Origin of the sequence: Rathayibacter sp. AY1C4 (genome assembly GCF_002932195.1) — a bacterium.
Taxonomy (GTDB): domain Bacteria; phylum Actinomycetota; class Actinomycetes; order Actinomycetales; family Microbacteriaceae; genus Rathayibacter.
The window spans coordinates 1-54,827 of record NZ_PSWE01000015.1 but is presented as its reverse complement, the minus strand read 5'-3'; the positions used below and the strand labels follow the sequence as shown (position 1 = coordinate 54,827).

Genomic DNA, 54,827 nt, shown 5'->3' with positions numbered 1-54,827 from the left:
CCGGTCTCGGGGTCGAACACGGCGCCCTCGGCGGTCTGCACGAAGTAGCGGGCCGAGAACTCGAGGTAGTCGCGCACCTCGGCTCCGGTCAGCTCCACTCCGCGGAGGGTGTTCTCGTAGATGTACAGGCCCGCGATGTCGCGGATGCTGACCTGCCCCTTCGGGAAGACGGCGGTGCGCGAGAACGGCGACGCCTGCGAGATCACCGGCAGGTCGGCCCACTCGGTGCCCTCGAGAGCCGTCTCGACGGTCTCGGCCTGGACGGTGTTGATGAAGTCGATGATCGGGGTGTCCTCGTAGCGCGAGGTCGCGGCCGAGAGCTCCTCGACCGAGTCGGCGACGGGGGTGTTCACGTACTCGATCGTGGCGGCGTGCTGCTCGGCGAGGGCGTCGACCAGTGCGGGCGACTCCTCGGCGATGTCCTTCGCGTAGACGGGCTGCGTGACGGGCGCGTTCCCGGCCGACCAGTCGACCTCGAGGCCGCCCGCGGCGTCCGGCACCAGGTTCAGGGTGACCTCGGTGAGGCCCTGCGCCCAGAACTCGGGCTGGGTGACCAGCACCTGCTCGCCGGCGACGTTGGTGAACAGCGTCTGCGGCAGGTCCTTGTGGCTGTGGCCGGCGACGACCACGTCGATGCCGGGGACCTGCGTCGCGATGTTGTTGACGACGTCCTCGTTGAGGTCGGCCGGGTCGTACTCGGCGTCCGGCACCGTGCCCTGGCCGGTGTGCGCGAGGACGACGACCACGTCCGCCTGCTCCTGCACGATCGGGACCCACTGCTTCGCGGCGGCGACCATGTCCTGGAACTCGAGGACGCCGTCGACGTACTGCTTGTCCCAGACGCGGACGCCGGGGGTGACGAGGCCGAGGACGCCGACGGTGACCGTCTTCCCGTCGATCTCGCGCTCGATCAGCGTGTAGGGGTCGTGGTACGGCTTGCCGGTGGCGACGTCGACGACATTCGCGCCCAGCAGCGGGGCGTTCAGGTCGCCCTCGTACGCGCTGAGCATGTCGAGCCCGTAGTTGTACTCGTGGTTGCCGACGACCTGCGCGTCGTAGCCGATGGTGTTGAACGCGGTGGCCATCGGGTGCGTCGTCTCGCCGGAGAGGACGCCCGCGGCGCCGTCGCCGAGGCCGTAGTAGTAGGTGAGCGGCGTGCCCTGGATCGCGTCGCCGTTGTCCATGACGAGCACGGACTCCTCGCCCTTCTCGGCGCGGAGGCGGTCGACCTCGGTCGCGACACGGGTGAGGCCGAGCGCACCGTCGGCCGGGTACGGCGCGTTCGCGAAGTAGTCCCAGTCGTAGACGTGCCCGTGCGTGTCGGTCGTCGACACCAGGGTGAGCTCGACGCCGTCGTCGAGCGGGGCGGCCGAGGCGATCGGAGCGGCGGTGGCGGCTCCGAGTGCGACGACGGCGAGGAGGCTTGCGGCGCGGAGTCTGCGCATCGTGGTCCTGTTCGCGTGATGAGTGGAGTGTGAACGTCCTCGAATCTATGCGCCGCGTGTGAACTGCGCATGACGGGATCGAGAGCATTGCTCGGCGATGCGTCGGCGGGACCGACGCGGAGCCGGGGGGAGTCCGCGGGGCCGGCCCGCGGCGAAAGAGTCCGCCGGGTCGACCCCGAGCGCAGGAGCCGTCCTCCGGCCCCTCCGCTAGAATCGAGCGGCTGGTCGCGCGGAGGCGGCACGACTGCCGCGCCGCACCCGCCCACCCCCGCCCCTCCCGTCGAGAAGGACACGCCATGCCAGCAATCGTCATCACCGGCGCCCAGTGGGGCGACGAGGGCAAGGGACGCGCCACCGACCTCCTCGGCAGCCGCGTCGACTACGTCGTGAAGTTCAACGGGGGCAACAACGCCGGGCACACCGTCGTCGTGGGCGACGAGAAGTACGCCCTGCACCTGCTCCCCTCCGGCATCCTCACCCCGGGCGTCGTCCCGGTCATCGCGAACGGCGTCGTCGTCGACATCGAGGTGCTGTTCCACGAGCTCGAGGCGCTGAGCGCCCGCGGCGTCGACGTGTCGAAGCTGCTCGTCAGCGCCAACGCGCACGTCATCACCAGCTACCACCGCACCCTCGACAAGGTGACGGAGCGCTTCCTCGGCAAGCGCCAGATCGGCACCACCGGCCGCGGCATCGGCCCGGCGTACGCCGACAAGATCAACCGCGTCGGCATCCGCATCCAGGACCTCTTCGACGAGAACATCCTCCGCCAGAAGGTCGAGGGCGCCCTCGACCAGAAGAACCACCTGCTGGTGAAGGTCTACAACCGCCGCGCGATCCTGGTCGAGCAGGTGCTGGAGGACCTGCTGCAGTACACCGAGCGGCTTCGCCCGATGGTCGCCGACACGTCGCTGGTCCTCTCGCAGGCGCTCGACGCCGGCAGGACGGTGCTGTTCGAGGCCGGCCAGGCCACGATGCTCGACGTCGACCACGGCACCTACCCGTTCGTCACCTCCTCCAACGCGACCTCGGGAGGAGCGGCCACCGGCTCCGGAGTCGCGCCGAACCGCATCGACCGCGTCATCGCGGTCATCAAGGCGTACACGACCCGCGTCGGCGCCGGCCCGTTCCCGACCGAGCTCTTCGACGAGTGGGGCGAGTACCTCCGCCGGCAGGGCTTCGAGTTCGGCACCACGACCGGCCGCCCGCGCCGCTGCGGCTGGTACGACGCCCCGATCGCCCGCTACTCGGCGCGGATCAACGGGGTCACCGACTTCGTCCTCACCAAGCTCGACGTGCTCTCGGGCCTCGAGACCATCCCCGTCTGCGTCGCCTACGACGTCGACGGCGTGCGCCACGACGAGGTCCCGGTCTCGCAGAGCGACTTCCACCACGCGAAGCCGATCTACGAGGAGTTCCCCGGCTGGCAGGAGGACATCTCCGGCTGCCGCGAGTTCTCGGACCTGCCGCAGACCGCGCAGGACTACGTGCGCGCGCTCGAGGCGATGAGCGGTGCCCGGTTCTCGGCGATCGGCGTCGGGCCGGAGCGCGAGCAGGTCGTCGTGCTGCACGACCTGCTCGACTAGAAGCGGCGAGGAGCCGGGTCGGGCAGCCCTCTCGGAGGCGGCCGACGTGGTCACAACGGAGCAAGAACATCGGGGACCTCGCGGAGTGACGCGGATCCCGGGCCCTCTCGACGAATCCTGCCTCCGGTGTGGACACGAACGCCGCCGAGCGCGCCGGATAATCGGCGCATGCAGATCTACGCCGACCTCCCGGCCGTCCGCGCGCGGCAGATCCTGGCCGACGCCCTCGCTCTCGGCGTGGCCGTCGTGGCGATCGCCGCGGGGATCGCGGTCGGCTCGCTGATCGCCGGCCTGGCCGAGATCGGCCGTCGGCTCGAGAGCGCCGGCAGCGGCTTCGGCTCGACCATGAGCGACGCCGGGACCACCCTCGGCGGCATCCCCCTGCTCGGCGACGCCGTGCGCGCTCCGTTCGACGAGGCGAGCGGGGCCGGCTCCGTGCTCGCCGCCGCCGGACGCGACCAGCAGCAGCTCGCGAGCGCCCTGGCCGTGGTCGCCGGGCTCGCCGTCGGGGGCCTCCCGCTCCTGCTCCTGGCCGTGCTCTGGCTCCGGCCCCGGCTCCGCTTCGCCCGCCGGACCGCCGAGCTGCGCGCCCTCGGCTCGACCGGCGGCGGAACCGAGCTGCTGGCCCTGCGCGCGCTCACCCAGGCGTCCCCCCGCGACATCCTCGCCGCGCACCCGGACGCCGCCGCGGGCTGGCGGACCGGTGACCCCGCCGTCACCGCCGCGCTGGCGGCCCTCGCCCTCCGCCGGGCGGGGCTCCGGCCCCGCTGACCCCGCAGGACCACCGCGGGTCCGCCGGAGGGATGACGCCGCGAGCCACTGCGGACGACGCCGGCGACACGGGTGCCTCCGTAGCGTCGAGGACATGCAGAACCAGACCTCCTCCGTCGTGGCGCGCGTCGAGGGCGTGCGCAAGCTCTACGGCAGCACGCCGCCCGTCGTCGCCCTCGACGACGTCACGCTCTCGATCGAGCGGGGCGAGTTCACCGCGGTGATGGGCCCCAGCGGATCCGGCAAGTCGACGCTCATGCACGTCCTCGCCGGCCTCGACACCGCCTCCTCCGGCCGCGTGTTCCTCGGGGACGCCGAGATCACCTCGATGAGCGACGCCGAGCTGACCGTGCTCCGCCGCCGCAGCGTCGGCTTCGTCTTCCAGGCCTTCAACCTCGTCCCCACGCTCGACGTGCGCGGCAACATCCGCCTCCCGTTCGAGCTCGACGGCCGCTCCGTGACCGGCGACGAGGAGCAGTGGATCGCCCGGCTGATCGAGTCCCTCGGGCTCCGCGAGCGCCTCACGCACCGGCCCCACGAGCTCTCGGGCGGGCAGCAGCAGCGCGTGGCGATCGCCCGCGCCCTCGCCACCCGGCCGCAGCTGATCTTCGCCGACGAGCCCACCGGCAACCTGGACTCGCGCACCGGCCGCGAGGTCCTCAGCCTGCTCCGGGCCTCCACCCGCGAGTACGGCCAGTCGATCGCCATGGTCACCCACGACCCGATCGCGGCGGCCTACGCCGACCGCATCGTCTTCCTCCGCGACGGGGCCGTCGTCGACGACCGCCGCGGGATGAGCGCCGAGGAGATCTCGCGCGCGATGCTCACGATGGAGGGCGCGGCGTGAGCGGCGTGCGCACGGGCTCGAGCCAGGGCGGGGGCGCCATCGTCACCGTCGCCGCACTCGCCGCGGCGTTCGGCGCCGTGCTGGTGCAGGTCATCGCCGACATGGTCGCGGCCTTCGCGGCGGCGGGGATCGACGGCATCGGCCAGGTCGCCCTCATGCTCGGGATGGTCGGCGCCGTCTTCTTCGGCATCGCGGTGTTCGTGGGCGGGATCGTCACGGCCAACGCGGTCTCGACCGTCATCGCCGGGCGCACCCGCGAGATCGCCCTGCTGCGCCTGCTCGGCGCCTCCGGCCGGTCGCTGCGCAGCGGGATCGTCCGCACGGGCCTCCTGCAGGGGCTCCTCGGAGCGGCGATCGGCCTGGTCGCCGGCGTCGCTCTCGTGGCGCTCGCCGCGGAGCTCGCCATCCGGAGCGGCACCCTGCCCCGCTTCGACTACCCGCTCGTCTCGCCCGGCCTCGTGCTGCCGCTGATCGCCGTGGTCGCCTCGACAGTCATCGCCTCGTGGTCCGGATCGCGCCGCGTGCTCGCGGTCGCGCCGTCGCAGGCCGCCGGATCCTCCGCCGAGCCCCGCTACGAGGAGCTGCGCGGCCGCACCGCCCGCAACGTCACGGCGATCGTCTTCGTCGTGGTCGGCGCGCTGCTGCTCGCCGCCGGTGTCGTCCTCGGGCTCGCCAACCCCGGCGGCGTCCTCCTCGGGCTGGTCGGAGGCATGGCGTCCTTCACCGGCGTGATCCTCGGGGCGCCCGTCCTGCTCCCTCCGCTCACGGCCCTCGTGGGCCGCGCCTTCGGCCGGGGCCCCGTCGCCCGACTGGCGTCCGCCAACGCCGTCCGCAATCCGGCGCGCAGCGCCCGCGCCGTCATCGGACTGGTCATCGGAGTGTCGCTGGTCACGATGTTCGCGGTCGCCGCCGCCACGTTCGGCACGATCATGGAGCGCTCGGGCGAGACGAACCCCGAGGTGATCGCGGCGTTCGAGCAGTTCATCCAGGTGAGCACCGCGGTGATGAGCGTCCTGCTCGGCTTCTCGGTCGTCCTGGCCGCCGTCGGCATGGTCAACACGCTGTCGCTCAGCGTGCTGCAGCGCCGGCGCGAGCTGGGCCTGCTCCGCGCGCTCGGCTTCACCGGCTCGCAGGTGCGGTCGATGGTGGTGCTGGAGGCGGCGCAGATGATCATCGCTGCCGCGGTGCTCGGCATCGTGCTCGGCGTGGTCTACGGCTGGTGCGGCGCGATCTCGGTGTTCGGCTCGCTGCCGGGCATCGGACTGATCCCGCCGACCGTCCCGGTGCCGATCCTGGTGGCGGTGCTCGTGGTCGGTGTCGTGATCACGGTCGTCGCGGCCGTGCTGCCCGCCCGCCGCGCCACGAAGGTGTCGCCGGTCGCCGCTCTCGCCGTGGCCTGAGAGCCGGCACCACGTAGAACCCGCGGCCCGAGGATCGGCGCCCTCACCACGGAGGACCCGGTGCCCCGAGGGCCGGCGCCGCGCAGAACCCGCAGCCGGAGGGCCGGCGCCCTCACACCACCGAGAACCCCGCGGCGAGGGGCTCCCGCCCGCTCAGCGCGAGCAGGAGCTCCTCGCCGCGTCCGGATCGAGCGGCCAGCCCGCCGGTCAGCGCGCAGCACGCCTCGACGGCCTCGCCGGGCAGCGCGTGCGGGATCCCGGTGGCCCGCGAGAGGTCGAGCGTGTGCACGACCAGCTCGAGCAGCCGGGTCCGGAGGTACTCGTCCAGCTCGATCGCGTGGCCGCCCACGGCGACGAGGCGGCCGGGACGCTGGGCGGCGACCAGCTCGACCGCGCGGCCCGCCGCCTCCGCCAGCGCCTGAGCCGGCCTGTCGCCGAGCAGCAGCCCAGCCTCGACCCCGCGCCGCGCCACCGCCGCGGGGTCGGCGACGTTCCCGGCCAGCGCGGCGTAGTAGTCGAGCGCGTCCTCGATGGTCGGCTCGGGCGGCTCCGGAGCGAGGAGGTACGCCTCGACCGTCAGCACCGCCCGCGACGCGTGTCCCGCGAGGCCGCGGACGTCCCAGGCACCGAGCCCCGGCTGCTCCCACTGGTCCTCCCGCACCTGCGCGAGCAGGCCGACGAGGGCGGCGGCGGCGGACTCGAACAGCGCGGCGGTGCTCATGGAGCCATGCTGGCACGGTGCCCCACACTGATCGCATGAGCAGTCCCCGCCGCCCCGGTCCCGTCACGCTCGTCGGCCGCTCGATCGTCCTCGAGCCGCTCGCCGCCGACCACGTCGAGCCGCTCGGGCGGGCGATCGGGCATCCGGCGGTGTTCGCCGGCGGCTACGGAGGAGGACCCGCCGGCCTCCCCGGCACCCCGGAGGAGTTCCGCGCCTTCGTCGACCGCTACTACCCCTGGGGCACGGGCCTGCCGTTCGCCGTGCTGCAGGAGGGGCGCGTCGTCGGCACGACCTCGCTGGCCGACTTCGACGAGACGCGCGAGGCGGCCCACCTCGGCTGGACGGCCTACGCGCCCGAGACGTGGGGCACCGTCGTGAACCCGGAGGCGAAGCGGCTGGTGCTCGGACTCGCCTTCGACAGCGGCTACGAGCGGGTGAAGCTCCAGGCGGATGCGGTGAACGCGCGCTCGCGGGCCGCGATCCTCCGCCTCGGCGCCGTGTTCGAGGGGGTGCTCCGCCACGACCAGCGGCGGGCCGACGGCTCGTGGCGCGACACGGCCGTCCACTCGATCCTCGCGGCCGAGTGGCCGGCCGTCCGCGACGCGCTCGACCGCCGGATCGACGCGGCGCTAGCGCTCCCTCCCTCGACCGCGCAACCGCTGACCGGGCGGCCGCCCGAGGAGTAGGAAGGAGGCATGGAACGCATCCACTACGCCGGCAGCTCCGTGCTGACGGGTACCGCCATCGCGCGGTCGCTGCTGGCCTACGCGGAGGCGCTGGCGCTCACCAAGGGGTCGATCACGGTCGACATCCCGATCCGCCAGGAGTCCGGCCGGCCCGGACGGGCGGCGCTGCTGATCGGACCGGCGAGCCAGCTGTTCTCGGAGTCCGAGGACGACGGAGCCGAGGAACTGCTCGACGAGGAGCTCGTCGAGCGCTTCACCCGCGAGACGGCCCGTCTGGGCGTCTCGCACCCCGTGGCCGAGGAGGACGGCGGCGCCGGGCCGCTCTCCGCTGTCGACACCGAGATCCCGCAGTTCCACGGCGAGGACGACTCCTGGTGAGCATCCGGGGCGCCGGTAGGATCGACACTCACGACTCCGCCCGACCCTTCGCGGACGGGCGACTTCCCGAACGGAGAACCGCCTGATGGGGCGACTGATCTACGACTCGACCCTCGAGGCCGACTTCGACGACCGTCTGCTGGCGCACCTGCAGATCGTGATCGGCTCGAAGCTCGCGCGCAACGAGTCCTTCTACTTCTCGTGGAAGGACTCGCAGGCGGTCGGCGACGGACGCACCTCGATCTGGCTGCACCCCGCCATTCCGCTGCGCTTCAAGTACCACGGCGGCCGTGCCCCGAACATCAACCCGGACTGGATCCGCCAGCTGCTCGCCGATTCGCACACGGCGCACGGGCTGCGGATCAGCGAGGAGCCCCACGGGACCGCCCGTCAGAGCGAGGAGAGCATGCTGTGAAGCGCGTCGAGATCATCTACGGCGGAGCGCCGTTCAGCCTGAGCGAGACGTCGGCCGCGGAGGTGCGCGAGAGCATCGACCGCGCCCTGGACGGCTCCGCGTCGCGCTGGATCACGGTGAACCAGGGCGAGGGCGAGCCCCGCGAGACCTCGATCCTGATCACGCCGGGAGTGGCGTTCTCGGTCGCCGACGTCGCGCACTGAGGTCGACGCCGCGGTCACGGTGATCGCCGCCGCTCACGCCGCCGGCTCGGTCCGGGGCGCTCGCACCGCCGGCCCGCCTCGGAACGACTGCCGTCCTCAGTGCACCCGCGCCGCTCAGCCCGCCAGCACGCGCGGGAACTCCCCCGGGATCTCGCTCGCGAGGTACCCGGCCGGGCCGATCCGCGCGGAGAGGCGCGTGTCCGCCTCCGTGTGCAGGAACGCGCCCCACGCGGCCGCGCCCATCGGGTCGACGCCGCGCCCGCGCAGGCCCGCCGTCGCTCCGGCGAGCACGTCGCCGCTGCCCGCGGTGGCCAGCCCGGGGTGCTCGCCCTCGATCCGCACCGCGTCGCCGTCGGGCGAGGCGATCGTGTTGAACAGGCTCACCACCGCGCCGTAGCGCTCGGCGACCGCGAGGGCGGCCCGCTCGACGTCGTCGACCTCCTCGCCGAGGAGCCGGGACGCCTCCTCCGAGTTCGGGGTCAGCAGGAGCCGGCCCGCGAGCCTCCGTGCGAGACGGCGCTGCCCGGGCAGGACTCCGAGCGGGAAGGCGTCGAGGTGCACAGCCGGCACGTCGTCGAGGAGCGGAGCGAGGGCCCGCAGGGTCGCGGCGGTCGCGCGCGGGTCGTCCAGGCCGGGTCCGATCAGGGCGACGTCGGCGGAGGAGAGCTCGCCGGCCAGGACGTCGAGCCCGCGGCCCGAGACGGAGCCGGTCCGGGTCTCCGCGAGCGGGACCACTCCGCACTCCGGCAGCGCGACCGCGGTGGCCGACGCGACCGACTCGGCGACGCAGAGCGTGATGCGCCCCGCGCCGGTCCGCAGCGCGGCGGTCCCCGCGAGGATCGCGGCGCCGGGCGTCTTGCGGGCGCCGCCGACGACGACCACGTCGCCGCGGGAGTGCTTCGAGCCTCCGGGCTCCGGGAGGGGCCAGCGCTGCTCGAGCAGGGCGCGGGAGACGAGGTCACTCATGAGGGTCTCCTTCTCCGTCCGCGCGGTCGTCGTGCCGGGTGACGGGGGTGCCGGAGCGCTCGAGGTGGGACGTGCGGTTGAAGAGGTCGAGGCGCCACGCGCCGCCGTCGCGGACGAGACGGGTGACGGAGCCGTTGGCGACGGGCGTCGAGGCGCCGATGTCGAGCAGCTCGTGCTCGGAGAGGCCCTCGAGGACGTAGCGGAGGACGAGGACGACCGCGTCGTGGCAGAAGAGGATCGCCGGCCCGGGAGGCGCGGCGACGGCGAGGTGGTCGACGAAGGCGCGGACGCGGAGCGCGAGGTCCGTCCAGGCCTCGCCTCCCGGCGGCCGGTAGTAGAACTTGCCGAGCCACTCGCGCCGCGCCGCCTCCTCGGGCATCCGGGCCCGCACGCCGGCGGAGGTGAGGCGGTCGGTGACGCCGAGGTCGCGGTCGCGCAGGCGCTCGTCGGGGCGCAGCCGCAGGTCGATGCCGGCCTCGCCGAGGGCGAGACGCGCGGTCGCGGAGGCGCGGCGGTAGGGCGACGTCCAGGCGGAGGCGGGCCGCGCCTCCTCGGCCAGCCAGCGGCCGAGCGCGCGCGCCTGCTCCTCGCCGGCGGGGGAGAGCTCGACGTCGGGGTCGCGGCGGTCGACGGCGATCTCGTGAGCCCCCGAGGCCTCGGCGGCGCTCGCCGCGATGTTGGCGAGGCTCTCGCCGTGACGGACGAGGAGGAGCTCGGTCGGGCCGGTGGAGGAGGCGGGCATGGCTCCACGCTCCGCCTCGCGGGCCGGAGGCGCCAGGGGGTTCCGCCGCGGCGACGCGGGTTGCTACGGAGTCGTCAGGGGTTCCGCCGTCGTCAGGGCGCCTCTCCGTCGGCGCGCTCCTCCGCCGAGACCGCCGTGACGACCGCGGTGAGCGTCTCGGGGTCGCTCAGGATGCGGAAGTGCCCGCCGGTCTCGATCCGGACGTTGACCGCGCCCTCGAGCATGCTGCCCTCGGGGATGTGCGGATCGAAGAGGCCGAACACGGAGGTGATCCGCGCGTTCGCTCCGGAGCGGCTCGACAGCAGCAGGGTCGTGGCGTCGCGCGGCGAGAAGGCGCGCAGGCTCCGGAGGACCAGGTAGGGCGCGTAGCGGGAGCCGCCGAACGGGGTCGCCACGGCGACCATCCGGTCGACCCGGCCGTCCGGGTCGAGCTCGGTCATCACGTACTTGCCGATCAGCCCGCCCTTGCTGTGGGCGACGATCACCACGTTGCGGAGCCCGTGCTCGGCGAGGTAGGCGGCCACGTCCTCGGCCGTCCGGGCGACCGGGCGGCCGTTGCGGCCGAGGCTCGTCAGCACGTGGAGAGGGTGCCCGCGCTCGTGCAGCGGATCGATGATCGGGCGGAGGAAGGACCAGGTCTCCCAGATCCCCGGCAGGACCACGACGGGCCGCCGGTCGCCGTCGAGGTAGTCGTCCGGGGCACGGCGCGAGAGGACGCCGCGCACCTGCCAGGCGACGGCGTAGGCGTAGTCGCGGATCCACCAGACGGCGTCGCGGACCAGGCGCCGGAGCCGGCTCATGCGGCCGGCTCCGACCGGAGGGGGAGCGGGGCGGCGGGCCTCTCGCCGAGCGCGGCGGCGAAGCGGAGGATCTCGCGGGCGAGCGCTCCGGGCTCGGTGCGGGGGACGACGTGGCGCGAGCCGGCGAACTCGACGAGCCGCCCCTCGCGCGCGTGGGCCGTGAGCCGCTCGCACCAGTCACGGGTGGCGATCGGATCGTCGCGGCCGCGGGCGACGAGGACCGGCACCTCCAGCCGGGCGACGCGCTCCTGCACCGGATGCCTCAGCATCTCGGGCAGCTGGCGCAGGTACCAGCGCAGGCCGCCGCGCAGGTAGTCGGCCAGCAGGATCGCGTCGACGCCCACCGGCTCGCCGAGGCAGTCCCGCAGCAGCGCGAGCCCCTGGCGGACCGCTCCGGGCCGCTGCGGATCCACCACCGGCCCGATGAGCACCGCGCCGTCGACCAGGCCGGGCGCGCGCAGCCCCAGCTCGACCGCCACCTGCGAACCCATCGAGTGCCCGACGACGACCGCGCGCGAGACGCCCAGTCCGCGGAGGACCTGCTCGACCTGCCGCGCGTGGTCCTCGAGGCCGATCCTCCGCCGCGGTCGCGCGTTCGCGCCGAAGCCGGCGAGGTCGACGCCGATCACCCGGCCGTGCCGCTTCAGGCGGGCGGCGAGCGGCGAGAAGGTGTGGTGCGACATCCCGATCCCGTGGATCAGGACGAACACCGCGCCCGCTCCGGCCGGACCGGTGTCGACCGTCCGCAGCGTGACGCCCTCGACCTCGTGTCGCACGGGGAGGACGCGGCGGGGCGGTGTCGGCAGCATCGTCCCAGGCTAGGGATCGGCGGCCGGCCGCGCGGGGGGATGCGCCCGCTCCCGCCGTGGTCTAGGCCGCATCCACCCTGGGGAGGAGCGTTCACCCCGCCGGCCGCCGGCGGTCCCCGCCGAGCGTCCCGTCGTGCCCGCTGTCAAGCGGCTCCTCCGCGGCGGCGCCCCTGCCTAGCCTCGGAGGAGGGGGTCGGCGTGCGCCGCTCCCGGAGGGATGACGCCATGCGGATCGCGATCGTCGGGGCGACCGGCAACCTGGGGACGGCGCTGCTGCGGCGCCTGCACGGCGAAGCCGGGGTGGAGGAGATCGTGGGCATCGCCCGCCGGGCCCCTCGGCTCCGCTCGGAGGAGTACCGCGACGTGCGCTGGGTCGAGATCGACCTCGCGTCGAGCGTCGCCCCGCGGCGGCTCCGCGAGGCCTTCGCCGGCGTCGACGCCGTCGTGCACCTCGCCTGGGCGCTGCAGCCCAGCCACGACGAGCCGTTCCAGCGGCTGGTCGACGTCGGAGGCACCGCGGCCGTGCTCGAGGCGGTCGCCGCCGCGGGAGTCGGCCAGGTCGCCGTCGCCTCGTCCGTGGGTGCCTACAGCGCGGCGCCGAAGTCGATCCGGGTGACCGAGGACTGGCCCACGGGCGGCCTGCACACCTCGACCTACAGCCGCCACAAGGCCGCGAACGAGCGGCAGCTCGACGCCTTCGAGGAGCGGCACCCCGAGATCGTCGTCACACGCCTGCGCCCAGGGCTCGTCTTCCAGCGCGGAGCCGCGACCGAGATCGCCGGGCTCTTCGCCGGTCCCCACTACCCGACGCGGTGGCTGAAGGCGGTCCGGATCCCGGTCCTGCCGCTGCCGCGGAGCATCGTCTTCCAGGGCGTGCACGCCGACGACGTGGCCGACGCCTTCTGGCGCGCGCTCGACCGGCGCGCCGGCGGGGCCTTCAACATCGCGGCCGAGCCGGTCCTCACTCCGGAGCGGCTGGCGCACGCCTTCGGCGCCCGCCTGGTCACGGTGCCGTTCGGGCTGCTCCGCTCCGTCGTCACCGCGACCTGGTACCTGCGCCTGCAGCGCACCGACGCGGGCTGGCTCGACATCGCGGGCAACGTCCCGGTGATGTCGACCGAGCGCGCCCGCGCCGAGCTCGGCTGGGCGCCGACCCGCACGGCGGAGGAGGCGCTCGCCGAGCTCGTGGCCGGCCTGGCCGACCGCTCGACCGTCCCGGGCTCGCCCCCGCTCCGGGGATGATCCGGCCGGTCGTCGATCGGAGGCGAGCCCTCCCGGTCAGTCGGCGACGCGGATGAGCACCTTGCCCGTCGCGCCCTGCTCGACCGCGTCGTGGGCGGCCGCGGTCTCCTCGAGCGGGAACCAGGTCAGCGGGAGGCCCGCCTCCTCGCCCACCGGGAGCGCGCCGTCGACGAGCGCCGCGGTGATGTCCTCGGCCGCGGCCTGCAGCGCCTCCTCGCCCTCGGTGTAGAGCAGCAGGCCCTGCCAGCGGGCGTTCTTCGCGAAGCTCGCGACGATCGGCACGGTGAACTCGTCGCCGTTGTTGTTCGCGTAGTACCCGATGCTGCCGTGGTTGGCGAGCACCTCGACGTCGAGCGCGGCGTTCTGAGCCGGTGCGACCTCGACCACGTGCTGGACGCCCTCGGGGGCGAGCTCGCGGATCCGGTCGGCGAGGGCGTCGTCCGGGTACTGCAGCACGTGCTGCGCACCGGCCGCACGGGCGAGCCGCTCCTTGGAGTCGCTGCTCACCGTCGCGATGACGGTCGCCCCGGCCCAGACCGCGAGCTGGATCGCGGCGTGCCCGACGGCTCCGGCGCCGCCCTGGACCAGGACGGTGCGGCCGGCGAGGGCGCCGGGGGCGAGGCGGGAGGGGCCGTGCTCGTGCACGGTGAGGGCGCGGTGGGCGGTCATCGCGGGGACGCCGAGGCTCGCGGCGACGTCGGTGCCGACGCCCTCGGGCAGGCGCACGACGTGCTCGGCGGCGAGCACCGCCGACTCCTGCGCGGTGCCGGTGGGGCGGCGGTGCGCGGAGAGGTACATCCAGACCCGGTCGCCGACGGCCAGGCCCTCGACGCCCTCGCCCAGCGCCTCGACGACACCGGCACCGTCCTGGTTCGGCACGACCTCGTCGAACGCGAGGTCGCCGTCGGCGCGCGCCTTCCAGTCGGTCGGATTCACGCCCGACGCCAGGACGCGGACGCGGACCTCGCCGGCGCCCGGCGCCCGCTCCTCCCGGTCGACGAGGGAGAGGACGGAGGAGTCACCGGTGCGGGAGTAGACGATCGATCGCATACGGAGGGCAAGGAGCGCGGGCGGCGGTGTATTCCCGGCGGCACGACGAAGGGCGGCGGGCCCGGAGGCCCACCGCCCTGTCAGCGCCGACGGATCAGTGCTGCACGTCCTCCTGGACGGCGTGCTTGGCCTCGCGGGCCGAGTCCTTCACGTCGTCGGTGGCGGAGGTGCCCGCCTCCTTGACGTTCTGCGCGGCGTCGGTCGCGGTCTCCTTGACGGAGGCGAAGGCCTGCTGCGCGGGCTCGCGGAGCTCGCTCGCCGCCTCCTTGGCCGCGTCGGTCACCTTGTCGACGACCGGCTGGGCCTGCTCCTTGACGCGGCTCGCCGCCTCCTTCTCCTTGCTGGAGGCGGGGATGAGCGAGGCGACGAGGAGTCCGGCGCCGAGGGCGATGAGCCCCACGGCGAACGGGTTGCCCTCGGCCTTGGCCTTCGCCGAGCCCGCACCGCTCGAGAGCGAGTCGGAGGCGTCGTGCGCCGAGCCCATCACGCGGTCGCGGACGGAGCCCACGGCCGACTTGACCTTGTCGGTCTGACGCTGCGCGATGGCGGACGGGCTGACCTTCTCGGCCAGCGCGTCGACGTCCCCGCCCAGCTCGAGGCGCGTGCGCTCGATGTCCGCCCGGATCTCCTCGGGTGTCTTGTTCTGTCCTGCGTCGTACGTCATCGTCCTGCCCCGTTCGGCTTGAGGGTGTCGGGAATCTTCTTGAGGGAGTCGACCGTCTCGGGAGCGCCGTCGACCTGCTTCAGGCTCTTGCGGCCCACCGCGTAGAGGATCGCGGCCACGATCGCCCAGATGACGGCCACGACCACTCCGGACCAGCCGTTGCCGATCAGAGTGCCCAGGCCCCACCAGAGGGCGATCGAGAGGAAGAGCACGGCCATCAGCGCGGCGTAGCCCGCCCCGCCGAGGAGGCCCGCTCCCTTGCCCGCCTTGCCGGCGGACTCCTTGAGCTCGGCCTTGGCGAGGGCCATCTCCTGGCGGATCAGCGTGGAGAGGTCGCGCGAGACCTCGCCGAGCAGATCGCCCAGAGACGTCGACCCGGCCCGCTGGTCGGGCGTCTCCGTCGAGCGGTGGACGCCCGTCGGGTCGGTCACAGCCGGCCGCCGTTCGGGAAGCCGCCGTCGAGCGGGTCGGCGACGGGCTCGGTCGGCGCGTAGTCGCGCTCGAGGGAGCTCGAGCCGACGGTGCCGTAGGCGGACGCGACGGGCGCGTCGTACGCGGAGGCGTCGGAGTACGCGGTGGTCGAGGCGGGGGCGTCGAACTCGGGCCCGTCGGTGCGGGTGCTCGTCGCCTCCTTCTCGTCCTTCGCCTCGGCGGTCAGGGCGCGGATGAGGCGCCCGCCGACGAGTCCCGTCGCCGCGGCGATGAGGATGAAGGCACCCGGGCGGCGGCGGGCGAACGCGCGGACGTCGTCGAGGAGCTCGGACGGGTCGCGGTTCTCGAGCCACGAGGCCACACCCTGCACGCGGGTGGCCGCCTGGGAGACGAGCTTCGCCGCGGCGTTGTCGCTGCCGCCCTCGCCGTTGGCCAGCGCGGTCAGGTCGTCGCTGAAGGCGCGGGCGCCCTTGGCGGCGTTCTCCTTCTGGGCGTGGGCCTGCTCGGTGAGCTGGGTGCGGCTCTGGTCGTAGAGGTCCTTGACCTGGACCTTGGCCTCCTGGACCATGTTGGCGGCCTCGTCCTTGCCGGTCGAGAGCACTTCGCTCGCGGCCTGCTTGGCGTCGCCGGCGACGGCGCCGGCCTGGTCCTTGGCGGTGCCCGCGGCGGCGCTCGCCTTCTCCTTCGCGGAGTCGGCCGTGCTGCCCGAGGAGGAGCGGGAGGAGGTGTCCGTGGAGGCGACGTGCGCCCCGCTGTCGATGGGGGTCTCGGTCGCGCCGAAGTTCGCGGCGCCGTCTCCGAACGGAGGTGAAGCGGGATCGATGTTCGACATCGTCTGTCCCTTCCAGGATCGAGTGGGGAATGAATGCGTGCCGGCGTCGCCAGTCTGTTCGGGCCCTCGAGTACCGGGAAGGGCATAGCGGCTGACCCCCTGTTGGGGCTACCATCCCGCGCCCACGAGGGCGGGGCCCGAGAGCCCGTGGATCGACTGCTCCGCCACCGCGTCAAGCCCCTTCTGACCCGCGAACAGGGCTCCCTACCGTCGAGAGGACAGACATCGGACGTCCGCACCCGGATCCGCCCGGCTACCCCGGAAAGGCAACCAGTCATGTTCTTCCACCGTCAGGAACTCCAGTTCACGTCCACGCCCTCGAAGCCCGACGCGGTCTTCGCCCGCCGCTTCCAGGAGGTGCTCGGCGGCCAGTACGGCGAGATCACCGTGGCGATGCAGTACGGCTTCCAGGCCTGGAACGCCCACGACCCGGGCAAGTACCGGGACCTGCTCTTCGGCATCGGCGCCGAGGAGTTCGGCCACGTCGAGATGATCGCCGTGATGATCGCCCAGCTGCTCGAGAAGGCCCCGGTCGAGCAGTCCGAGGACGCGATGAAGAAGGACCCCGTGCTCGCGGCGGTCATCGGCGGCTCCGACGTGCAGCACGCCATCGTGGCCGGCGCCGGCGCGCGCCCCGTCGACAGCATGGGCAACCCGTGGCAGGGCTCCTACATCACCGCCAGCGGCAACCTGCTGGCCGACTTCACCGCCAACGCGAACGCGGAGATGCAGGGTCGGCTCCAGGTCGCCCGGCTCTACCACATGACCGACGACCACGGCGTGCGCGACCTCCTGTCGTTCCTCCTGGCCCGCGACACCATGCACCAGAACCAGTGGATCGCGGCGGCCGCCGAGCTGCGCGCGGAGGGCCGGGAGGACCTGCCCGTGCCCTCGAACTTCCCGATCTCGAAGGAGGAGCGCTCCGTGTCGTACGAGTACATCAACTTCTCGGACGGAGCAGCGGCCTCCGAGGGCAGCTGGGCCTCGGGCCCGACCCCGGACGGCAAGGGAGAGTTCAGCTACCGCGTCGCGGAGCCCGGCGGCAACGTCCCGATGCCCCCGCCCACGCAGCCGGACGAGCGCCTCTACGGCACCGACCCGAAGCCGAACATCGTCGAGAAGGCGGTGGGGGCCGTCAAGGACGCGGTGACGGGCAAGTGAGCGCCGCACGGGTCCTCGGGGCGCTCGGCGCCTCCGCCCTGACGATCGGCCTGCTGGCCGGCTGCACCGGCGACGCCCAGACGCCGTACCAGTCGGGGAGCGCGGTGCCCACCAGCGCCGACGACGGATCGTCGCAGACGCCCACGAACGCGCCCTCGCAGTCCGCTCCGTCCGAGTCCGCCACCCCGGCGACCTGATCCCGCGCCCTCGGCCGGCCCGCCCCGGTCGAGGGCGCGAATCATCGCAGTCCAGCGGGCGCCCGGGCAAGCCCCTTCCCGCTCCCAGGAAGCGGGCAGTTCCCGGTCCTACGGTCGTGCCAACGATCAGCGAAGGAGGCACCACCATGGGGCTCGATGACAAGATCAAGAACGCCGCTCAGGACATCGCCGGCAAGGCGAAGGAAGCCCTGGGCGACCACAAGAACGACGACAGCCTGAAGGCCGAAGGCCAGAAGGACCAGGCCGCGGCCTCGGCCAAGAAGGCCGGCGAGGACGTCAAGGACGTCTTCAAGTAGGTCTCGGCAGTACCGCGAAGGCGGCGCTCCCCTCGGGGGGCGCCGCCTTCGCTGTTCCCCGGCTAGGGGTGCAGGACGACCTTGATGCAGCCGTCCTCCTTCTTCTGGAAGGTCTCGTAGAGGGCCGGAGCGTCCTCGAGCGGCGCCCGGTGGGTCACGAGGTCCATCACGCCGAGCGGATCGGAGGAGTCCTCGACCAGCGGCAGCAGGTCGTCGATCCAGCGCTTCACGTTGCACTGGCCCATCCGCACCGTCACCTGCTTGTCGAACATCGACTTCAGCGGCATCGGGTCGGCCTCTCCGCCGTAGACCCCGCTCAGCGACACGGTGCCGCCGCGGCGCACCAGGTCGAGGGAGGCGTGCACCGCGGCGAGGCGGTCGACGCCGACCGTGTCCATCGCCTTGCGGGCGATCGGGTCGGGCAGGAGCCCCGCCATCGACTGCGCGAACGAGCCGACCGGCGAGCCGTGCGCCTCCATGCCGACCGCGTCGACGACGGAGTCGGGGCCGCGCCCGTCCGTGAGGTCGCGCAGCTGGGCGGCGATGTCGTCGGACAGGTCGAACGTCTCGACGCCGTACCGCTCGGCCATCGCGCGCCGCTCGGCGACGGGCTCCACGGCGAGGACGCGGTAGCCGCGGTGGGCGCCGATCCGCGCCGCGAACTGGCCGACCGGGCCGAGTCCGAAGACGACCAGGGTCCCGCCGTCGGGCACCTGCGCGTACTCCACGCCCTGCCAGGCAGTGGGCACGATGTCGCTGAGGAAGAGGTAGCGCTCGTCCGGCAGGTCCGTGCCGACGACGATCGTGTTGTAGTCGGCCAGCGGCACGCGGAGCAGCTCGGCCTGCCCTCCGGGGACCTGGCCGTACATCTTCGTGTAGCCGAAGAGCGCCGCTCCCGAGCCGTACTCGGTGACCTGCGTCGTCTCGCACTGCGACTGCAGCCCTCGGCGGCACATGAAGCACTCGCCGCAGGCGATGGTGAAGGGCACGACGACGCGGTCGCCGGGCTTCAGGGTGGTGACTCCGGAGCCCACCTCCTCGACGACGCCCATGGGCTCGTGGCCGAGCACGTCCCCGCGGTCGATGTAGGGCCCGAGGAGGCGGTAGAGGTGCAGGTCGGAGCCGCAGATCGCGGTCGAGGTGATCCGGACGATCGCGTCGGTCGGCTGCTGGATGCGGGGGTCGGGGACGGTCTCGACCGAGACCTTCTCGATGCCCTGCCAGGTGAGTGCTCGCATGCTCGTGTCCGTTCTCCGGCTCGCGCCGGTCGGGGTCGGTGTCCCTCCACCGCACACCCGGAGGGCGCCGAGGGGGAGGGGCTTGACGCTCCCCGGAGCGTTCCCGAGGGGGATTCCCGGGAGAACGCACGGACGTGCATCCCGCGTTCACCCGACTCACGGCGGCCGAGTGGTGGGATGGGGGGATGGATGCTCTCTACACCGCCATCGCCCACGCCTCCGGTGGAGGACGCGACGGCCACGTCCGCACCGAGGACGACCGTCTCGACCTCGACACCCGCGCCCCGCAGGAGCTCGGCGGCTCCGGCGAGGGGACCAACCCCGAGCAGCTGTTCGCGGCCGGCTACTCCGCCTGCTTCCTCAGCGCCCTGCACGGAGCCGGTCGCCAGCTGAAGATCGACACGACCGACGCGGCCGTCTCGGCCAGCGTCTCGATCGGGAAGAACGACTCCGACGGCTTCGGCCTCTCGGTCGAGCTCGACGTCTACGTGCCGAAGGCGAGCTCCGAGGACGCGCAGAAGGTGGCCGATGCGGCGCACCAGCTCTGCCCGTACTCCAACGCCACCCGCGGCAACATCCCCGTGCAGATCAACCTGGTCGACTGACCGGGCCCTCTCGACGGCCCCTCCCGGACTCCGGGCAGGGGCCGTCGTCGTGTCCGGGGGCGGTCCGTTAGGGTCGGGGCATGACCGAGGAGCTGTCGCACGAGGAGCCGTCGCACGAGGAGTCCCTGGCGCGGGCCGAGCTCGTGCAGATCCGTCAGAGCATCGACAACATCGACGCGGCGCTGATCCACCTGCTCGCCGAGCGCTTCAAGTTCACGCAGAAGGTCGGCCGGCTGAAGGCCGCGCACGGGCTGCCCGCCGCGGACCTCGAGCGCGAGGCGCGCCAGATCGCGCGGCTGCGGGCGCTCGCCGAGGAGTCGCACCTCGACCCGGCGTTCGCCGAGAAGTTCCTCGGGTTCATCGTCGCCGAGGTCATCCACCACCACCAGCGCATCGCCGACGGCGCCGAGGACTGAGCCTCAGCCCTCGATCCGCAGCAGCCCCGCCGTGCGCTCGCGCAGCACGCCGAGCAGCAGCGGGTAGTCGGGGAAGAGCTGGTCGCGCCGCAGCGTCGGCACCCGCAGCCCGAGGGGGACCTCCGTGATGCGGCCGTTCGTCTCGGTGAGGGTCAGGCGGAGGCTCCGGCTCCCCGTCGGGCTCGAGGCGACGACCGAGCGCAGAGCCTCGAGCGGGAAGATCAGCCCGTCGATCTGGATGGCCGACTCCGACACCACGATCGAGCCCGGCAGCCCGGGCCGCAGCGCCAGCCGCGCGGCGACCAGCCCGAGCGGGAGGGAGAGCGCCACGACGACCGCCCCCAGCGCGATCTGCGCGCGGTCGCCCGACGGGGATCCCGCGAGGGCGACGGCCAGGACGCCGGCGGCGAACGCCTCCGTGGCGACGACGACCAGGGCGACCGCCCGGCGCTGGAGCGGAGCGCGGTGCGGCCGGAAGCGGACGGCCGAGGCGGGCCCGGCCAGAGCGGGCGGCAGGGCGTCGCGGACGCGGGCGGCGGCGCCGAGGTCGGCGAGCAGGGCGGCGAGGTCCTCCGGGCGGAAGTGGCCGCAGCGGACCTCGACTCCGTCTCCGCGGCACCAGGCGACGAAGCCGTCGCCGTCGGCGGACTCGAGGAAGCGGACCGACCGGCGGGGCCACTGCTCGCGGCGGCGGCGGCCGCGCATCAGCACGACCTGCGTCTCGGTCGTCATCACGCGGGTGGGGGAGACGACGAAGAGCGAGACCGCCGAGGCCAGTCCGATGACGACGGTGAGGGCGAGGAGGCCGAGCGCGAGCACCGACTCGTCGAGGACCCCACGGCGGTCCGCGAGGACGGCGAACGGGATGAGCACGGCCGCGAGGCCGGCGCCGAGGAGCCGCAGGAGGAGGGCGCGGAGGCGCCGCAGGACCGATGGGCCGTACACCCGTCGCGTCCGGATCGCCATCGGTTCCGACTCCATCGCGTCAGGCTAGCCCCGGCCGGGACCGGTCGCCCGGAGAGGCGCGGCGGTGGCGCGATCCTCGCGCCACCCGTCCCCGGTTCGGGGGAGGAGTGGCGCGAGGCGCGGCCTACGCCTCCGCGGTGCGGTGCAGGGCGCGGACCGAGACGACCCGGCGGCGGGCGATCGCGGCGACGGTGAGCAGCAGGCCGAACAGCAGCCAGATCACCAGGCCGACGACGGCGCCGGCCGTGCCGTCGGTGCCCTCGACCACTCCGGACAGCGCGTTCTGCGCCGCCGAGAGCGGCAGGAACCCGAGCACGTCGTCGAACAGCCCGGGGACCGTCGAGATGATGCCCGCGCCGAGCGCGATCACCGCCGCGACCATCGCGAGGAAGCGGCCGATCCCTCCGAGCAGGGCGACCAGCCCCTGGTTCACCGCGGCGAACGAGGCGCCGGTGAGCATCGCCAGAAGGGCGAAGCCGACCCAGCGGCCCGGCTCCAGGCCCGCGACCCCGCTCATCACGATCGCGACCGCGAGTCCCTGCACCACGCCGATCACGAGCGCCGGCACGTAGGAGGAGAGGGCGAGCGCGGCGGAGGAGCGGGTCGAGGAGAGCGCGCGGTGCGAGAACGCGGCGAGCACCAGGAACGTCGCGAGGGCGCCGAGCCAGAGGGCGATCGTCGCGAAGAACGGGACGCTGGAGGCTCCGAACAGGTCGGTCGCGCTGCTCGCGTTCTCGACCGGGTCCGAGACGACGTCGGCGAGGTTCGTCGACTCCGACTCGGTGTAGGTCGGGAGCTGCGCGACCGCGGCGTCGAGGCCGGTCGCGAGCGTGCGGGTGCCGTCGGCGAGCTGCACGGCGCCGTCCGAGACCCCGCTCGCGCCGTCGGCGAGCTGGTCGGCTCCGTCGGCGGCGGAGGAGGCTCCCGCGGCGAGGTCGGCGGCACCGCCCGCGGCGGTGGTCGCGCCGGTCGCGAGGTCGCGGGCGCCGGCCGCGGCGGTGGTGGCGCCGGTCGCGAGCTGCGCGGACCCGGCCGCCGTGGTGTCGAGGCCGTCGGCGAGCTGGGACGCTCCGTCCGCGGCGTCGTCCGCGCCGTCCGCGAGCTGCGTCAGGCCGCCGGACAGCTGTCCGATGCCCCCCGAGAGAGTGCGCGCGCCGGTGGCGGACTGCCCGACCGCGTCGATCAGCGAGGGCTGCCCGTCGCCGCCGAGGCGGATGCCCGCGTCGATCCCGGCGACGGCTCCCGCGGTCGTCGTGGCGAGGGTGGTCGCGCCGGTGGGTCCGCCCGCCGAGGCGATGACGGCGCGCGCGGCGAGGCACTGCGTCGTCTCGCAGCCCTCGAGCGCGGCGCTGAGCGCCTCGAAGGTCCCCGCAGTGGCGGCGGCGGCGCCGGCGCTGAGGGCGGCGACCTGCTGGGTCCCGTCGCCGGTCCTCACCACTCCCTCCCTCAGCTGGTCGAGCCCGTCGGCCAGGTCGGAGGCGCCGCCCTGCAGCGCGGTCGTCTTGGTCGCCGAGTCGCGGGCGCCCGTCGCGAGCTGTCCCACTCCGCCGGAGAGGCCGCGCGCACCGGTGGCCAGCTGCGCGACTCCGCCGGAGAGGTCGGAGGCTCCGGTGCCCAGCTGCCCCACGCCGTCGGCGAGGGACGAGGCTCCGGTGCCGATCTGCCCGACGCCGTCCGAGAGCGAGGAGGCGCCGGTGGCGAGCTCGTCGATCCCGTCGGCGAGGCTGCTGGTGCCGTCGGCGAGGGTGGAGGCGCCGGTGCCGAGCTGGTCGGCGCCGTCGGCGAGCGTGCCCGCGCCCTCGGCCGCCTGGCCGATCTGCTCGTTGAGGGTGTTGAAGCCGACGTAGACGTTCTCGAGGTAGGCCGTGGTCAGCTGCGTGTTGAGCAGCGACGTGGCGGTGCTGGTCACGGTGGCCGAGATGGCGTCGTCGACGAGCTTGGCCTTCTCGCTGGTGGCGATGTCGATGGTCGCCTTCGTCGCCTCCGCGGCGTCGCCGGAGTACGAGGTGGCGGCGGCGGAGAAGGACGAGGGGATCGTCACGACGGTCGCGTAGCTGCCGTCGGCGAGGCCCTTGGCGGCGTCGTCCTTGTCCGTGAGGACCCAGGTGAAGTTGCCCGTCGAGTCCGAGCCGGAGACGTTGGGCACCGGGGTCGTGCTCGCGGACGGCGTCGCGCTCGCCGAGGGGGTGGAGGAGGGGGCGTCCGAGCTCGCGGAGTCGGTGCCGCCCGTCACCAGGCCGGCCGCGAGCTGGCGCCCGAGCGGCACGGTCTGCCCGTTGATCTCGACCGGGGTGTCCTCGTTGACCACGGCGGCCGTGATCGTGTCGAGTCGCTCGGTCGGGTTCCACAGCGCCCACACCAGGAGGCCGCCGATGACGAGGGGGACCAGGACGATCCCGAGAAGGGTCAGCCAGGACACCTTCTTGACGCCGCGGGGGCGTTCGAGGGAGAGGAGAGCCATCTGTCAGAGGACCTTTGCGATCGCGCGGCGCTCGGCCGCGGGCGAGACCGCGAGCACGCCGCGGTCGGAGGGGAGGAGGTCGTCGAGCGCCTCGGCGTCGACGGAGGAGGCGACCACGGTGAACGCGTCGTCGGCGGCGCGGGCGGCGTCGAGCTCGGCCCGGATCGCGCCGCGCAGCTGCGGGTCGGTGACCGTGTCGAGGTCGTCGAGCACCAGGATCGGCGGAGCCGACTCCAGGGCCGACCGGACGTCGGCGACGGGGTCGGCGGCTCCGGCGAGGCGCACCAGCCCGACCCGGCCGCGCACGGCGGCGGAGCGGATCGGCACGACCAGGCCCGCGACCTTCAGGCGCCCGGAGTCGGGGGCGAGCCGACCGGCGATGCTCAGCAGCAGCGCGGTGCGGCCGGAGCGGTGCGGCCCGTGGACCACGAGGGAGGAGCCGGGAGCGACCCGCAGCGAGACGCCGCTGTAGACGGGACCGTCGGGTCCGTCGAGGCGGAGGTCCTCGGCCGCGATCACGTCCGTGGATCCGGGCTCCGGCCAGTCGGCCAGCGCGAGCTCCTTCGTGAGGCCCTCGCCCTCGACGTCGAAGGACGGGAGGACGCGGTCGAGCCAGCGCGGCATGTGCCAGGCGCGGTCGCCGAGCAGGTGCAGCACGGCGGGCACCAGCGTCATCCGCACGATGAACGCGTCGACGAAGACGCCCACGGCGAGCCCGAGCGCGATCGGCTTGATGTTGGTGTCCCCCTCCGGCACGAAGGCGGCGAAGACCGAGAACATGATGACCGCGGCGGCCGTGACCACCTTGGCCGAGCCGACGAAGCCCGACTCGACAGCGGCGCGCGCCGGCCTCCCGTGCACGTAGTCCTCGCGCATCCGCGAGACCAGGAACACCTCGTAGTCCATCGCGAGGCCGAAGAGCACGCCCATCAGGATGATCGGCATGAAGCTGATGATCGGGCCCGTCTTGTCGACGTGCAGAGCGTCCGAGAACCATCCCCACTCGAACACCGCCGCCACGGCGCCGAAGGACGCACCGACCGACAGCAGGTAGCCCAGCGTCGCCTTGATCGGCACCCAGAGCGAGCGGAACACCATCGTCAGCAGCACCAGCGACAGGCCCACGACGAGCAGGCCGAACGGCAGCAGGGCCTTGGCGAGAGTGTCCGAGATGTCGATCCCGACCGCGGTCTGGCCGGTCACTGCGAGGTCGACGCCGTACTCCTGCTGGAAGTAGTCGTGCTTGTCGCGGATCTCGGCGACCAGCGCCTTGGTGGCCTCGGAGTCGGGGCCGCCCTCGGGGATGACCTGGATGATGCCGGTGTCGGCGGTCTCGTTGGGCGTCGCGAGCGGCACCGAGGCGACTCCGTCGAGCTTCTCGATCTCGCCCTTGAGGTCGTCCATCAGGCCGAGCGGATCGGTCGAGCCGATGATCGTGCCGGTGACGATGAGCGGGCCGTTGTAGCCGGCGCCGAAGTTCTCGGCGAGCAGGTCGTAGGTGGTGCGCGCGGGAGTGCCCTCGGCCTGGTAGCCGGCGTCCGGCAGGGCGAGGCGGAGGCTGAGCGCCGGGATGCTCGCGACGCCGAGCACGCCGATCACCGCGATGATCGTCACGATCGGGAAGCGCGTGACGACCCGGACCCAGCCGCGGAAGAACCCGCGCGGGACCTCGGCGTGCACGTGGCCGCCGGGGGAGGCGGTCGCCGCCTCCTCGTGCGCCTCGGTGTCGACGTGGGTGCCCGCGGCGGCGGCGGCCTTCGCGGCCTTCTTCTTCGCGCGGCGCTCCTTCGGGCGCAGCCGCGCGCCGGCGAAGCCGAGGAGGGCGGGGGTCAGGGTGAGCGCGATGACCACGGCGATCGCGACTCCGCCCGCCGCTGCGACGCCCATCGTGGTGAGGAACGGGATGCCCGCGACCGAGAGGCCGACGAGCGCGATGATCACGGTCAGGCCCGCGAAGACGACGGCGGAGCCCGCGGTCGCGGTCGCCCGCGCGGTCGACTCCTCCGGGTCCATGCCCTGCTTCAGCTGGTCCTGGTGGCGGCTGATGATGAAGAGGGCGTAGTCGATCCCGACCGCCAGGCCCAGCATCAGCGCCAGGAGCGGCGTGGTCGAGGAGATCGAGGCGAAGCGGGTGGCGATGAAGATGGCCGACATCGAGAGGGCGACGCCGAGCAGTGCGGTGACCAGCGGCATGCCGGCGGCCAGGAACGAGCCGAAGGTGAGCACGAGGACGACGAGGGCGACCACGAGGCCGATCGCCTCCGTGATGGTCACGCCGGGGAGGTTCTGGGCGAAGAGATCGCCGCCGAGCGAGACCACGGAGCCGGCGGGCAGCGCGTCCTGGAGGGTCGTCGCCTCGGCCTTCAGCGCGTCGCGGCTCTCGGGGCTCGTGGTGGTGGCGGAGCCGTCCATCTGGGCGGTGATGACGAGGGCGTTCCCGGCGTCGGAGATCGTGCCGGAGACGCTGTCGGAGTAGGGGTCCGTGACGGCCGCGACCTCGTCGACGTCGCCGAGCGCGGCGACCGCGTCGCTGACGGGGCCCTTCACGTCGGCGTCCTGGACGCTGCCTCCGTCGGGCGCGACGACCACGTACCGCGCGGACGTGCCGCTGACCTGGGGGAAGGTGCGCTCGAGCTGGTCGAGGGCGGTCTGCGACTGCGTGCCCGGGATGGAGAACGTGTTGTCGGTGCCCTGGTTGAGCAGCAGCGCTCCTCCTCCGCCCGCCACCACGATCAGCAGCCACAGGACGGCGACGAGGCGGTGGGCGCGGTACACGCGACGACCGAGACGGTAGAGCAGCGACGACACGCGGTCTCCTGACGATGGGTGGGGAGGATGGCGATACGTCTCTGTACCAGGGCGGAGCCTGGCTCCGATACACGAGCGTATCCGATACAGGACCGTATTCGATACGTGAATGTATCGGATAAGGTGAACGGCGTCGAAGGTGTTGACAGGGCGGGCAGGAGGCTGGTGATGACGGCGATCGACTCCACCCCTCCCGAGACCTCCCGCCGCGGCCGCACCCGCGAGCGCCTGCTCGACGCGGCCTACGACGTCTTCGCCGAGACCGGCGTGCACAGCGCGTCCGTCGAGCAGATCTGCGAGCGCGCCGGGTTCTCGCGCGGCGCCTTCTACTCCAACTTCTCCACCAAGGAGGAGCTGTTCTTCGCGCTCATGGAGCGGGAGAACGGCGCCCGGGTGACCGCCCTCGTCGAGCAGATGGACCGCACGATCCCGCGCGTCGTCTCGGCCGACGAGCCGCTGACGGCCGAGACGCTGGCCGTGGTCATCCTCGACTTCCTCCAGGGTCCTGCCACCGACAACCGCCGCTGGTGCGTGGTCGAGTCGGAGTTCGAGCTGCTCGCGCTGCGCGACCCGCGGATCGCTCCGCAGTACCGCGACTTCCGCGCCGGCTTCGACGCCTCGCTCGTGCAGATCGTGCACGGGGCGCTGCGCCAGGTGCGCCGCGAGTTCTCCCTCGAGCCCACGACCGCCGTGCGCCTGCTGGTGGCGGGCTACGACGACGCGGTCAAGCAGTCGATCCTCGAGGACGAGTCGGAGCCCGCGTCGCTCGAGCGCCTGCGGGCGACGCTGACGGCGATCGTCCTCGCGATCTCGTCCGCCGACGCCTGAGCCGGGCCGGCTCTCGCGGCCGCCGCCGCCGTATGCGCCGACCGAGTCCGCACCCGGCGGCCGAGCGGCCGCTGGGGAGTGCCGGGTCCGGTCCCCGCTCCTCCGCCTGCGCGACGAGGATGGACCCATGGAACTGCGACAGCTCGAACACTTCCTCGCCGTCGCGAAGGAGCAGCACTTCACCCGCGCCGCGAGCGCCCTGCAGATCTCGCAGTCGGGCCTCTCGGCGTCGATCCGCGCGCTCGAGAGCGAGCTGGGCAGCCCCCTCTTCACCCGCAGCACGCGCCGGGTCGAGCTGACGCCGGCCGGTCGGGCGATGCTCGCGGAGTCGGAGCGCTCGGTCGCCAGCGCGCTCGCCGCCCGCGACGCGGTTCTCGCCGTGCAGGGGGTGCTCCGCGGGAGCCTCGCGGTCGGCACGGAGGAGTGCCTCGGCGGCGTGCACCTGCCGCGCGAGCTCGCGACCTTCCGCGAGCAGCACCCGGGAGTCGCGCTCCGGCTGATCCACGAGGGGTCCGGCACGCTGCTCGACTCCGTCGCCGCCGGCCGCCTCGACCTGGCGCTGGTCGCCGACATCGGAGCCGTGCCGGGCGGCGTGCGGACGCTGCCGCTGTCTAGCGAGGGCTTCGCGGTGCTCGTGCGCCCGGGTCACCCGCTCGCGAGCCGCGTCGGCTGCCGCATCCCGGACCTGGCGGGCGAGACGATCGTGGGGCTGCAGGAGCACTGGGCGGCGAGTCACCTCGCGGCGCGGGCGTTCGCGGCGCACGGCCTCGCGTTCGAGGTCGAGCTCGAGGTGAACGACGTGCACACGCTGCTCGACCTGGTCGAGTACGGCATGGGAATCGCGGTCGTGCCGGCGCACTTCGCCGAGAAGCGCCCCGCCGGGCTGCGGGCGGTGGCGCTCGCCGATCCGCTCCTGGTGTGGCGGACGATGGTGGCGGTGCCGGAGCGGCCGAGCGCCGCGGCCCGCGCGTTCGTCTCGGCCCTCCCGCAGCCGCTGCAGGACGCGGTCTGAGCCGGATCGTGCTGGCAACGGAGGAGGGATCAGCGCCGAGATCCCACGATCCGCGTCGGACCGGTGCCTCGACCGGATCCCTCCTCCGTCATGAACGGGCTCAGTCGAGCGACGCCAGCTCCTCGGCCGTGAGCTCCAGGTCGGCCGCCGTGGCGGAGTCGCGGATGCTCTCGGGGCGGGAGGCGCCCGGGATCGGCAGCACGACCGGGGCCTTCGCCAGCTCCCAGGCGAGGCAGACGACCTGCGGCGTCACGCCGCGGGCCTCGGCGACCGCCGCGAACGCGGAGTAGCGCGAGCCGAGCTCGCCCGCCGAGGAGATGCCGCCGAGCGGGCTCCACGGCAGGAACGCCAGTCCGAGCTCGGCGCAGAGCTCGAGCTCCGGCTCGCTGGAGCGGAACGACGGCGAGAACTGGTTCTGCACCGAGACCAGGCGCTCGCCGAGGATGCCGTGCGCCTCGCGGATCTGGTCAGGGTCGGCGTTCGAGATGCCCGCTCGGAGGACGACGCCCTCGTCGAGCAGCTCGGCCAGCGCTCCGATCGAGTCGGCGTAGGGGACCGCCGGGTCGGGCCGGTGGTACTGGTAGAGGCCGATCGCGTCGACGCCGAGGCGCTTCGCGGACGCGCGAGCCGCCTCCTTGAGGTACTCGGGGCGGCCGTCCTGATCCCAGGGGCCGGGCTCGCGGCGCAGGTGGCCGCCCTTGGTGGCGACGAGCACGGCGGAGGTGTCGCCGCCGTAGCTGCGCAGCGCCTCCGCGATCAGCAGCTCGTTGTGGCCGAGGTCGTCCTGGGTGGCGAGGTGGTAGGCGTCGGCCGTGTCGATCAGGGTCACGCCGGCGTCGAGGGCGGCGTGGATCGTGGCGATCGAGCGCTCGCGGTCCGGGCGGCCCTCGATCGACATCGGCATGCCGCCGAGTCCGATCGCGCCGACCTGGAGGTCGCCGAGAGTGCGCTGCTTCATGAATGCTCCTTCGCAGTGGGGTGGGTGGTCACCAGGCGTAGTCCTCGGGGGCTGTCCGGTGACCGGGGAAGATCTCGTCGAGGCGCGCGAGGGCCTCGGCGTCGAGGGTGATGTCGACGGCGGCGACGGCGCTCTCGAGCTGCTCGAGCGTCCGCGGCCCGGTGATCGGACCGGTGACGGCGGGCTGGTGGAGGAGCCACGCCAGCGCCAGCTCGCCGGGCGCCTCGCCGCGCTCGCGGGCGAACGCCTCCCACTGCTCCAGCGCGGGACGGTGCTCCTCGATCGCGGCGAGGGTGCGCTCGGAGGAGCGGCGCCCGCCCTCCGCGGTCTTCTCGAGGACGCCGCCCAGCAGCCCGCCCTGCAGCGGCGACCAGGGGATGACGCCGAGCCCGTAGTGCAGCGCGGCGGGCAGGACCTCGCGCTCGACGTCGCGGACGAGCAGGTTGTAGATCGACTGCTCGGAGGCGAGGCCGGTGAAGTGGCGGGCGCGCGCCGCCTCCTGCGCCTGGGCGAGGTGCCAGCCGGCGAAGTTGCTGGAGCCGACGTAGAGGACCTTGCCCTGCTGGACGGCGACCTCCATCGCCTGCCAGATCTCGTCCCAGGGCGTCGTCCGGTCGACGTGGTGGAACTGGTAGAGGTCGATGTGGTCCGTCTGCAGGCGGCGGAGGCTCTCGTCGAGCGCGCGGCGCAGGGTGAGCGCCGAGAGGCGGCCGCCGTTGGGCCAGGAGTCGCGGCCGCGCTCGGCTCCGGGAGCGGCGAACTCGCCCATGTCGCCGAAGACCTTGGTCGCGAGGACGGTGCGCTCGCGGCGCTCGCCGCCCTGCGCGAACCAGCGGCCCACGATCTCCTCGGTGGCGCCGCGGCCGGCCTCGCCTCCGTACACGTTGGCGGTGTCGAAGAAGTTGACGCCGAGCTCGTGCGCGCGGTCCATGATCGCGAACGAGTCGGACTCCTCGGTCTGCATGCCGAAGTTCATGGTGCCGAGGACGGTGCGGGAGACGGACAGGCCGGTGCGACCGAGGTGCGTGTACTGCATGGTCCCAGTCGACTCCGGTTCGGGCCGCGTGTCCAACAGGCGCTCGGCATGGGTGCGATCGACGGGGGAGGTCAATCGGGGGCGCGCCGTCCAGGGGCCGCCCGAGCCCCGCCTCGGTCGGGCCTGCGCGTCGGCCGGGTCCAGCGGCCTCGACCGGATCGCCCGCAGCCCGCTGGGCGCGGTGGCGCCCGGCCGCCCGGGTGCCGGGTTAGAGTCGCGGAATGGTCCGGACGACGCAGCGCCTCGTGATCGCCCTCTCCGCCGTGGTCCTGCTCGCCGGCTGCACGGCGGAGGCGACGAGCCCCGCCGCCCCACCCGCCGAGCCGACCGCCTCCACCGCACCGCCCGCCGCCGGAGCCGACTCCGCGCCGCGGCCGGTGCCGAGCGTCTCGACCACTCCCGCACCCGTCGAGGACGTCTCGGGCGAGTGCGTCGTCCAGGCGCTCGACGAGGGGACGCTCGACGGCGTCGACCTCGAGCGCGTGCGCGACCGCGGCACCCGCGTCGGCGCGACCGGGACGGCGAGCACCGCCTCCGACGGCGCTCCGGCCTCCTACCTGGTGGCAGCGGGCGACATCAGCGAGCGGATCGCGGACCGGTTCTGTATCAGCTCCGACTACCTCTCCGCGCTGAACTCGGTGCGCCGCGACGGCGTCGACATCGACAGCCTCTACGGCGGCGACACCCTCAACCTCCGCCCGACGACCGTCCTGAGCGTCGGCGACCAGAACGGCCGCGTCCTCGACAACGCCGAGCCCGACGACCTCCCCGCGCAGACCGGCTGACGCCGCCGACGCCCGCCGCCACTCCTCCCGCCTCGCAGCAGCACGCGACCACCGCGGAAGGCGCGGATCCGACGGCACGTGCGCGGCACTCAGCCCAGGACGCCGATCAGGACCGCCGACACGGCGACGGTCGCCGCGAGCCCGGTCGTCCGCGAGCGGCGGCGCGCCGGATCCTCGAACCACGGCAGCCCGCCCCAGCGCAGCACGGCGCCGGCCGCCCCGGCCGCGGTGAGAGCCACCAGCGCGGCCCAGGGGAGCAGCGTCAGCGCCGACCAGTCGACGAGCGCCCGCCCGAGCAGCAGCACGGCGACGGCCTCGATGCCGCGGGCGAGCGTCCGGACGCGGTCGCGGTCGAGGAGCCCGGCCGCCCGGCGCCGGGGGACGCTCCCCAGGGCGAAGCGGCCGACGGTGAACGCGACGACGAGCAGGACGAGGATCGAGGCGATCATCACGACTCCTCCCCGGCGCGCTGCAGCAGGCGCAGACCGAGCTCGTCGACCGAGCTCGCCGTGTCCCCGTTGACGAACACGGCTAGGCCGCGCTCCCGGTCCATCGCGAGCATCGTCGAGTAGCCGGAGGTCCCTCCGTTGTGCCAGGTCACGGATCCGCCGTCCTCCGACTCCGAGGTGAACCAGCCGAGGCCGATCCGCGCCCCGTCGGCGTCGAATCGGGGATCCAGGACGCTCGCCGCGGGCACGCCCAGCGCGGGGTCGTCGGTGAGGAGGGCCTGCGCGTAGCGGGCCATGTCCGCCGCCGTGGAGCGGACGCCGCCCGCCGGCGCGTAGCCCGCCATCGTCCACGCGTCGACGGACCGCCCGCTCGCCGAGAAGCCGGTCGGCGCGTCGGCGGGGAGGGCGTCCGCGGTCTCCGGGACGGAGGTCGCGGACATCCCGAGCGGAGCGAGGACGCGCTCGCGGAGGAGGTCGGCGTAGTCGCGGCCCTCGGCGTGGGCGAGCGTCTGGCCCAGCACCGCCGCACCGAGGTTCGAGTAGGCGTGCACGTGCTCGCCCTGGTCCGCCTCGGCGGCCTGCCGGAGGACGTCGTCGGCCGACCAGCCCGCGTAGGGGTCCGTGCCGCGCAGCTGGGCGACGAGCGTCGAGGCGAGGTCGCCGACACCGGTGGGGAGTCGCGGCAGGCCGGAGCGGTGGGTCGCCAGCTCCTCGAGCGTCCCGGTGAAGCCGCCGACGTCGGCGTGCTCCGCGGCGGGGTCCTCGAGCCCGACCGTCCCCTCGGAGGCGCTCCGGGCGAGGAGGAGCGCGGTCATCGTCTTCGTGACCGATCCGATCTCGACCTCGGTCCGCTCGTCGGCTCCGAGTCCGCCGTAGCGCACGCCGTCGGGCGTGATCACGGCGGCGACGAGGTGGTTCCGCGCGCCGTCTCCGACGTCGGTCCGGAGCCACTCGGCGATCTCGGCGTCGCCCGTCGCCTCGGTCGAGAGGGTGGGAGCGGAGGGGCGGAGCAGCACTCCGCCGAGCAGGACGACGGCCGCGGCGGAGGCGGCGGCGAGGGCGAGGCGGCGGCGGGTCATCGGGGTCCTCCGGAGGCGAGCAGGATCACGAGCAGGGGGACGAGGCGCTCCGGCGGGACGCCGTAGCGGCCGCGGCCGCGCGCCTCCAGCCAGCCGGCGGCGACCAGCTGGTTGACGTGGTGGTAGATCTGCCCGGTGGTCCCTGCGCCCTCGCTCTCGGCGAGCTGGGCGACGGTCTCGACTCCGCCCGCCACCGCCTGCAGGAACCGCAGACGCACGGGGCTGCCCAGCGCGGCGAGCGCGGTCGGCCCGGGGCTCGCTCCCCAGTCGCGCTCGAAGAGAGCGTCGGTGCTGAGGCCGTACTGCCACTCGACGGGGCCGGCCGGAGTGGCGACCGAGCCGGCGAAGACGACTCCGCCGGGAGAGGGCAGGCGCTCGCGGAGAGCGGTCAGGGCCCAGAGCGGATCGTCGGCGGCGGGCGCGGCGGGGGTGTCGGCGCGATCGAGGCGGTCCAGCCGCGCTCGGAGCTCGTCGACCTCGCCGGCGAGGTCTCGGGAGGAGGTCATGCCTCCACTATTGCAAACATTCCGTAATCACGGAACTCCGGAGCTGACCGGTACCGCAGGAGTCGCGGTCGTCCAGCTCGACCACCGCGACTCCTGCGGACTCGGATCGCCCGGAGGCTCAGCCGAAGTGGCGCGGCAGCACGGCGCCGTTCACCGAGCGCAGCTCGTCGAGCGGCAGCGTGAAGAGGCCCTGCACCTCGACCGCGGGGGTCGCCGCGTCGGTCACGCCGATGCGCAGCACCGGGTAGCCCCGGCCCTCGCAGAGCCCGCGGAACTTCACGTCGTCCTCGCGCGGCACCGACACGAGCACGCGGCCGGTCGACTCCGAGAACAGCGCGGCCGTCGCGTCGACGCCGTTGCGCTCCATCAGCTCGTCGAGCCAGATGCGCGCCCCGACGCCGAAGCGCAGCGCCGACTCGGCCAGCGCCACCACGAGCCCGCCGTCGGCGAGGTCGTGAGCGGAGGCGATGAGCGACTCCTTCGCGCCCGCCGAGATCAGCTCGGCCAGCGCGCGCTCGGCGGCCAGGTCGAGCTGCGGGGGCAGCCCGCCGAGGTGGTCGTGGATGGTGCCGGCCCACGCGGAGCCGTCGAGCTCGTCGCGGGTGGTGCCGAGGAGGTAGAGGTTGTCGCCCTCGTCCTGCCAGCCGGAGGGGATGCGGCGCGCGACGTCGTCGATCACGCCGAGGACGCCGACGACCGGGGTCGGGAAGATCGGCACGTCGCCGGTCTGGTTGTAGAACGAGACGTTGCCGCCGGTGACGGGGATCTCGAGCTCGAGGCAGGCGTCGGCGAGCGCGCCCACGGCCTCGCGGAACTGCCACATCACCTCGGGGTTCTCGGGGCTGCCGAAGTTGAGGCAGTCCGAGACGGCGACCGGGGTCGCTCCGGTGACGGCGACGTTGCGGAACGCCTCGGCCAGAGCCAGGCGGGCGCCCTGCGCCGGGTCGAGCTGGCACCAGCGCCCGTTCGCGTCGGTCGCGACCGCGAAGCCGAGGCCCGACTCCTCGTCGACGCGGACCATGCCGCCGTCGTCGGGGTAGCTGAGCGCGGTGTTGCCGAGCACGTAGCGGTCGTACTGCGAGGTGATCCAGCTCTTGTCGGCGAGGTTCGCCGAGCCCAGCAGCGCCAGGGTCTCGGCGCGCAGCGCGTCGCCGCCGGTCGAGCGGGGCAGGCGGGAGGAGGAGTCGGCCTGCAGCGCGTCGAGCCAGGAGGGGTACTCGATCGGGCGCTCGTAGACCGGGCCGTCGACCGCGACAGTGCGCGGGTCGACGTTGACGATCTCCTCGCCGTGCCAGTTGATGATGAGGCGGCCGGAGTCGGTGACCTCGCCGAGCACGCTGGTCTCGACGTCCCACTTGCCGACGACCTCGAGGAACGCGTCGAGCTTCTCGGGCGTGACGACGGCCATCATCCGCTCCTGCGACTCCGACATGAGGATCTCCTCCGCCGTGAGCGAGGGGTCGCGCAGCAGCACCGAGTCGAGCTCGATGAACATTCCGCCGTCGCCGTTGGAGGCCAGCTCCGACGTGGCACACGAGATGCCCGCGGCGCCCAGGTCCTGGATGCCCTCGACGAGGTCCTTGCGGAACAGCTCGAGGCAGCACTCGATGAGCACCTTCTCGGCGAACGGGTCGCCGACCTGCACCGCGGGGCGCTTGGTCGGTCCGCCGTCGGCGAAGGTGTCGGAGGCGAGGATCGACGCGCCGCCGATGCCGTCGCCTCCGGTGCGCGCCCCGAACAGCACGACCTTGTTGCCGACGCCGCGGGCGTTCGCGAGGTGCAGGTCCTCGTGGCGGAGGACGCCGACGGCCAGCGCGTTGACGAGCGGGTTGCCCTGGTAGACCGAGTCGAAGTAGGTCTCGCCGCCGATGTTCGGCAGGCCGAGGCAGTTGCCGTAGAAGGAGATGCCGGCCACGACGCCGTGCACCACGCGCGCGGTGTCGGGGTCGTCGATCGCCCCGAAGCGCAGCGCGTCCATGACCGCGACCGGCCGGGCGCCCATCGAGATGATGTCGCGGACGATGCCGCCGACCCCCGTCGCCGCACCCTGGAAGGGCTCGATGTAGCTCGGGTGGTTGTGGCTCTCGATCTTGAAGGTGACGGCCCAGCCCTCGCCGACGTCGACCACTCCGGCGTTCTCGCCCATGCCGACCATGAGGTTCTTCTTCATGGCGGGGGAGACCTTCTGCCCGAACTGGCGGAGGTACATCTTCGACGACTTGTAGGAGCAGTGCTCGCTCCACATCACCGAGTACATCGCGAGCTCGCCGCTCGTGGGGCGGCGGCCGAGGATCTCGCGGATGCTCGCGTACTCGTCGGGCTTGAGTCCGAGGGCCGCGTAGGGCTGCTCCCGCTCGGGCGTCGCCTCCGCGTTCGCAGTGGTGTCGGGAACGGCGGTGCGGCTGTCTGCCATGTGCTGGAGGCTCCAGGGGAGGGGGACGGGATGCGCGTCGATCCTACCCGCCGCGGTCGCCGCGGCCCGGGCCCTCCGGTGGAGCGGTGCGGGCACCGGCGCCTAGGATCGGGCGGGTGAAGCGGGCGGCTCTGATCGGGACCGTGCTGTGGGGGCTCTACCAGTGCTTCGGGAACCTCGGAGCGGCGAACATCTCGTCGGACGAGCCCGTGTACCTCGCCGCGGGGTGGGACTACCTGCACGGCGACGTGAGCGCGAACCTCGAGCATCCGCCGACGGCGAAGTACCTGATCGGGCTCGCGCAGGTGCTGCTCGGCGAGGGGCTGCTCGCGGGCAGGATCGCCGCCGGCGCGGCCGCGTTCCTCACCGGGGTGGTGCTCTGGCTCTGGTTCCGGCGCGAGCTCGGCCCGACCCTCGCGCTCGTCCCGGCCGGCCTGTTCCTCCTCCTCCCTCGCACCGCCGTGGGGGCCGGCACCCGGATCGACCGCCTCGCGCTCCTGGAGCCGTTCATGGTGCTCTTCGCCGTCGCGGCGATGGCGGCGGCGTGGACCTGGTCGCGCGCCTCGCCGGGCAGGCGGAGCGGCTGGCTGATCGCGCTGGCCGGTGCGCTGCTGGCGCTGTCGGTCACCTCGAAGCTGACCACCGCGGTCCTCGCGCCCGTGCTCCTGCTGCCGCTGCTGTGGTCGGGGAGCAGGGTCCGGGCTCTGCGGGGCGGCCTCGCCCTCTCCGTCGCGTTCGTCGTCACCGGGGTGCTCGCCTACCTGCCGGTGCACCCGGTCGAGGCGATCCGGTACCTGCTCGAGTTCCAGTCCGAGCACAACGCCGACGGCCACCTGATCGAGGTCGCCGGGACCGCGTACGTCTTCCCTCCGTGGTGGGCGAACCTCTGGTTCATGGTCGTCGGCATCGGGCCGGCGGCGCTCGCCGTGCTGCTCCTCGGGACCCTGCTGGCACTGCTCGCTCCGCGGCGCCGCGCGCTGGTGCTCTACCTGGGCGCCGCGACGCTGCTCCTCCTCGTGTTCCACCTGGCGATCAGCTCGGTCGCGCTGCCGCACTACTACGCGGCGTGGGCGTGGCTCCTCTGCGCGCTGGCGGGCATCGGCATCGCGGAGGCGCTGCGCGGCGGGATCGTGCTGCCCGCACCCCTCGCCCGCGGCGTCGGCGCGGTGCTGGTGGCCGCCTCCCTCGTGATCGCGATCGCCACCTCGGCGGGGATCGCCCAGGAGCGGCCGACCGGGATCGCGCGAGTGGCCGACGTGCTGCGCGAGCGCGGCCTCGACGGCGGCCTGGTCCTCGCGCAGGGCATGTCCTCGGGCGTCTACGTGCCCTACATCGGCGACCGGGTGACGACCGATCCGTCGTCCGCCGGGATCGTCGCCATCGCGATCGAGCGGTCGGCGCGCTTCCCCGTCGATCCGCGCGTGTCCGCCTACCTCGAGTCGGCGCGGCCCGAGACGGTGCGGCTCGACGACCTCACCCTCGTGCTGGTCGACGGACCGCTGCCGTGACCGCTCACTTCGAGCGGCAGGCCCCCGGATCGACGGCATCCGTCAGCGAGGCGGCCTGCTCGACCACGGGAGTGAGGACCGAGAGCGGGATGGCGTAGCCGACGTTGTCGACGGAGGCGGCCTTGCCGAAGACGACGCCCGACACGGTGCCCTCGAGAGAGAGCAGCGGGCCGCCCGAGTTGCCCTGGTTGACGACGGCGGCGAGGGTCAGCACCTCCCGTGAGGTCGGTGCTCCGTCGACCATCAGCGAGACCGTGGCGTCGGAGGAGATCTCGGCCGAGCCGAGGGTCAGCGGGCCGCCGAAGGGGTAGCCCGCGACCACGGCGTCGTCCCCGGCGGTGACGGCGTCGTCGAGCGGGAGCGGGGAGGCGTCGAGCCCGTCGACGGCGATCACGGCGAGGTCGGCGGCCGGGTCCAGGTAGACGACGCGGCCGGTGCGCGGGGCCTCTCCCGGCGCCTCGACGACCGGCTGCGAGACTCCGCCGACCACGTGCGCGTTGGTGATGACGCGGTCGTCCGAGACGACGAAGCCGCTGCCCGTCACTCCGACGTCGCAGGCCCAGGCCGTGCCGGAGACGCGCACGACCGAGCGGGTGGCGGCGGCGACCTCCGGGTCGTCGGTCGAGACGTCCGGGATCGCGGGCGCCTGGGTCGGTGCGTCGAGCGCCTCGACGACCCAGGACGTGCCCTCGTCGACCACGGTCGACTGCAGCTGGGCGAGGAAGGCGCGGACGGGGGAGGGGGTGAGGTCGTCGATCGTGCGGATGACCGTCGATCCGGCGACCGAGGTCGTGACGAGGGGGACGCCGAGGAGGGAGACGGCCGAGGTGACGGCGATCCAGACCAGGCCGGAGATCGCGACGCCGGCGACGCCGCCGGCGAGCCGGTCGAGCAGGCCGAGCTTCACGCGGTCGGCTCCGCGGCCGATGACCGCGCCGAGCGTCGCTCCGATCGCGTAGCCGACGCCCAGCAGCAGCACGGCGGTGCCGATCACGGCGAGCAGGCGCCACTCGCTGCCGGCCGCCCACGACGAGACGGCGGGCACGGCGAACGAGGCGCCGATCGCGCCCGCGACGATCCCGGCGAGACCGCCGAGGGTCCGGAGCAGGCCGCGCCGCAGACCGTCGACGAGCGCGCCGATGAGGCTCAGCACGACGATGACGTCGACGATCACGGATGCACCCACGCGGAACTCCTGCCGGTGTCGGGGACGGGTCCTCCAGCATGACCGACGCGGGATGCGCGGACGCCCGGAGGCGGCTGGCAGTCCGCGGCGGCTGCGGTGCGCGGGGGCGGCGGCGGCACGGGAGTCGGACACCGCCGGCCGCGCGCTGCCGCCGAGAGGGCGGTGCCGCCGGGAGGGCGGTGCCCCCTAGAAGAACGAGATGCAGTACGGCGTCGCGATCGGCGCGAACAGGCGGTCCATCCGCCCCGCCTCGCCCGTGACGCGCGCGAGCCCGGCCTTCGCCAGGATCGACGGCCGCACCGAGCCCAGCAGCAGCGAGCCCAGGTCGGCCACGTCCAGCGCGAGCTCGGCCTCGTCCCCGGTGCGCTCCACGGTGGCGGAGCCGCCCGAGGCGGTGAGGCGGTAGCGGCCGTCGGCGAGCCCGAGCCCGTCGGCCACCTCGACGACGACCGAGCCGTCAGCGGTCCACGGCCGGGCCGAGAACGCGGCGGCGACGTCGAGGATCCGCAGCCAGATCAGGTCGCCCACGTGGCTCACCTGCACCACGCGCGCGTCGCTGAGCGCCCAGGTCAGCGGATCGTCCACCGGCGCCATGTCCCAGGTCACCGCGGAGGCGAGGTCGACCGTGCCGAGGTAGCCCCAGAGCGCGAGGTAGGCGTCGGCGCCGGGGGCGACGAGGTCGACGATCTCGAGGGTCTTGTCGTCCTCGGGCCCGACCGCGCGGTAGGTCACGAAGCCGTCGAGCGTCCCCTCCTCGTCGAGGTGGACGGCCGAGCGGACGTCGAGGCCGGGCGTGGTCTCGCCGGACGCGGTGCCGACGGAGTTCGCCTCGTAGCGCGACTGGCGGGTCAGCGAGCCGGGGGTCGACGCCTGGAACGCGGCGAACACCGCGGGGATGCGTGGCTGCAGCCAGCTCGTCGCGACCACCTCGACGCGGCCGGCGGGCTCGGTGTGCAGGCCGAAGCGCGGCCCGGTGTCGACGCGGATGGAGCGCGTGAAGGCCGAGCGGCCGAAGCCGAACCGGCGGTAGATGGAGGCCTCGCTCGCCGTGAGCGCGGCGACCGGGGTGCCGGCCTCCTTCGCCAGGCGCAGGTCCTCGGTGATCATCGCGCGCAGGATGCCGCGGCGCCGGTGCGTGGGCCGCACGGTCACCTGCGACACCAGGTGCGCCGGCAGCTCGCGTCCGCCGCCGACCTGCAGGGCCCCGGGGAACGCCGCGTAGGTGCCGACCGGCACGCCCGCGCCGTCGAGTCCCTCGGGGGCGGAGGAGTCGACGACCGCGGTCAGCACGCGCTGGTCGGCGACCATGTGCTCGGCCCAGTCCCGCAGCTTCTCCGGCGTGAACTCCTTCTCGTGGAAGCCCGCGTTGATCGCGGTGGCCCACGCGGCGGTGGCGGCGTCGGGACCGCCCTCGTCGTTCAGGGCGGCGGGGAAGCGGCGGAGGTCGAGACCGGTGAGAGGCATCCGTCCAGCCTATTCACCCGGAGTGCGCGGGGGCTGAACCGGTGCGCGAACGGTCACTGCGACGGGCGCGCCCGTAACGCCGACCGCCGTCAGAGCACGGTCCACCGCTTCTCGAGCGCCGCGTCCACCGCCTCCGCGAGCTCGTCCAGCCGCCGGGAGTCGAGGCGCCCCGGGTCCGCGGCCGCCCGGATCCGCCCGCTCATCGCCGCGATCGCCGAGCGCCGCCGCGGCAGGGTCGCGGTGAACGCGCAGTCGCGCAGCAGCACCAGCAGCTCGCCCGCCCGGCCCTGCGCCTCCGCGAGGACCTCGAGCCGCCGCTCGAACGGCGACTCCGGGACCGTCACGCGCAGGAACCCGTCCGGATCCTGGAACGCCGCCGGCGGATCCGGGACCCGCGCGAGCAGCGCCAGCGCGGCGCCCAGCTCGTCCAGACCGCCCTCGTGCGCCAGCTCCCGCAGCCGCGAGTCCACGTCGTCGGCCGGCCCCGCCCCGAGCTCCACCGTCCGCAGCACGAGCGCGTCGAGCCGGCGCTCCTCCTCCTCGCCCGGGACCGACGGAGTCGCCGACCACCACGAGAGCACCGGAGTCGCGGCCACCGCGTGCTCGCCGATCCGCCGCTCCAGCGCGATCAGCAGGTCCTCCCGCGCGGCGAGCGCCACCAGCGCGTCCACGTCGACGTGGAGAAGGGTGCCCGAGGCGGGCGGCGCCACCAGCCGGCGTCCGGAGGGAGGGACGGTCTCCGCCCGCGTCCTCGCCCCGGGTCCGCGCCCGCTCGCCCGCAGGATCTCCTCCTCGAGGGTCCGCCGGGGTCGTCGTCGTCCGCTTCCGCGCGCCATGCCGTCACGCTACCGTCGGCCGCATGACCCGGTTCCTCGCCCTCCTCCGCGGAGTGAACGTCAACGGCCGCACCGTCCGCAGCGCCGAGCTCGCCGAGACGGTCGCCGGGATCGGCGTGGACCGGGTGCGGACGGTCCTCGCGAGCGGCAACGCGGCATTCGACTCCGACCGCCCGGCCGCCGAGCTGAAGCCCGCGCTCGAGGCGGCGCTCGCCGAGCGGTTCGGCTACGACGCCTGGATCGTGCTCGTGACGCAGGAGGCGCTCGCCGCGGTGCTCGCCGCCTACCCGTTCCCGCGGATCGACGAGGAGGCGCATCCGTACGTCGTCTTCGGCTCGGACGAGGAGGCGCTCGACGCCGCGCAGGCCGCGATCGGCGAGCCGGATCCGGCGGTCGAGCTCGTCGCCCGGGGTGCCGCCGTCCTCTACTGGCGCTGCCCGCGCGGCTCCTCGACGGACACGCCGGTCGCACGGATCCTCGCCCGATCCGCCTACCGCTCCACCACGACGACCCGGAACCTGCGCACCGTCGAGAGGCTCGCGACGGCGTGACGTCCGCGGCCGTGGCGGGGCCGCCTCCGGGCTCCGCGAGCGGCACCTCGGGGCGCCTCCGACCTCGGGAGGCGAGGAATCGGGGCTGAGAGCACGCACATTCTTTGGTTAGGCTGTCCTTAGTGCCGGTCCACTCGGGCCCTGCGCCGCCTCCCGCACAGCCTCTCGAAAGGGACCCATGCCCCGCGCCACCACGCCCCTCGCCCTGCTCGTCGCCACCGCGCTGACGATCGGCCTCGCCGGCTGCAGCGGCTCGGCCGCCGGAGACGACGCCGCCGCCGACAGCGGCTTCACGCCGATCACGATCGAGCACGCTCTCGGCACCACCACCATCGAGTCGGCGCCCGAGCGCGTGGCGACCGTCAACTGGGCCAACCACGAGGTCCCGCTCGCGCTGGGTGTCGTCCCCGTGGGCATGGCCGCCGCCAACTTCGGCGACGACGACGGCGACGGGCTCCTCCCCTGGGTGAGCGAGAAGCTCGACGAGCTCGGCGCCGAGACCCCCGTCCTCTTCGACGAGACCGACGGCATCGACTTCGAGGCCGTCTCGGACACCGACCCGGACGTCATCCTCGCCGCCTACTCCGGCCTCACGCAGGAGGACTACGACACCCTGAGCGAGATCGCCCCCGTCGTCGCCTACCCCGAGACCGCCTGGGGCACCTCCTGGCGCGACATGATCACGCTGAACAGCGAGGCGATGGGCAGGGCCGACGAGGGCGCCGCCCTGATCACCGAGCTCGAGGGCGAGATCGAGGAGAAGGTCGCCGCGCACCCGCAGCTGGCCGGCACCTCGGCGATGTTCCTCACCCACGTCGACCCGACCGACCTCAGCCAGGTCAGCTTCTACACCTCGCACGACACCCGCCCCGCGTTCTTCGAGGACCTCGGCATGGCCACCCCGGGCAGCATCGCCACCGCCTCCGCCGCGACCGACAAGTTCTCGCTCACGCAGAGCGCCGAGCAGGCCGACGCCTTCAGCGACGTCGACGTGATCGTCACCTACGGCGACGACGAGCTCGTGAGCACCCTCAAGGCCGACCCGCTGCTCTCGCAGATCCCCGCGGTCGCCGACGACGCCATCGTGCGCCTGCCCTCCACCCCGCTCGGCACCGCCGCCAACCCGACGCCGCTCTCGATCTCGTGGGTCCTCGACGACTACCTGGACCTGCTCGACGAGGCCGCCGCCAAGGCCGCGCAGAGCACTCCGGCCGCCTGAGCCGGGACCCGACCCGCGTGACCCTCGCCGCTCCTCCCGCCGCCTCGGGCGTCGCCGCCGTGCGCCGCCCGAGGCGGCTGCGCGCCCTCTGGCTGCTCGCGGCCGTGGCCGTGCTGCTCGCCGCCGCCGTGGTGTCGGTGCTGGTGGGGTCGCGGGAGGTGGCGTGGAGCGACGTCGTCGCGGCGTTCGGCGGGTCCACGGACGGGTTCGCGCAGGCCGCGGTCGCCAAGCGCATCCCGCGCACCGTGCTCGCCGCGATCGCGGGCGCGGCCCTCGGCGTCGCCGGCGTGCTGATGCAGGGGGTGACCCGCAATCCGCTGGCCGACCCCGGCATCCTCGGGGTGAACACCGGAGCCTCGCTCGCGGTCGTGACGGGCATCGTCTTCTTCGGGCTGACGAGCTCCGCCGCCTACGTCTGGGTCGCGATCGGCGGGGCCGCGGTCGCCGCGGTCTTCGTCTACACGGTCGGGTCGCTCGGGCGCGGCGGCGCGACTCCGCTCAAGCTCGCCCTGGCCGGCGCCGCCACCTCGGCCGCGCTGGTCTCGGTCATCAGCGCGATCGTCCTGCCGCGCGCCGACATCGCGGGCGGCATCCGCTCCTGGCAGATCGGCGGAGTGGGCGGCGCCACGTCCGCGAGCATCGCGCAGGTGCTCCCCTTCCTCCTGGCCGGCCTCGTCCTCTGCGTGCTCTCGGCCAAGAGCCTCAACACCCTCGCGCTCGGCGACGAGCTCGCGGCGGGCCTGGGGGAGCGGGTCGCCCTCGCGCGCGGCGGGGCCGCCCTGGGCGCGGTCGTGCTCTGCGGAGCGACGACCGCGGTCACGGGGCCCATCGGCTTCGTCGGCCTGGTCGTCCCGCACGCCTGCCGCCTCCTCGTCGGCGTCGACCACCGCTGGCTGCTGCCGTTCTCGGCGGTGACCGGCGCCGTGCTCCTGATCGCGGCGGACATCGTCGGCCGCGTCGTCGCACGCCCGAGCGAGATCGACGTGGGCATCGTCACCGCGCTGGTCGGCGCCCCGGTGTTCATCGCGATCGTCCGCCGCCAGAAGGTGCGCGAGCTGTGACCGCGTTGCTCGAGGCGCCCTCCGCCACCGCCCGCGCCGTCGCGGCCGGCCGCCGCCGCCGCGGGGCCCGCCGCCGGATCGTCGTCGCCGTCCTCGCTGTCCTGATCGCGGCCGTCCTCGCCGTCTCCCTGCTGGTCGGCCAGACCGTCTACTCGCCCGACGAGGTGCTGCGCGTGATCCTCGGCGAGCAGGTCCCCGGGGCGAGCTTCACCGTCGGGCGCCTCCGCCTCCCGCGCGCCGTCCTCGCCCTCCTGGTGGGCCTGTGCTTCGGGCTCGGCGGAGTGAGCTTCCAGACCATGCTCCGCAACCCGCTCGCCAGCCCCGACATCATCGGGATCAGCGCCGGGGCGAGCGCCGCCGCGGCCTTCGCCATCGCGACGCTCTCGCTCGGGGCCGCGCAGGTCTCGGCCCTCGCGATCGTCGCGGGACTCGTGGTCGCCCTGCTCGTCTACGCCCTGTCCTACCGCAGCGGAGTCGCCGGCACCCGGCTGATCCTGATCGGCATCGGGGTCGCCGCGATGCTCGACTCCCTCACCGCCTACGTGCTCTCGCGGGCCGCGGCGTGGGACCTGCAGGAGGCGTCCCGCTGGCTCACCGGGAGCCTCAACGGCGCGAGCTGGAGCGAGGTCGTGCCGGTCCTCGCCGCGGTCGTCGTCCTCACCCCCGTCCTGCTCTCGCGCTCGCGCGACCTCTCCGCCACGCAGCTCGGCGACGACACCGCCTCCGCGCTCGGCATCCGCGTGAACGCCACCCGCCTCGTCGTGATCGTCGCCGCGGTCGGGCTGATCGCCTTCGCGACGGCCGCCGCCGGCCCGATCGCGTTCGTGGCCTTCCTCTCCGGCCCGATCGCCGCCCGCCTGATCGGGCCCGGCGCGTCGCTCCTCATCCCCTCGGCCCTCGTCGGCGCGCTGCTCGTGCTCGTCGCCGACTTCGTCGGGCAGTTCGGGCTGGGCCTGCGCTATCCGGTCGGAGTGGTCACCGGCGTCCTCGGGGCGCCGTACCTCGTCTACCTCATCGTCCGCAGCAACAGAGCGGGAGGCTCATTGTGACCACCGCGCACACCCTGACGGCCGAGGGGGTCACCCTCGGCTACGGCGACCGGACGGTCGTCGACGGCCTCGACCTCGTCGTCCCGCCCGGCCGCATCACCGCGATCGTCGGAGCGAACGCCTGCGGCAAGTCGACGCTCCTGCGCTCGATGTCGCGCCTGCTCGCGCCTCGCTCCGGCGCCGTGCTGCTCGACGGCAGGGCCGTGCACCGGACGCCGGCGAAGCAGCTCGCCCGCACGCTCGGCCTCCTCCCGCAGTCGCCGATCGCCCCGGAGGGCATCACCGTCGCGGATCTCGTCGGCCGCGGCCGCCATCCGCACCAGGGGATGCTGAGCCGTTGGAGCGCCCACGACGACGAGGCCGTCGCGACCGCGCTCGACGCGACCGACACCGCCGCCCTGGCCGACCGTTCCGTCGACGAGCTCAGCGGCGGGCAGCGCCAGCGCGTCTGGATCGCGATGGCCCTCGCGCAGGAGACCGACGTGCTGCTGCTGGACGAGCCGACCACCTTCCTCGACGTCAGTCACCAGATCGAGGTGCTCGACCTGCTCGTCGACCTCAACCGCACCCGCGGGACGACGGTGGTGATGGTGCTGCACGACCTCAACATGGCCGCCCGCTACGCCGACCACCTCGTGGCCATCGCGCACGGCGCGGTGCACGCCTCCGGCACCCCGGCCGCGGTGCTCACCGAGGAGACGGTGCTCGCCGTGTTCGGCCTCGACAGCCGCATCATCACCGACCCGACCTCGGGCACCCCGCTGATGCTCCCCCTCGGGCGGCACCGCCTCGCCCCCGAGCGGATCGACGCCCCCGGCGGCGCGCAGATGACGGACGTGTAAACGGTTCCACACGGCGGCCGGGGGGCGTATACGATACCTGCAGTCCGCGGCGGACGACCGTCATCGGCGGAACCGCCGAACGCCTGCCCCCGATCAGAGGTCCTCCCCGCCGTGACTGCATCCCCGACGCGCCCCGACGCCTCCGCCCTCCGCGGCGTCCGCGCGCTCCTGTTCGACCTCGACGGCGTGCTCACGCCGACCGCCGACGTCCACATGCAGGCCTGGTCGCGGCTGTTCACGGAGTACCTCTCCTCGCGCGGGATCGCCGAGGGCTACACCGACGCCGACTACTTCCGGTACATCGACGGACGCCCGCGGTACGACGGCGTCCGGGCGCTCCTCGCCTCGCGCGGCATCACCCTCCCCGAGGGCGCGCCCGAGGACGACCCGTCGCTCGAGACCGTCTGCGGGCTCGGCAACCGCAAGAACGACGCCTTCAACCGCACCCTCGCCGAGACCGGCGTCGCTCCCTACCCGGGCTCGCTCCGCTTCGTCGACGCCGCGATCGCCGCGGGCGTGCAGGTCGCCGTCGTCACCTCCTCCCGCAACGGCGTGCCGGTGCTCGAGGCGGCCGGCCTCCGCGACCGCTTCGAGGTCGTCGTGGACGGGCTCCTCGCCGCCGAGCGCTCGATCGCCGGCAAGCCCGCGCCCGACACCTACCTCTACGCGGCCGAGCTCCTCGGCCTCCCGGCCGCCGAGTGCGCCGTCCTCGAGGACGCGCACTCCGGAGTCGCGGCAGGCCGCGCGGGCGGCTTCGGCCTCGTCGTCGGCGTCGACCGCGGAGTCGGGGCCGACACCCTGCTCGAGCACGGCGCCGACCTGGTCGTGGACGACCTGGCTGAGCTGCTCCCCTTCCTCCCCACCGCTCCCGCCCCCGAGGACGCCGCATGAACCCCATCACCTCCGACCCGCTCGACCGGAACCGCTTCCCGATCGACGAGTGGGCCCTCGTCGAGACCGAGTTCGCCTCCGAGCTGCAGGGCCGCACCGAGACGCTCTTCGCCACCGGCAACGGCTACCTCGGCCTCCGCGGCAACGTGGAGGAGGGGCGCGACGGCTACGCCTACGGCACCTTCATCAACGGGTTCCACGAGACCTGGCCCATCCGCCACGCGGAGGAGGCGTTCGGCTTCGCCCGCGTCGGCCAGACCATCGTCAACGTGCCGGACGCCAAGATCATCCGCCTCTACGTCGACGACGAGCCCTTCGTGCTGAGCGAGGCCGACGTCCTCGCCTACTCGCGCCGCCTCGACTTCGCGAACGGCGTGCTCACCCGCGAGCTGGAGTGGCGCACCCCCTCCGGCAAGCGCGTCCTGATCCGCTCGCGCCGCCTGGTCTCGTTCACCGACCGGCACCTCGCGATCCTCGACTACGAGGTCGAGATGCTCGACCACGACGCGTCCGTGCTGATCTCGAGCCAGATCCTCAACCGCCAGGACGGCGTCGACGAGTACCACGCCCCCTCCGGCAGCGAGGGGGCCGGCTTCGACCCGCGCAAGGCGGAGTCGTTCGAGGACCGCGTGCTCCAGCCGCGCCTCAAGCGCGTCAGCGGCACCCGCTACCTCCTCGGCTACCGGACCACCAACTCCCAGATGACCGTCGCCTGCGGCGCCGAGCACCAGCTCGAGACCGAGAACGAGTGGGACCAGACCTCCCAGATCGACGACGACCTCGCCAAGCACGTCTACCGCGTGAAGGCCAAGGCCGGCCGGCCGGTCCGCCTGGTCAAGACGCTGACCTACCACACCTCCCGCGGCGTGCCCGTGCGCGAGCTCGCCGACCGCTGCGACCGCACGCTCGACCGCGCCCGCGAGACGCCGGTCGAGGAGCAGTTCGTCAAGCAGCGCGAGTGGCTCGACGACTTCTGGACCCGCTCCGACGTGCAGCTGGACGGCCAGCCCGCCATCCAGCAGGCCACCCGCTGGAACCTCTTCCAGCTCGCCCAGTCCACCGCCCGCACCGACGGCGGCGGAGTCGCGGCCAAGGGCGTCTCGGGCTCCGGCTACGGCGGCCACTACTTCTGGGACACCGAGGTCTACGTCCTCCCGTTCCTCAGCTACACGGCGCCCCTCGTCGCCCGGAACGCCCTGCGCTTCCGGCAGAACATGCTCGAGGCCGCCCGGGCGCGCGCCTCCGAGCTCAACCAGCGCGGCGCGCTCTTCCCCTGGCGCACCATCAACGGTCAGGAGTCGTCGGCGTACTACGCCGCCGGCACCGCTCAGTACCACATCGACGCCGACATCTCCTACGCGCTCATGCAGTACGTGGGTGCCACGGGCGACGACGACTTCCTCGCCCGCGGAGCGATCGACATCCTCGTCGAGACCGCGCGGATGTGGGCCGATCTGGGCTTCTGGCGCAGCAACGGCGACGATCACTTCCACATCCACGGAGTGACGGGGCCGGACGAGTACACGACCGTCGTCAACGACAACCTGTACACGAACGTCATGGCCCGGGCGAACCTCCGCTCGGCCGCACGCGCCGTCGAGCTGCTGAAGGCCGTCGAGCCCGCCGCGTACGAGCGGATGGCCGACCGCCTCGCTCTCGACGAGGGCGAGGTGCTCGAGTGGGCGCGCGCCGCCGAGAAGATGCACATCCCCTTCGACGCGCGGGCGGGCATCCACCCGCAGGACGCGGCCTTCCTCGAGAAGGAGCTGTGGGACCTCGAGAACACCCCCGCGAGCAAGCGCCCGCTGCTGCTGCACTTCCACCCGCTGGTGATCTACCGCTTCCAGGTGCTCAAGCAGGCCGACGTCGTGCTCGCGCTGCTGCTGCAGGGCAACGAGTTCACCGCCGAGCAGAAGCGCGCCGACTTCGAGTACTACGACGCGCTGACCACCGGTGACTCGACCCTCTCGGCCGTCGTGCAGTCGATCATCGCCGCCGAGGTCGGCTACAGCGACCTGGCCCGCCACTACTTCCTGTCGGCGCTGTTCGTCGACCTCGCCGACCTGCACCGCAACACCGCGGACGGCATCCACGTCGCCTCGACGGGCGGCGTCTGGAGCGCCCTCGTCTACGGCTTCGGCGGGATGCGCGACCACGGTGGGCGGATCACGCTCGACCCGCGCCTGCCCGACGACTGGGACCGCCTCGCCTTCCGCATCACCCTCCACGGCACGCGCGTGCGCGTCGAGGTGACGCAGACCGAGGTCCTGCTGACGGTCGAGACCGGCGACTCCGCCGCGATCACCGTCCGCGACGAGCGCGTGCACGTCGCTGCCGGCAGCCCCGTGCGCGTCCCGCTCACGCACCAGGGCCGCCGCCTGCACGGCGCGCCGACCACGTCCGACATCGAGGGCACCCGCCGCTCCGACGGCACCGTGATCACCGCCTCGATCCCCACCATCTCGATGACCCCCGAGCCCGAGGTCTTGACCGGGCCCTGAGCGGCTCCGCGAACATCGCCCATCACGCACGAGACCCCCGGCCGGAACCGGGGGTCTCGTGCGTCGCGGGCGGGCGGAGCCGCCCGGACCGGATGCGTCAGGCGGAGGCGAGCAGCGACTTCAGCGCCGACGTGAAGAACGTCAGCCCGTCCACACCCGAGCGCATCGCGGCGGCCGTGTCGGGCCCGAAGCCCTCCTCGACGGCGTGCTCCGGGTGCGGCATGAGCCCCACCACATTGCCGCGGCGGTTGCTGATGCCGGCGATGTCGTTCATGGAGCCGTTCGGGTTGTGGCCGAGGTAGCGGACGACGACGCGTCCCTCCGCCTCGAGCTCGAGCAGCGTGTCGGCCGAGGCGATGTAGCCGCCCTCGCCGTTCTTCAGCGGGATCGTGATCTCCTGGCCGGGCTCAAAGCCGTTCGTCCAGGCGGTCTCGGTGCTCGCGACCATCAGGCGCTGGTCGCGGCAGACGAAGGATCCGATGTCGTTCGCGATCAGGCCGCCGGGCAGCAGGTGCGCCTCGGTGAGCATCTGGAAGCCGTTGCAGATGCCGAGGACCGGGGTCCCGGCGTTCGCCGCGTCGACGACCTCGCGCATGATCGGGGAGTGGGAGGCGATGGCGCCGCAGCGCAGGTAGTCGCCGTAGGAGAAGCCGCCGGGCAGGACGATCGCGTCGACGCCGTCGAGGTCGTGGTCGCCGTGCCACAGCGCGACCGGCTCCGCACCCGCGAACCGGACGGCGCGCTGGGCGTCGCGGTCGTCGAGCGAGCCGGGGAAGGTGATGACGCCGATCCTCATCGGGCGGCCTCCGCCGGGTAGTGGATCCCGACGACGTCCTCGATCACCGAGTTCGAGAGCATCTCGTCGGCGATGCGCTGCACCGAGGCGCGCACCTCGTCGGTCACCTCGTCGACGGTGATCTCGAAGCGCTTGCCCACCCGCACGCCGTGGAGGGCGGAGTGGCCCAGCCGCGCGAGCGCGCCGGCGACGGCCTTCCCCTGCGGGTCGAGCAGCTCGGCCTTGGGCATGACTTCAACGACGATCGTGGGCACCGTGTTCTCCGGAGTCTCGGGGGAGTGCGGTCTTCCGCGCGACCATCGTACCCGCGGGGGTCCCCGCGGTCGGCGGCGCTCAGGAGGTCGTGACGCGGACGGCGTTCGCCCAGGGGTCCTCGAAGGCGAGGGTGCGGCCGTCGTCGCGGGTGGCGACTCCGGAGCGGGCCAGCCGCTCGCCGAGCGCGCCGAGGTCGTCGGCGCCGGGCACCACGATCTCGACCTGTCCGAGGCCGAGGGCCTGCTGCCGGCGTCCGGCGCCCGCCGAGTTCCAGGTGTTCATCGCCATGTGGTGGTGGTAGCCGCCCGCCGAGACGAAGAGCGCCTGCCCGCCGTACGCGATCGTCGTCTCGAAGCCGAGCCGGTCGACGTAGAACTCCTTCGCGGTGGCGACGTCGCCCACGCTCAGGTGCACGTGGCCGACGGAGGCGCCGCCGAGGCGCGGCTGCGCGATCGACTCCTCGGTGAGGTGCTCCTGCAGGAACGCGTTCGGGTCGAGGAAGAGCGTGCTCATCTCGATCCGCCCGTGCGTCCACGACCACTGCGTGCGGTCGCGGTCCCAGTAGAGCTCGACGCCGTTGTGGTCGGGGTCGTCGAAGTAGAAGGCCTTGCTGACCAGGTGGTCGGAGCTGCCGGTGAAGGAGCCGGGGTGCCGGGTCGCGACGCTGTACACGGCCGCGGCGAGCGCCGCCTCCGATTCGAAGAGGATCGCCGTGTGGAAGAGGCCGGCGCTGCGCGGCGAGGCGTGCACCAGCTCGGGCGCGTGCTGGAGGATCACGGCCGGCACTCCGCCGCGGCCGAGCACCGCGACCGGTCCGTCGTGCGAGAGCAGCTCGAGCGTCACGGCGTCGCGGTAGTAGGCGATCATCCCGTCGAGGTCGGCGACGCGGAGGGTCACCGCGCCCATCGCGGTGTCGGGAGCGAGCAGGTCGGGGGAGGAGGTGGTCACGGCGGAGACGCTACCCGCTTTTGGTTGAAGCTACAACCATTCAGAGGGGCGAGCGCTCATAGGAACCGCATAAGCATCGTCCAGGCGGCGTGGGGAGGCCGGGCGTGGAATGGGAACCGGTCGCCGTCAGGGGCGGCCCCGGCACGAGGACGACACCATGAACGAGCGACACGAATCCGACGAGCGAGAGCTCACCGACCAGCCCGCCATCACCGAGGCGACGGGCGCCGACGAGGTGCGCGCGCTGCGCGCGGACGACCGTCGTCGTCGTCGTCGGGCGCTGATCGCCGGCGGCCTCGGCCTCGCCGTGCTGATCGGAGTGACAGCAGGCGGAGTCGCCACCGCCGGCCGCACCGAGGCGGCCTCCTCCGCCTCGGCCGGCGCCGCCACGATCGTCTACCCCGGCGGCTCGCGGGGATCCTTCGGCGGCGGGTACGTGATCGTCCCCTCCTGGGGCGGATCGACGCAGGGCGGATCGACGCAGGGCGGCTCCTCCGCGTACGGGTCGATGCAGGGCGGCTCCTCCGCCTCCGAGCCGGCCACCGGCGCGACCGACGCCGTGGCCGCGAGCACCGCGCAGACCGCCGGCGTGGTCACGATCACCTCCGAGCTCACCTACCAGGGCGCCCGCTCGGCCGGCACCGGCATGATCCTCACCTCCGACGGCATGATCCTCACCAACAACCACGTCGTCGAGGGCGCCACCGCGATCTCGGTCACGGTGGAGTCGACGGGCCGCAGCTACACCGCCCGCGTCGTCGGCACCGACGCGACGAACGACGCCGCCGTCCTGCAGCTGGAGGACGCCTCCGGCCTCACCCCCGCCTCGCTCGACACGGACGGGGTCGCTGTGGGCGACACCGTGACCGCCGTCGGCAACGCGGGAGGGACGGGCGACCTGGTCGCCGCCACCGGCACGGTCACCGGTCTCGATCAGCAGATCACCACCCGCTCCGAGTCGGGGATCTCCGCCGAGACGCTGACCGGGCTGATCCAGACGGACGCAGACATCGTCTCCGGCGACTCCGGCGGCCCGCTCGTCGACTCCGCCGGCCGCGTCGTGGGGATGGATACCGCCGCCTCCAGCGGAACGGCCGACATCACCGGCTTCGCGATCCCGATCTCGAAGGCCCTGGACATCGTGGCCACCATCGAGGCGGGCGCCGACACGGCCACCGTCGAGATCGGCTATCCGGCCTTCCTCGGCGTCTCCCTCTCCTCCGGCACCGCGTCTCCGACTTCGCGCGCGCTCGCGACCACCGCGTCCGGCGCCGTGATCGGCGGAGTCGTCGAGGGCGGGCCGGCCGCGCAGGCGGGCCTCGAGGCGGGGGACGTCGTCACCGCGGTCGACGGGGTCGCCGTCGCCTCGGCCGATCAGCTGTCCGCCTCGCTCGCGCAGCGCGAGCCCGGGGAGTCGGTGACGATCTCGTGGACCGACTCCGCGGGCGCCGCCCGCTCCGCCCAGGTCGTGCTGGTCGAGGGTCCGGTCGCCTGATCGGAGCCTCCGCGTGGCCGCCGGAGCGTTCCCGGCCGTTCACCCGGGCGAGCGCGCCACGCCGCCCGTTGTTTTGATCCGCTCAAGACAACTCGGGTAGTGTCCTCGGCATGACGACAGTGGACGAGCGGCTCCGAGCCTCCGGGCTCAAGGTCACCGCCACCCGGCGCGCGGTGCTCCTCGCTCTCGAGGAGCACCCGCACTCCGGGGTCGACGCGGTCCTGGCCCGAGTGCGCGAGGGCCTCCCCGAGGCCTCGGCGCAGGCCGTCTACGGAGTGCTCTCGGCGTTCACCGACGCCGGGATCGTCCGCCGCATCGAGCCGGAGGGCCACCCCCGCCGGTTCGAGCTGCGGGTCGGCGACAACCACCACCACGTGGTGTGCCGGCGCTGCGGGGCCGTGGCCGACGTCGACTGCGTCGTCGGGGAGGCGCCGTGCCTGCATCCGCAGACCGCGAGCGGCTTCGCCGTGGACACCGCCGACGTCACGTTCTGGGGCACCTGCCCCGACTGCCTGGCCCTCGCCCACTGACCGACATCCGCTACACCGCAGCGGCGGGCCCCGTGCCCCTCGCCGACAGGAGGAACATGACCGAGGAACGATTCACCACCACGAACTCCGGAGCACCGGTCGCGAGCGACGACCACTCGCTGAGCGTCGGAGCCGACGGACCCCTCGCGCTCCACGACCACTACCTCGTCGAGAAGCTGGCCCAGTTCAACCGCGAGCGCATCCCGGAGCGGGTCGTCCACGCCAAGGGCGGCGGAGCCTTCGGACGCTTCACCACCACCGCCGACGTCAGCGCCTACACGCGTGCCGCGCTCTTCCAGCCCGGAGTCGAGACCGAGATGCTCGCGCGGTTCTCCACGGTCGCCGGCGAGCAGGGCTCGCCCGACACCTGGCGCGACCCCCGCGGCTTCGCGCTGAAGTTCTACACGAGCGAGGGCAACTACGACCTCGTCGGCAACAACACCCCCGTCTTCTTCATCCGCGACGGCATCAAGTTCCCCGACTTCATCCGCTCGCAGAAGCGCCTGCCCGGCAGCCACCTGCGCGACCACGACATGCAGTGGGACTTCTGGACCCTCTCGCCCGAGTCGGCCCACCAGGTCACATGGCTCATGGGCGACCGCGGCCTCCCCTCCTCGTGGCGGCACATGGACGGCTTCGGCTCGCACACCTACCAGTGGATCAACGCCGCCGGCGAGCGCTTCTGGGTCAAGTACCACTTCAAGACCGACCAGGGCGTCGAGATCCTGAGCCAGGAGCAGGCCGACCAGATCGCCGGTGAGGACGCGGACTTCCACATCCGCGACCTGTCCTCCGCCATCGACCGCGGCGACTTCCCCTCGTGGACGCTGTCCGTGCAGGTCATGCCGTACGAGGACGCGAAGAGCTACCGGTTCAACCCGTTCGACCTCACCAAGGTCTGGCCCCACGCCGACTACCCGCTGATCGAGGTCGGCACCATGACGCTCGACCGGAACCCCGAGAACTACTTCGCGCAGATCGAGCAGGCGGCGTTCGCCCCCTCGAACTTCGTGCCCGGGATCGCGGCCAGCCCCGACAAGATGCTCCTCGCGCGCATCTTCAGCTACGCCGACGCGCACCGCTACCGCGTGGGGACCAACCACGCGCAGCTGCCGGTGAACGCGCCGAAGTCGCCCGTGCACTCGTACTCGAAGGACGGCCCGATGCGGTTCGACTTCCAGAAGTCCGAGGTGCCCGTCTACGCGCCGAACACGATGGGCGGCGCCCACGCCGATCCCGCCCGGGCGGCGGAGTCGGCCGGCTGGGAGACCGACGGCGAGCTGACGCGCGCCGCGGCGACCCTCCACCCGGAGGACGACGACTTCGGTCAGGCGGGGACGCTCTACCGCGAGGTCCTCGACGACGACGCGCGCGCCCGCCTGGTCGCGAACATCGCCGGCCACGTGTCGAAGGTCACCCGTCCGGAGCTGCGGCAGCGCGTGCTCCAGTACTGGGCGAACGTCGACTCGTCGCTCTCGCAGCGCGTCGCCGAGGCGCTCGAGCCCTCGGCTCCCGGTGCGGACGTCTCCCCCGAGGCGGTCGGCATCGGGGCGTAGTCCCGGCATCCCCTCGAGGAGCGCGCGGTACCGGAGCGATCCGGGTCGCGCGCTCCTCGTCGTTACCGGGGAGGGTCCTTCCACTCGGTGGAGTCGGATCCCGCGCGCGCGGGTGCCCGCCTCGGTCCGATGCAGCCGGCTCGGACCCCGGATCCGCCCGCGGAACCGGGCGCCGACGGGGAGGACCCCTGATCCCGACACGCCCGGGATGTGCGATTTCGGCCCGTCGTTTGACAGCACCGCGATCGCTGCGTAACTTATTCCGAGTCGCCACAAAGGCCGCAGGGAAACGGAAAGAGCAGCAGCTCCTACGTCCCGGCCTCAATCGGGACCATCCACTCGGCAAGACAGCTTTTCGGAGCAGGTCTGCCGCACGGATGTAAAGCCTTCGCAGGATTCCTCGGATCCAGCAACTTCGCCGCCCGGCGCAGGACTCAGGTCCTGAACCGAGCAACGTCGGAGCGCCTATGAGCGTGACGGCATCGCGAAGAAGCCGGATTTGACACGGCCTGCGGATGTGCTAAGTTATACAAGTTGCCACGGCGACAGGGAGAAAGAAACTTCTCCTAGTCTACCGAGAAGACGCGTATAACGCAAGCAACATTATCTTCGATCACTTCCGTTGTGAAGCACCGTTCTGGTGTGGAGGCGGGATGTGTCCGATTCTTGAGAACTCAACAGCGTGCACTATGTTCAATGCCAATTTTATACCCCGGCCTTGATCTTCGGATCGGGTTGGGATTCCTTTGGAAATTGATGTCAGCTTCCGGCTTTCGGGTCGGAGAGATGTCTTATTTGCTAGAGGTCAAACTTGACTACCCTTCTCTTCGGGGTTGGGGGTCGTAATTTTTTTACGGAGAGTTTGATCCTGGCTCAGGACGAACGCTGGCGGCGTGCTTAACACATGCAAGTCGAACG

Annotated in this window: 54 protein-coding genes and 1 rRNA gene (1 of these 55 running past the window's edge); 29 read left to right on the top strand and 26 right to left on the bottom strand. The window is 73.3% G+C overall.

Features of this window, described 5'->3' with window-relative positions; genetic code table 11:
- Positions 1-1,445 carry the 5' portion of a bifunctional UDP-sugar hydrolase/5'-nucleotidase gene (locus C5C99_RS09440; RefSeq protein ID WP_104339999.1) on the bottom strand. The gene continues 580 nt to the left of window position 1, outside the view, so 1,445 of the gene's 2,025 nt are visible here — the first part of the coding sequence; it begins with the start codon at positions 1,443-1,445; the stop codon falls past the left edge of the window.
- Between the two features lie 296 nt (positions 1,446-1,741).
- Here C5C99_RS09440 and C5C99_RS09435 point away from each other — a divergent pair, with 296 nt between their 5' ends.
- The 4 genes from C5C99_RS09435 to C5C99_RS09420 all read left to right on the top strand — a co-directional run bounded on the left by C5C99_RS09435 (position 1,742) and on the right by C5C99_RS09420 (position 6,046).
- A complete protein-coding gene (locus tag C5C99_RS09435; RefSeq protein WP_104222783.1) occupies positions 1,742-3,028 on the top strand; it encodes an adenylosuccinate synthase in 1,287 nt (428 codons plus the stop codon).
- Between the two features lie 168 nt (positions 3,029-3,196).
- Positions 3,197-3,799 (top strand): hypothetical protein, encoded by a 603-nt coding sequence (locus C5C99_RS09430; protein ID WP_104234281.1) that lies wholly within the window; start codon positions 3,197-3,199, stop codon positions 3,797-3,799.
- Between the two features lie 94 nt (positions 3,800-3,893).
- Positions 3,894-4,646, top strand: coding sequence for an ABC transporter ATP-binding protein (locus tag C5C99_RS09425; RefSeq protein ID WP_104222781.1), 753 nt, complete (start codon positions 3,894-3,896; stop codon positions 4,644-4,646).
- Positions 4,643-6,046: an ABC transporter permease gene (locus C5C99_RS09420; protein ID WP_258063476.1), complete on the top strand. Its 1,404-nt coding sequence runs from the start codon at positions 4,643-4,645 to the stop codon at positions 6,044-6,046. The genes C5C99_RS09425 and C5C99_RS09420 overlap by 4 nt, the downstream gene beginning before the upstream one ends.
- 112 nt (positions 6,047-6,158) lie before the next feature.
- On the opposite strand, the gene C5C99_RS09415 is transcribed toward C5C99_RS09420, so the two are convergent.
- Positions 6,159-6,767: a maleylpyruvate isomerase N-terminal domain-containing protein gene (locus C5C99_RS09415; protein ID WP_104225706.1), complete on the bottom strand. Its 609-nt coding sequence runs from the start codon at positions 6,765-6,767 to the stop codon at positions 6,159-6,161.
- Between the two features lie 35 nt (positions 6,768-6,802).
- On the opposite strand from C5C99_RS09415, the gene C5C99_RS09410 reads away from it, so the two are divergent.
- The 4 genes from C5C99_RS09410 to C5C99_RS09395 all read left to right on the top strand — a co-directional run bounded on the left by C5C99_RS09410 (position 6,803) and on the right by C5C99_RS09395 (position 8,449).
- Positions 6,803-7,453: a GNAT family N-acetyltransferase gene (locus C5C99_RS09410; RefSeq protein WP_104225705.1), complete on the top strand. Its 651-nt coding sequence runs from the start codon at positions 6,803-6,805 to the stop codon at positions 7,451-7,453.
- Between the two features lie 9 nt (positions 7,454-7,462).
- Positions 7,463-7,831 (top strand): hypothetical protein, encoded by a 369-nt coding sequence (locus tag C5C99_RS09405; protein WP_104225704.1) that lies wholly within the window; start codon positions 7,463-7,465, stop codon positions 7,829-7,831.
- Between the two features lie 85 nt (positions 7,832-7,916).
- A complete protein-coding gene (locus tag C5C99_RS09400; RefSeq protein WP_104222776.1) occupies positions 7,917-8,246 on the top strand; it encodes an ATP-dependent DNA ligase in 330 nt (109 codons plus the stop codon).
- Entirely contained in the window at positions 8,243-8,449 is a 207-nt protein-coding gene (locus C5C99_RS09395; RefSeq protein WP_104222775.1) for a hypothetical protein, read from the top strand. The genes C5C99_RS09400 and C5C99_RS09395 overlap by 4 nt, the downstream gene beginning before the upstream one ends.
- A gap of 114 nt (positions 8,450-8,563) precedes the next feature.
- Here C5C99_RS09395 and C5C99_RS09390 read toward each other — a convergent pair whose 3' ends face one another.
- From C5C99_RS09390 to C5C99_RS09375, 4 genes are all read right to left on the bottom strand, one after another.
- Positions 8,564-9,415, bottom strand: a complete 852-nt coding sequence (locus C5C99_RS09390) for an ADP/ATP-dependent (S)-NAD(P)H-hydrate dehydratase (RefSeq protein WP_104339998.1) — start codon at positions 9,413-9,415, stop codon at positions 8,564-8,566.
- Positions 9,408-10,157, bottom strand: a complete 750-nt coding sequence (locus C5C99_RS09385) for a histidine phosphatase family protein (protein WP_104222773.1) — start codon at positions 10,155-10,157, stop codon at positions 9,408-9,410. Before C5C99_RS09385 ends, C5C99_RS09390 begins: the two co-directional genes overlap by 8 nt.
- A gap of 92 nt (positions 10,158-10,249) precedes the next feature.
- On the bottom strand, positions 10,250-10,957 hold the full coding sequence (locus tag C5C99_RS09380; RefSeq protein ID WP_104222772.1) for a triacylglycerol lipase: 708 nt from the start codon (positions 10,955-10,957) through the stop codon (positions 10,250-10,252).
- The gene (locus tag C5C99_RS09375) at positions 10,954-11,766 is read right to left on the bottom strand and encodes an alpha/beta fold hydrolase (RefSeq protein ID WP_104339997.1); all 813 of its coding nucleotides are present in this window, start codon (positions 11,764-11,766) and stop codon (positions 10,954-10,956) included. The genes C5C99_RS09380 and C5C99_RS09375 overlap by 4 nt, the downstream gene beginning before the upstream one ends.
- A gap of 225 nt (positions 11,767-11,991) precedes the next feature.
- Here C5C99_RS09375 and C5C99_RS09370 point away from each other — a divergent pair, with 225 nt between their 5' ends.
- Complete coding sequence (locus tag C5C99_RS09370) at positions 11,992-13,008, top strand: NAD-dependent epimerase/dehydratase family protein (RefSeq protein WP_104292740.1); 1,017 nt, start codon at positions 11,992-11,994, stop codon at positions 13,006-13,008.
- Positions 13,009-13,044: 36 nt separating this feature from the next.
- Here C5C99_RS09370 and C5C99_RS09365 read toward each other — a convergent pair whose 3' ends face one another.
- The 4 genes from C5C99_RS09365 to C5C99_RS17515 all read right to left on the bottom strand — a co-directional run bounded on the left by C5C99_RS09365 (position 13,045) and on the right by C5C99_RS17515 (position 15,986).
- Complete coding sequence (locus tag C5C99_RS09365; protein WP_104339996.1) at positions 13,045-14,058, bottom strand: NADPH:quinone reductase; 1,014 nt, start codon at positions 14,056-14,058, stop codon at positions 13,045-13,047.
- Between the two features lie 94 nt (positions 14,059-14,152).
- Positions 14,153-14,722 carry a DUF3618 domain-containing protein gene (locus C5C99_RS09360; RefSeq protein WP_104222768.1) on the bottom strand — a complete coding sequence of 190 codons (570 nt, stop codon included), beginning with the start codon at positions 14,720-14,722 and terminating at the stop codon, positions 14,153-14,155.
- On the bottom strand, positions 14,719-15,153 hold the full coding sequence (locus tag C5C99_RS17520) for a phage holin family protein (protein WP_104222767.1): 435 nt from the start codon (positions 15,151-15,153) through the stop codon (positions 14,719-14,721). Before C5C99_RS17520 ends, C5C99_RS09360 begins: the two co-directional genes overlap by 4 nt.
- Complete coding sequence (locus C5C99_RS17515) at positions 15,150-15,986, bottom strand: hypothetical protein (protein ID WP_104339995.1); 837 nt, start codon at positions 15,984-15,986, stop codon at positions 15,150-15,152. Before C5C99_RS17515 ends, C5C99_RS17520 begins: the two co-directional genes overlap by 4 nt.
- Before the next feature lie 276 nt (positions 15,987-16,262).
- Between C5C99_RS17515 and C5C99_RS09345 the strand changes: the two genes are divergently transcribed.
- The 3 genes from C5C99_RS09345 (at position 16,263) to C5C99_RS09335 (ending at position 17,661) form a co-directional block, all read left to right on the top strand.
- Positions 16,263-17,147, top strand: a complete 885-nt coding sequence (locus tag C5C99_RS09345; RefSeq protein WP_104222765.1) for a manganese catalase family protein — start codon at positions 16,263-16,265, stop codon at positions 17,145-17,147.
- On the top strand, positions 17,144-17,344 hold the full coding sequence (locus tag C5C99_RS09340) for a hypothetical protein (protein ID WP_104222764.1): 201 nt from the start codon (positions 17,144-17,146) through the stop codon (positions 17,342-17,344). Before C5C99_RS09345 ends, C5C99_RS09340 begins: the two co-directional genes overlap by 4 nt.
- Before the next feature lie 146 nt (positions 17,345-17,490).
- Positions 17,491-17,661, top strand: a complete 171-nt coding sequence (locus C5C99_RS09335) for a CsbD family protein (RefSeq protein WP_104222763.1) — start codon at positions 17,491-17,493, stop codon at positions 17,659-17,661.
- Between the two features lie 62 nt (positions 17,662-17,723).
- Here C5C99_RS09335 and C5C99_RS09330 read toward each other — a convergent pair whose 3' ends face one another.
- Complete coding sequence (locus C5C99_RS09330; RefSeq protein ID WP_104222762.1) at positions 17,724-18,899, bottom strand: zinc-dependent alcohol dehydrogenase; 1,176 nt, start codon at positions 18,897-18,899, stop codon at positions 17,724-17,726.
- Positions 18,900-19,084: 185 nt separating this feature from the next.
- On the opposite strand from C5C99_RS09330, the gene C5C99_RS09325 reads away from it, so the two are divergent.
- A complete protein-coding gene (locus C5C99_RS09325) occupies positions 19,085-19,504 on the top strand; it encodes an organic hydroperoxide resistance protein (protein WP_104222761.1) in 420 nt (139 codons plus the stop codon).
- Positions 19,505-19,584: 80 nt separating this feature from the next.
- Positions 19,585-19,920 carry a chorismate mutase gene (locus C5C99_RS09320; RefSeq protein WP_104222760.1) on the top strand — a complete coding sequence of 112 codons (336 nt, stop codon included), beginning with the start codon at positions 19,585-19,587 and terminating at the stop codon, positions 19,918-19,920.
- A gap of 3 nt (positions 19,921-19,923) precedes the next feature.
- Here the strand turns inward: C5C99_RS09320 and C5C99_RS09315 are convergent, their stop codons facing one another.
- From C5C99_RS09315 to C5C99_RS09305, 3 genes are all read right to left on the bottom strand, one after another.
- Entirely contained in the window at positions 19,924-20,901 is a 978-nt protein-coding gene (locus C5C99_RS09315; RefSeq protein ID WP_146076942.1) for a hypothetical protein, read from the bottom strand.
- Between the two features lie 109 nt (positions 20,902-21,010).
- Complete coding sequence (locus C5C99_RS09310) at positions 21,011-23,347, bottom strand: YhgE/Pip domain-containing protein (protein WP_104222758.1); 2,337 nt, start codon at positions 23,345-23,347, stop codon at positions 21,011-21,013.
- Between the two features lie 3 nt (positions 23,348-23,350).
- Entirely contained in the window at positions 23,351-26,155 is a 2,805-nt protein-coding gene (locus C5C99_RS09305; protein ID WP_104222757.1) for an MMPL family transporter, read from the bottom strand.
- 168 nt (positions 26,156-26,323) lie between these two features.
- On the opposite strand from C5C99_RS09305, the gene C5C99_RS09300 reads away from it, so the two are divergent.
- Both C5C99_RS09300 and C5C99_RS09295 read left to right on the top strand, forming a co-directional pair.
- Complete coding sequence (locus C5C99_RS09300; RefSeq protein WP_104292731.1) at positions 26,324-26,983, top strand: TetR/AcrR family transcriptional regulator; 660 nt, start codon at positions 26,324-26,326, stop codon at positions 26,981-26,983.
- Positions 26,984-27,110: 127 nt separating this feature from the next.
- Positions 27,111-27,995 (top strand): LysR family transcriptional regulator, encoded by an 885-nt coding sequence (locus C5C99_RS09295; protein WP_104339993.1) that lies wholly within the window; start codon positions 27,111-27,113, stop codon positions 27,993-27,995.
- Between the two features lie 100 nt (positions 27,996-28,095).
- On the opposite strand, the gene C5C99_RS09290 is transcribed toward C5C99_RS09295, so the two are convergent.
- Both C5C99_RS09290 and C5C99_RS09285 read right to left on the bottom strand, forming a co-directional pair.
- Positions 28,096-28,953, bottom strand: a complete 858-nt coding sequence (locus C5C99_RS09290; protein WP_104281687.1) for an aldo/keto reductase — start codon at positions 28,951-28,953, stop codon at positions 28,096-28,098.
- 28 nt (positions 28,954-28,981) lie between these two features.
- Positions 28,982-29,989 (bottom strand): aldo/keto reductase, encoded by a 1,008-nt coding sequence (locus tag C5C99_RS09285; protein ID WP_104222753.1) that lies wholly within the window; start codon positions 29,987-29,989, stop codon positions 28,982-28,984.
- A 221-nt stretch (positions 29,990-30,210) separates the two neighbouring features.
- On the opposite strand from C5C99_RS09285, the gene C5C99_RS09280 reads away from it, so the two are divergent.
- Positions 30,211-30,774: a hypothetical protein gene (locus tag C5C99_RS09280; protein ID WP_104222752.1), complete on the top strand. Its 564-nt coding sequence runs from the start codon at positions 30,211-30,213 to the stop codon at positions 30,772-30,774.
- An 89-nt stretch (positions 30,775-30,863) separates the two neighbouring features.
- Here the strand turns inward: C5C99_RS09280 and C5C99_RS09275 are convergent, their stop codons facing one another.
- The 4 genes from C5C99_RS09275 to purL form a co-directional block, all read right to left on the bottom strand.
- Entirely contained in the window at positions 30,864-31,223 is a 360-nt protein-coding gene (locus C5C99_RS09275; RefSeq protein ID WP_104339992.1) for a hypothetical protein, read from the bottom strand.
- Positions 31,223-32,302 carry a serine hydrolase gene (locus tag C5C99_RS09270; RefSeq protein WP_104339991.1) on the bottom strand — a complete coding sequence of 360 codons (1,080 nt, stop codon included), beginning with the start codon at positions 32,300-32,302 and terminating at the stop codon, positions 31,223-31,225. Before C5C99_RS09270 ends, C5C99_RS09275 begins: the two co-directional genes overlap by 1 nt.
- A complete protein-coding gene (locus tag C5C99_RS09265; protein WP_104339990.1) occupies positions 32,299-32,808 on the bottom strand; it encodes a helix-turn-helix transcriptional regulator in 510 nt (169 codons plus the stop codon). The genes C5C99_RS09270 and C5C99_RS09265 overlap by 4 nt, the downstream gene beginning before the upstream one ends.
- A gap of 118 nt (positions 32,809-32,926) precedes the next feature.
- Complete coding sequence (gene purL / locus C5C99_RS09260; RefSeq protein ID WP_104339989.1) at positions 32,927-35,221, bottom strand: phosphoribosylformylglycinamidine synthase subunit PurL; 2,295 nt, start codon at positions 35,219-35,221, stop codon at positions 32,927-32,929.
- 116 nt (positions 35,222-35,337) lie between these two features.
- On the opposite strand from purL, the gene C5C99_RS09255 reads away from it, so the two are divergent.
- Complete coding sequence (locus C5C99_RS09255) at positions 35,338-36,729, top strand: glycosyltransferase family 39 protein (protein ID WP_181074574.1); 1,392 nt, start codon at positions 35,338-35,340, stop codon at positions 36,727-36,729.
- A 4-nt stretch (positions 36,730-36,733) separates the two neighbouring features.
- Here the strand turns inward: C5C99_RS09255 and C5C99_RS09250 are convergent, their stop codons facing one another.
- From C5C99_RS09250 to C5C99_RS09240, 3 genes are all read right to left on the bottom strand, one after another.
- Positions 36,734-37,915, bottom strand: coding sequence for a MarP family serine protease (locus C5C99_RS09250; RefSeq protein ID WP_258063675.1), 1,182 nt, complete (start codon positions 37,913-37,915; stop codon positions 36,734-36,736).
- Positions 37,916-38,101: 186 nt separating this feature from the next.
- Positions 38,102-39,379 (bottom strand): GNAT family N-acetyltransferase, encoded by a 1,278-nt coding sequence (locus C5C99_RS09245; protein ID WP_104339987.1) that lies wholly within the window; start codon positions 39,377-39,379, stop codon positions 38,102-38,104.
- A gap of 89 nt (positions 39,380-39,468) precedes the next feature.
- On the bottom strand, positions 39,469-40,215 hold the full coding sequence (locus C5C99_RS09240) for a DUF2254 family protein (protein WP_104288372.1): 747 nt from the start codon (positions 40,213-40,215) through the stop codon (positions 39,469-39,471).
- Between the two features lie 23 nt (positions 40,216-40,238).
- Between C5C99_RS09240 and C5C99_RS09235 the strand changes: the two genes are divergently transcribed.
- The 7 genes from C5C99_RS09235 (at position 40,239) to C5C99_RS09205 (ending at position 48,329) form a co-directional block, all read left to right on the top strand.
- Positions 40,239-40,766: a DUF1697 domain-containing protein gene (locus C5C99_RS09235; RefSeq protein WP_104339986.1), complete on the top strand. Its 528-nt coding sequence runs from the start codon at positions 40,239-40,241 to the stop codon at positions 40,764-40,766.
- Positions 40,767-40,944: 178 nt separating this feature from the next.
- A complete protein-coding gene (locus C5C99_RS09230) occupies positions 40,945-41,985 on the top strand; it encodes an iron-siderophore ABC transporter substrate-binding protein (protein WP_104339985.1) in 1,041 nt (346 codons plus the stop codon).
- 17 nt (positions 41,986-42,002) lie between these two features.
- The gene (locus C5C99_RS09225) at positions 42,003-43,046 is read left to right on the top strand and encodes an iron ABC transporter permease (protein WP_104222742.1); all 1,044 of its coding nucleotides are present in this window, start codon (positions 42,003-42,005) and stop codon (positions 43,044-43,046) included.
- Positions 43,043-44,095: an iron chelate uptake ABC transporter family permease subunit gene (locus C5C99_RS09220; protein WP_104339984.1), complete on the top strand. Its 1,053-nt coding sequence runs from the start codon at positions 43,043-43,045 to the stop codon at positions 44,093-44,095. The genes C5C99_RS09225 and C5C99_RS09220 overlap by 4 nt, the downstream gene beginning before the upstream one ends.
- The gene (locus C5C99_RS09215) at positions 44,092-44,937 is read left to right on the top strand and encodes an ABC transporter ATP-binding protein (protein ID WP_104222740.1); all 846 of its coding nucleotides are present in this window, start codon (positions 44,092-44,094) and stop codon (positions 44,935-44,937) included. The genes C5C99_RS09220 and C5C99_RS09215 overlap by 4 nt, the downstream gene beginning before the upstream one ends.
- 111 nt (positions 44,938-45,048) lie before the next feature.
- A complete protein-coding gene (locus C5C99_RS09210; RefSeq protein ID WP_104222739.1) occupies positions 45,049-45,828 on the top strand; it encodes an HAD family phosphatase in 780 nt (259 codons plus the stop codon).
- Positions 45,825-48,329, top strand: coding sequence for a glycoside hydrolase family 65 protein (locus tag C5C99_RS09205; RefSeq protein ID WP_104222738.1), 2,505 nt, complete (start codon positions 45,825-45,827; stop codon positions 48,327-48,329). Before C5C99_RS09210 ends, C5C99_RS09205 begins: the two co-directional genes overlap by 4 nt.
- A 97-nt stretch (positions 48,330-48,426) precedes the next feature.
- Here C5C99_RS09205 and purQ read toward each other — a convergent pair whose 3' ends face one another.
- From purQ to C5C99_RS09190, 3 genes are all read right to left on the bottom strand, one after another.
- Positions 48,427-49,125, bottom strand: a complete 699-nt coding sequence (purQ, locus tag C5C99_RS09200; RefSeq protein WP_104222737.1) for a phosphoribosylformylglycinamidine synthase subunit PurQ — start codon at positions 49,123-49,125, stop codon at positions 48,427-48,429.
- Positions 49,122-49,379, bottom strand: a complete 258-nt coding sequence (gene purS / locus C5C99_RS09195) for a phosphoribosylformylglycinamidine synthase subunit PurS (protein WP_104222736.1) — start codon at positions 49,377-49,379, stop codon at positions 49,122-49,124. Before purS ends, purQ begins: the two co-directional genes overlap by 4 nt.
- Before the next feature lie 79 nt (positions 49,380-49,458).
- Positions 49,459-50,286 carry a VOC family protein gene (locus C5C99_RS09190; protein WP_104340009.1) on the bottom strand — a complete coding sequence of 276 codons (828 nt, stop codon included), beginning with the start codon at positions 50,284-50,286 and terminating at the stop codon, positions 49,459-49,461.
- Positions 50,287-50,485: 199 nt separating this feature from the next.
- Here C5C99_RS09190 and C5C99_RS09185 point away from each other — a divergent pair, with 199 nt between their 5' ends.
- The 4 genes from C5C99_RS09185 to C5C99_RS09170 all read left to right on the top strand — a co-directional run.
- Positions 50,486-51,823 carry a S1C family serine protease gene (locus C5C99_RS09185; protein ID WP_258063674.1) on the top strand — a complete coding sequence of 446 codons (1,338 nt, stop codon included), beginning with the start codon at positions 50,486-50,488 and terminating at the stop codon, positions 51,821-51,823.
- Between the two features lie 110 nt (positions 51,824-51,933).
- On the top strand, positions 51,934-52,353 hold the full coding sequence (locus C5C99_RS09180; protein ID WP_104222735.1) for a Fur family transcriptional regulator: 420 nt from the start codon (positions 51,934-51,936) through the stop codon (positions 52,351-52,353).
- 56 nt (positions 52,354-52,409) lie between these two features.
- Entirely contained in the window at positions 52,410-53,909 is a 1,500-nt protein-coding gene (locus C5C99_RS09175; protein ID WP_104269005.1) for a catalase, read from the top strand.
- Positions 53,910-54,759: 850 nt separating this feature from the next.
- Positions 54,760-54,827 (top strand): 16S ribosomal RNA (locus tag C5C99_RS09170); the annotation flags it as partial.

Coding starts and splice junctions, on each gene's coding strand:
- C5C99_RS09280 (WP_104222752.1), top strand. CDS start 30,211: ATGGTCCGGACGACGCAGCGCCTCGTGATCGCCCTCTCCGCCGTGGTC.
- C5C99_RS09345 (WP_104222765.1), top strand. CDS start 16,263: ATGTTCTTCCACCGTCAGGAACTCCAGTTCACGTCCACGCCCTCGAAG.
- C5C99_RS09360 (WP_104222768.1), bottom strand. CDS start 14,722: ATGACGTACGACGCAGGACAGAACAAGACACCCGAGGAGATCCGGGCG.
- C5C99_RS09325 (WP_104222761.1), top strand. CDS start 19,085: ATGGATGCTCTCTACACCGCCATCGCCCACGCCTCCGGTGGAGGACGC.
- C5C99_RS09435 (WP_104222783.1), top strand. CDS start 1,742: ATGCCAGCAATCGTCATCACCGGCGCCCAGTGGGGCGACGAGGGCAAG.
- C5C99_RS09415 (WP_104225706.1), bottom strand. CDS start 6,767: ATGAGCACCGCCGCGCTGTTCGAGTCCGCCGCCGCCGCCCTCGTCGGC.
- C5C99_RS09405 (WP_104225704.1), top strand. CDS start 7,463: ATGGAACGCATCCACTACGCCGGCAGCTCCGTGCTGACGGGTACCGCC.
- C5C99_RS09375 (WP_104339997.1), bottom strand. CDS start 11,766: ATGCTGCCGACACCGCCCCGCCGCGTCCTCCCCGTGCGACACGAGGTC.
- C5C99_RS09385 (WP_104222773.1), bottom strand. CDS start 10,157: ATGCCCGCCTCCTCCACCGGCCCGACCGAGCTCCTCCTCGTCCGTCAC.
- C5C99_RS09335 (WP_104222763.1), top strand. CDS start 17,491: ATGGGGCTCGATGACAAGATCAAGAACGCCGCTCAGGACATCGCCGGC.
- C5C99_RS09430 (WP_104234281.1), top strand. CDS start 3,197: ATGCAGATCTACGCCGACCTCCCGGCCGTCCGCGCGCGGCAGATCCTG.
- C5C99_RS09185 (WP_258063674.1), top strand. CDS start 50,486: ATGAACGAGCGACACGAATCCGACGAGCGAGAGCTCACCGACCAGCCC.
- C5C99_RS09285 (WP_104222753.1), bottom strand. CDS start 29,989: ATGCAGTACACGCACCTCGGTCGCACCGGCCTGTCCGTCTCCCGCACC.
- purL (WP_104339989.1), bottom strand. CDS start 35,221: ATGGCAGACAGCCGCACCGCCGTTCCCGACACCACTGCGAACGCGGAG.
- purQ (WP_104222737.1), bottom strand. CDS start 49,125: ATGAGGATCGGCGTCATCACCTTCCCCGGCTCGCTCGACGACCGCGAC.
- C5C99_RS09300 (WP_104292731.1), top strand. CDS start 26,324: ATGACGGCGATCGACTCCACCCCTCCCGAGACCTCCCGCCGCGGCCGC.
- C5C99_RS09240 (WP_104288372.1), bottom strand. CDS start 40,215: ATGGCGCGCGGAAGCGGACGACGACGACCCCGGCGGACCCTCGAGGAG.
- C5C99_RS09330 (WP_104222762.1), bottom strand. CDS start 18,899: ATGCGAGCACTCACCTGGCAGGGCATCGAGAAGGTCTCGGTCGAGACC.
- C5C99_RS09230 (WP_104339985.1), top strand. CDS start 40,945: ATGCCCCGCGCCACCACGCCCCTCGCCCTGCTCGTCGCCACCGCGCTG.
- C5C99_RS09290 (WP_104281687.1), bottom strand. CDS start 28,953: ATGAAGCAGCGCACTCTCGGCGACCTCCAGGTCGGCGCGATCGGACTC.
- C5C99_RS09320 (WP_104222760.1), top strand. CDS start 19,585: ATGACCGAGGAGCTGTCGCACGAGGAGCCGTCGCACGAGGAGTCCCTG.
- C5C99_RS09265 (WP_104339990.1), bottom strand. CDS start 32,808: ATGACCTCCTCCCGAGACCTCGCCGGCGAGGTCGACGAGCTCCGAGCG.
- C5C99_RS09275 (WP_104339992.1), bottom strand. CDS start 31,223: ATGATCGCCTCGATCCTCGTCCTGCTCGTCGTCGCGTTCACCGTCGGC.
- C5C99_RS09245 (WP_104339987.1), bottom strand. CDS start 39,379: ATGCCTCTCACCGGTCTCGACCTCCGCCGCTTCCCCGCCGCCCTGAAC.
- C5C99_RS09205 (WP_104222738.1), top strand. CDS start 45,825: ATGAACCCCATCACCTCCGACCCGCTCGACCGGAACCGCTTCCCGATC.
- C5C99_RS09175 (WP_104269005.1), top strand. CDS start 52,410: ATGACCGAGGAACGATTCACCACCACGAACTCCGGAGCACCGGTCGCG.
- C5C99_RS09190 (WP_104340009.1), bottom strand. CDS start 50,286: ATGGGCGCGGTGACCCTCCGCGTCGCCGACCTCGACGGGATGATCGCC.
- C5C99_RS09315 (WP_146076942.1), bottom strand. CDS start 20,901: ATGGAGTCGGAACCGATGGCGATCCGGACGCGACGGGTGTACGGCCCA.
- C5C99_RS17515 (WP_104339995.1), bottom strand. CDS start 15,986: ATGTCGAACATCGATCCCGCTTCACCTCCGTTCGGAGACGGCGCCGCG.
- C5C99_RS09270 (WP_104339991.1), bottom strand. CDS start 32,302: ATGACCCGCCGCCGCCTCGCCCTCGCCGCCGCCTCCGCCGCGGCCGTC.
- C5C99_RS09310 (WP_104222758.1), bottom strand. CDS start 23,347: ATGGCTCTCCTCTCCCTCGAACGCCCCCGCGGCGTCAAGAAGGTGTCC.
- C5C99_RS09410 (WP_104225705.1), top strand. CDS start 6,803: ATGAGCAGTCCCCGCCGCCCCGGTCCCGTCACGCTCGTCGGCCGCTCG.
- C5C99_RS09370 (WP_104292740.1), top strand. CDS start 11,992: ATGCGGATCGCGATCGTCGGGGCGACCGGCAACCTGGGGACGGCGCTG.
- C5C99_RS09180 (WP_104222735.1), top strand. CDS start 51,934: ATGACGACAGTGGACGAGCGGCTCCGAGCCTCCGGGCTCAAGGTCACC.
- C5C99_RS09295 (WP_104339993.1), top strand. CDS start 27,111: ATGGAACTGCGACAGCTCGAACACTTCCTCGCCGTCGCGAAGGAGCAG.
- C5C99_RS09400 (WP_104222776.1), top strand. CDS start 7,917: ATGGGGCGACTGATCTACGACTCGACCCTCGAGGCCGACTTCGACGAC.
- C5C99_RS09390 (WP_104339998.1), bottom strand. CDS start 9,415: ATGAGTGACCTCGTCTCCCGCGCCCTGCTCGAGCAGCGCTGGCCCCTC.
- C5C99_RS09380 (WP_104222772.1), bottom strand. CDS start 10,957: ATGAGCCGGCTCCGGCGCCTGGTCCGCGACGCCGTCTGGTGGATCCGC.
- C5C99_RS09425 (WP_104222781.1), top strand. CDS start 3,894: ATGCAGAACCAGACCTCCTCCGTCGTGGCGCGCGTCGAGGGCGTGCGC.
- C5C99_RS09235 (WP_104339986.1), top strand. CDS start 40,239: ATGACCCGGTTCCTCGCCCTCCTCCGCGGAGTGAACGTCAACGGCCGC.
- C5C99_RS09365 (WP_104339996.1), bottom strand. CDS start 14,058: ATGCGATCGATCGTCTACTCCCGCACCGGTGACTCCTCCGTCCTCTCC.